The sequence below is a fragment of the Cytobacillus oceanisediminis genome (genome assembly GCF_004366035.1).
Taxonomy (GTDB): Bacteria; Bacillota; Bacilli; order Bacillales; family Cytobacillaceae; genus Cytobacillus; species Cytobacillus oceanisediminis_C.
Genome location: NZ_SOEE01000006.1, coordinates 344,358 through 399,730, shown reverse-complemented (window position 1 = coordinate 399,730; position 55,373 = coordinate 344,358). Strand labels below are relative to the sequence as shown.

General features: G+C 41.7%; 56 protein-coding genes, 1 rRNA gene and 1 pseudogene (1 of these 58 only partly in view). 22 read left to right on the top strand and 36 right to left on the bottom strand.

The genetic code is table 11. The features are described from left to right. Positions 1 to 79, bottom strand: a 16S ribosomal RNA gene (locus tag DFO72_RS17485); the annotation flags it as partial. 277 nt (positions 80 to 356) lie between these two features. After that, entirely contained in the window at positions 357 to 1,232 is an 876-nt protein-coding gene (locus tag DFO72_RS17480) for a nucleotidyltransferase-like protein (RefSeq protein WP_113883218.1), read from the bottom strand. Positions 1,233 to 1,382: 150 nt separating this feature from the next. On the opposite strand from DFO72_RS17480, the gene DFO72_RS17475 reads away from it, so the two are divergent. Then, complete coding sequence (locus DFO72_RS17475; protein ID WP_009335859.1) at positions 1,383 to 1,739, top strand: YgzB family protein; 357 nt, start codon at positions 1,383 to 1,385, stop codon at positions 1,737 to 1,739. Positions 1,740 to 1,851: 112 nt separating this feature from the next. Here DFO72_RS17475 and perR read toward each other — a convergent pair whose 3' ends face one another. The 7 genes and pseudogenes from perR to DFO72_RS17440 all read right to left on the bottom strand — a co-directional run bounded on the left by perR (position 1,852) and on the right by DFO72_RS17440 (position 7,335). Then, positions 1,852 to 2,289, bottom strand: coding sequence for a peroxide-responsive transcriptional repressor PerR (gene perR, locus DFO72_RS17470; protein ID WP_166672513.1), 438 nt, complete (start codon positions 2,287 to 2,289; stop codon positions 1,852 to 1,854). Positions 2,290 to 2,397: 108 nt separating this feature from the next. After that, positions 2,398 to 2,955: pseudogene (locus tag DFO72_RS17465) on the bottom strand (cob(I)yrinic acid a,c-diamide adenosyltransferase). A 661-nt stretch (positions 2,956 to 3,616) separates the two neighbouring features. Continuing rightward, on the bottom strand, positions 3,617 to 4,087 hold the full coding sequence (gene bcp, locus DFO72_RS17460; protein WP_113883217.1) for a thioredoxin-dependent thiol peroxidase: 471 nt from the start codon (positions 4,085 to 4,087) through the stop codon (positions 3,617 to 3,619). 73 nt (positions 4,088 to 4,160) lie between these two features. After that, entirely contained in the window at positions 4,161 to 4,574 is a 414-nt protein-coding gene (locus DFO72_RS17455; protein WP_009335854.1) for a potassium channel family protein, read from the bottom strand. A 139-nt stretch (positions 4,575 to 4,713) separates the two neighbouring features. Next, positions 4,714 to 5,499 carry an ABC transporter permease gene (locus DFO72_RS17450; RefSeq protein ID WP_113883216.1) on the bottom strand — a complete coding sequence of 262 codons (786 nt, stop codon included), beginning with the start codon at positions 5,497 to 5,499 and terminating at the stop codon, positions 4,714 to 4,716. Between the two features lie 3 nt (positions 5,500 to 5,502). Then, entirely contained in the window at positions 5,503 to 6,294 is a 792-nt protein-coding gene (locus DFO72_RS17445; protein ID WP_113883215.1) for an ABC transporter permease, read from the bottom strand. Positions 6,295 to 6,327: 33 nt separating this feature from the next. After that, positions 6,328 to 7,335 (bottom strand): ABC transporter ATP-binding protein, encoded by a 1,008-nt coding sequence (locus DFO72_RS17440; protein WP_113883214.1) that lies wholly within the window; start codon positions 7,333 to 7,335, stop codon positions 6,328 to 6,330. A 193-nt stretch (positions 7,336 to 7,528) separates the two neighbouring features. Here DFO72_RS17440 and DFO72_RS17435 point away from each other — a divergent pair, with 193 nt between their 5' ends. Together DFO72_RS17435 and DFO72_RS17430 are read left to right on the top strand one after the other, a co-directional pair. Beyond that, entirely contained in the window at positions 7,529 to 8,824 is a 1,296-nt protein-coding gene (locus tag DFO72_RS17435; RefSeq protein WP_113883213.1) for a glutamate-1-semialdehyde 2,1-aminomutase, read from the top strand. Positions 8,825 to 9,235: 411 nt separating this feature from the next. Next, on the top strand, positions 9,236 to 13,708 hold the full coding sequence (locus DFO72_RS17430) for a glutamate synthase-related protein (RefSeq protein WP_113883239.1): 4,473 nt from the start codon (positions 9,236 to 9,238) through the stop codon (positions 13,706 to 13,708). 13 nt (positions 13,709 to 13,721) lie between these two features. On the opposite strand, the gene DFO72_RS29565 is transcribed toward DFO72_RS17430, so the two are convergent. Continuing rightward, entirely contained in the window at positions 13,722 to 13,886 is a 165-nt protein-coding gene (locus DFO72_RS29565; protein ID WP_166672512.1) for a hypothetical protein, read from the bottom strand. Between the two features lie 219 nt (positions 13,887 to 14,105). Here DFO72_RS29565 and DFO72_RS17425 point away from each other — a divergent pair, with 219 nt between their 5' ends. After that, positions 14,106 to 15,185: an FUSC family protein gene (locus tag DFO72_RS17425; RefSeq protein WP_113883212.1), complete on the top strand. Its 1,080-nt coding sequence runs from the start codon at positions 14,106 to 14,108 to the stop codon at positions 15,183 to 15,185. Positions 15,186 to 15,241: 56 nt separating this feature from the next. Here DFO72_RS17425 and nikC read toward each other — a convergent pair whose 3' ends face one another. The 10 genes from nikC to fabL form a co-directional block, all read right to left on the bottom strand. Further along, complete coding sequence (nikC, locus tag DFO72_RS17420) at positions 15,242 to 16,102, bottom strand: nickel transporter permease (protein WP_050807843.1); 861 nt, start codon at positions 16,100 to 16,102, stop codon at positions 15,242 to 15,244. A 54-nt stretch (positions 16,103 to 16,156) separates the two neighbouring features. Then, positions 16,157 to 17,161, bottom strand: coding sequence for an ABC transporter permease (locus DFO72_RS17415; protein WP_113883211.1), 1,005 nt, complete (start codon positions 17,159 to 17,161; stop codon positions 16,157 to 16,159). A 116-nt stretch (positions 17,162 to 17,277) separates the two neighbouring features. Further along, complete coding sequence (locus DFO72_RS17410) at positions 17,278 to 18,888, bottom strand: ABC transporter substrate-binding protein (RefSeq protein WP_113883210.1); 1,611 nt, start codon at positions 18,886 to 18,888, stop codon at positions 17,278 to 17,280. Positions 18,889 to 18,964: 76 nt separating this feature from the next. Beyond that, entirely contained in the window at positions 18,965 to 19,933 is a 969-nt protein-coding gene (locus tag DFO72_RS17405) for an ABC transporter ATP-binding protein (protein ID WP_113883209.1), read from the bottom strand. Continuing rightward, entirely contained in the window at positions 19,908 to 20,924 is a 1,017-nt protein-coding gene (locus tag DFO72_RS17400; RefSeq protein WP_113883208.1) for an ABC transporter ATP-binding protein, read from the bottom strand. Before DFO72_RS17400 ends, DFO72_RS17405 begins: the two co-directional genes overlap by 26 nt. Before the next feature lie 320 nt (positions 20,925 to 21,244). After that, positions 21,245 to 22,993, bottom strand: a complete 1,749-nt coding sequence (locus tag DFO72_RS17395) for an ABC transporter ATP-binding protein (RefSeq protein WP_113883207.1) — start codon at positions 22,991 to 22,993, stop codon at positions 21,245 to 21,247. A 176-nt stretch (positions 22,994 to 23,169) separates the two neighbouring features. Next, complete coding sequence (gene ntdP, locus DFO72_RS17390) at positions 23,170 to 23,700, bottom strand: nucleoside tri-diphosphate phosphatase (RefSeq protein WP_113883206.1); 531 nt, start codon at positions 23,698 to 23,700, stop codon at positions 23,170 to 23,172. Positions 23,701 to 23,991: 291 nt separating this feature from the next. Next, a complete protein-coding gene (locus DFO72_RS17385) occupies positions 23,992 to 24,243 on the bottom strand; it encodes a YgaB family protein (protein WP_113883205.1) in 252 nt (83 codons plus the stop codon). Positions 24,244 to 24,450: 207 nt separating this feature from the next. Next, entirely contained in the window at positions 24,451 to 24,642 is a 192-nt protein-coding gene (locus DFO72_RS17380) for a gamma-type small acid-soluble spore protein (protein WP_035333109.1), read from the bottom strand. Between the two features lie 87 nt (positions 24,643 to 24,729). Then, positions 24,730 to 25,479: an enoyl-[acyl-carrier-protein] reductase FabL gene (fabL, locus tag DFO72_RS17375; RefSeq protein WP_113883204.1), complete on the bottom strand. Its 750-nt coding sequence runs from the start codon at positions 25,477 to 25,479 to the stop codon at positions 24,730 to 24,732. 391 nt (positions 25,480 to 25,870) lie between these two features. Between fabL and DFO72_RS17370 the strand changes: the two genes are divergently transcribed. Continuing rightward, on the top strand, positions 25,871 to 26,095 hold the full coding sequence (locus DFO72_RS17370; RefSeq protein WP_113883203.1) for a hypothetical protein: 225 nt from the start codon (positions 25,871 to 25,873) through the stop codon (positions 26,093 to 26,095). Positions 26,096 to 26,126: 31 nt separating this feature from the next. On the opposite strand, the gene mutY is transcribed toward DFO72_RS17370, so the two are convergent. Next, positions 26,127 to 27,227: an A/G-specific adenine glycosylase gene (gene mutY / locus DFO72_RS17365; protein WP_113883202.1), complete on the bottom strand. Its 1,101-nt coding sequence runs from the start codon at positions 27,225 to 27,227 to the stop codon at positions 26,127 to 26,129. Between the two features lie 241 nt (positions 27,228 to 27,468). Between mutY and DFO72_RS17360 the strand changes: the two genes are divergently transcribed. Beyond that, positions 27,469 to 28,449, top strand: a complete 981-nt coding sequence (locus DFO72_RS17360) for a metal-dependent hydrolase (protein WP_113883201.1) — start codon at positions 27,469 to 27,471, stop codon at positions 28,447 to 28,449. Positions 28,450 to 28,482: 33 nt separating this feature from the next. On the opposite strand, the gene DFO72_RS17355 is transcribed toward DFO72_RS17360, so the two are convergent. Next, a complete protein-coding gene (locus DFO72_RS17355; RefSeq protein ID WP_113883200.1) occupies positions 28,483 to 28,752 on the bottom strand; it encodes a YfhJ family protein in 270 nt (89 codons plus the stop codon). 128 nt (positions 28,753 to 28,880) lie between these two features. Here DFO72_RS17355 and DFO72_RS17350 point away from each other — a divergent pair, with 128 nt between their 5' ends. After that, positions 28,881 to 29,051, top strand: coding sequence for a small, acid-soluble spore protein K (locus DFO72_RS17350; RefSeq protein ID WP_009335832.1), 171 nt, complete (start codon positions 28,881 to 28,883; stop codon positions 29,049 to 29,051). A 20-nt stretch (positions 29,052 to 29,071) separates the two neighbouring features. Continuing rightward, positions 29,072 to 29,230, top strand: a complete 159-nt coding sequence (locus DFO72_RS17345) for a YpzG family protein (RefSeq protein ID WP_009335831.1) — start codon at positions 29,072 to 29,074, stop codon at positions 29,228 to 29,230. Positions 29,231 to 29,253: 23 nt separating this feature from the next. On the opposite strand, the gene DFO72_RS17340 is transcribed toward DFO72_RS17345, so the two are convergent. Then, positions 29,254 to 29,583 (bottom strand): YfhH family protein, encoded by a 330-nt coding sequence (locus DFO72_RS17340; protein ID WP_113883199.1) that lies wholly within the window; start codon positions 29,581 to 29,583, stop codon positions 29,254 to 29,256. Positions 29,584 to 29,810: 227 nt separating this feature from the next. On the opposite strand from DFO72_RS17340, the gene DFO72_RS17335 reads away from it, so the two are divergent. Continuing rightward, the gene (locus DFO72_RS17335; protein ID WP_113883198.1) at positions 29,811 to 30,482 is read left to right on the top strand and encodes an SDR family NAD(P)-dependent oxidoreductase; all 672 of its coding nucleotides are present in this window, start codon (positions 29,811 to 29,813) and stop codon (positions 30,480 to 30,482) included. An 18-nt stretch (positions 30,483 to 30,500) separates the two neighbouring features. Here DFO72_RS17335 and recX read toward each other — a convergent pair whose 3' ends face one another. Then, positions 30,501 to 31,304, bottom strand: a complete 804-nt coding sequence (recX, locus tag DFO72_RS17330) for a recombination regulator RecX (protein ID WP_113883197.1) — start codon at positions 31,302 to 31,304, stop codon at positions 30,501 to 30,503. Positions 31,305 to 31,635: 331 nt separating this feature from the next. On the opposite strand from recX, the gene DFO72_RS17320 reads away from it, so the two are divergent. From DFO72_RS17320 to DFO72_RS17310, 3 genes are all read left to right on the top strand, one after another. Next, a complete protein-coding gene (locus DFO72_RS17320) occupies positions 31,636 to 32,541 on the top strand; it encodes a TIGR01777 family oxidoreductase (protein ID WP_113883195.1) in 906 nt (301 codons plus the stop codon). 73 nt (positions 32,542 to 32,614) lie between these two features. Beyond that, the gene (locus DFO72_RS17315) at positions 32,615 to 32,740 is read left to right on the top strand and encodes a YfhE family protein (RefSeq protein WP_113883194.1); all 126 of its coding nucleotides are present in this window, start codon (positions 32,615 to 32,617) and stop codon (positions 32,738 to 32,740) included. Between the two features lie 92 nt (positions 32,741 to 32,832). Continuing rightward, positions 32,833 to 33,021 carry a YfhD family protein gene (locus DFO72_RS17310; RefSeq protein WP_009335826.1) on the top strand — a complete coding sequence of 63 codons (189 nt, stop codon included), beginning with the start codon at positions 32,833 to 32,835 and terminating at the stop codon, positions 33,019 to 33,021. A 55-nt stretch (positions 33,022 to 33,076) separates the two neighbouring features. Here the strand turns inward: DFO72_RS17310 and DFO72_RS17305 are convergent, their stop codons facing one another. Further along, a complete protein-coding gene (locus DFO72_RS17305; protein ID WP_113883193.1) occupies positions 33,077 to 33,580 on the bottom strand; it encodes a DoxX family protein in 504 nt (167 codons plus the stop codon). A 309-nt stretch (positions 33,581 to 33,889) separates the two neighbouring features. Here DFO72_RS17305 and DFO72_RS17300 point away from each other — a divergent pair, with 309 nt between their 5' ends. Together DFO72_RS17300 and DFO72_RS17295 are read left to right on the top strand one after the other, a co-directional pair. Further along, a complete protein-coding gene (locus tag DFO72_RS17300; RefSeq protein ID WP_113883192.1) occupies positions 33,890 to 34,951 on the top strand; it encodes a M20 family metallopeptidase in 1,062 nt (353 codons plus the stop codon). A 65-nt stretch (positions 34,952 to 35,016) separates the two neighbouring features. Further along, on the top strand, positions 35,017 to 35,685 hold the full coding sequence (locus DFO72_RS17295; RefSeq protein ID WP_113883191.1) for a vWA domain-containing protein: 669 nt from the start codon (positions 35,017 to 35,019) through the stop codon (positions 35,683 to 35,685). A gap of 92 nt (positions 35,686 to 35,777) precedes the next feature. Here DFO72_RS17295 and DFO72_RS17290 read toward each other — a convergent pair whose 3' ends face one another. From DFO72_RS17290 to DFO72_RS17255, 8 genes are all read right to left on the bottom strand, one after another. After that, a complete protein-coding gene (locus DFO72_RS17290; protein WP_113883190.1) occupies positions 35,778 to 37,607 on the bottom strand; it encodes an ABC transporter ATP-binding protein in 1,830 nt (609 codons plus the stop codon). Further along, the gene (locus DFO72_RS17285; RefSeq protein WP_113883189.1) at positions 37,600 to 39,330 is read right to left on the bottom strand and encodes an ABC transporter ATP-binding protein; all 1,731 of its coding nucleotides are present in this window, start codon (positions 39,328 to 39,330) and stop codon (positions 37,600 to 37,602) included. The genes DFO72_RS17290 and DFO72_RS17285 overlap by 8 nt, the downstream gene beginning before the upstream one ends. 174 nt (positions 39,331 to 39,504) lie before the next feature. Next, positions 39,505 to 40,479 carry a glycerophosphodiester phosphodiesterase family protein gene (locus DFO72_RS17280; protein WP_113883188.1) on the bottom strand — a complete coding sequence of 325 codons (975 nt, stop codon included), beginning with the start codon at positions 40,477 to 40,479 and terminating at the stop codon, positions 39,505 to 39,507. Between the two features lie 105 nt (positions 40,480 to 40,584). After that, positions 40,585 to 41,295 carry an ABC transporter ATP-binding protein gene (locus DFO72_RS17275; RefSeq protein ID WP_113883187.1) on the bottom strand — a complete coding sequence of 237 codons (711 nt, stop codon included), beginning with the start codon at positions 41,293 to 41,295 and terminating at the stop codon, positions 40,585 to 40,587. Beyond that, positions 41,288 to 42,061 carry an ABC transporter ATP-binding protein gene (locus DFO72_RS17270; RefSeq protein WP_113883186.1) on the bottom strand — a complete coding sequence of 258 codons (774 nt, stop codon included), beginning with the start codon at positions 42,059 to 42,061 and terminating at the stop codon, positions 41,288 to 41,290. Before DFO72_RS17270 ends, DFO72_RS17275 begins: the two co-directional genes overlap by 8 nt. Continuing rightward, positions 42,033 to 43,010, bottom strand: a complete 978-nt coding sequence (locus DFO72_RS17265) for a branched-chain amino acid ABC transporter permease (protein WP_113883185.1) — start codon at positions 43,008 to 43,010, stop codon at positions 42,033 to 42,035. The genes DFO72_RS17270 and DFO72_RS17265 overlap by 29 nt, the downstream gene beginning before the upstream one ends. A gap of 12 nt (positions 43,011 to 43,022) precedes the next feature. Then, positions 43,023 to 43,898: a branched-chain amino acid ABC transporter permease gene (locus DFO72_RS17260; RefSeq protein ID WP_009335816.1), complete on the bottom strand. Its 876-nt coding sequence runs from the start codon at positions 43,896 to 43,898 to the stop codon at positions 43,023 to 43,025. An 81-nt stretch (positions 43,899 to 43,979) separates the two neighbouring features. Next, positions 43,980 to 45,134 (bottom strand): ABC transporter substrate-binding protein, encoded by a 1,155-nt coding sequence (locus tag DFO72_RS17255; protein ID WP_113883184.1) that lies wholly within the window; start codon positions 45,132 to 45,134, stop codon positions 43,980 to 43,982. 301 nt (positions 45,135 to 45,435) lie between these two features. On the opposite strand from DFO72_RS17255, the gene DFO72_RS17250 reads away from it, so the two are divergent. The 3 genes from DFO72_RS17250 (at position 45,436) to DFO72_RS17240 (ending at position 49,323) form a co-directional block, all read left to right on the top strand. Further along, on the top strand, positions 45,436 to 46,353 hold the full coding sequence (locus tag DFO72_RS17250; protein WP_113883183.1) for a proline dehydrogenase family protein: 918 nt from the start codon (positions 45,436 to 45,438) through the stop codon (positions 46,351 to 46,353). Between the two features lie 154 nt (positions 46,354 to 46,507). Further along, positions 46,508 to 47,971, top strand: a complete 1,464-nt coding sequence (putP, locus tag DFO72_RS17245) for a sodium/proline symporter PutP (protein ID WP_113883182.1) — start codon at positions 46,508 to 46,510, stop codon at positions 47,969 to 47,971. Between the two features lie 122 nt (positions 47,972 to 48,093). Beyond that, positions 48,094 to 49,323, top strand: coding sequence for a PucR family transcriptional regulator (locus DFO72_RS17240; RefSeq protein ID WP_113883181.1), 1,230 nt, complete (start codon positions 48,094 to 48,096; stop codon positions 49,321 to 49,323). A 392-nt stretch (positions 49,324 to 49,715) separates the two neighbouring features. On the opposite strand, the gene DFO72_RS17235 is transcribed toward DFO72_RS17240, so the two are convergent. Next, a complete protein-coding gene (locus DFO72_RS17235) occupies positions 49,716 to 49,955 on the bottom strand; it encodes a hypothetical protein (protein WP_243856195.1) in 240 nt (79 codons plus the stop codon). Between the two features lie 38 nt (positions 49,956 to 49,993). Beyond that, positions 49,994 to 50,179: a hypothetical protein gene (locus DFO72_RS17230; protein WP_009335811.1), complete on the bottom strand. Its 186-nt coding sequence runs from the start codon at positions 50,177 to 50,179 to the stop codon at positions 49,994 to 49,996. Positions 50,180 to 50,400: 221 nt separating this feature from the next. Here DFO72_RS17230 and DFO72_RS17225 point away from each other — a divergent pair, with 221 nt between their 5' ends. The 5 genes from DFO72_RS17225 (at position 50,401) to DFO72_RS17205 (ending at position 54,801) form a co-directional block, all read left to right on the top strand. Next, complete coding sequence (locus tag DFO72_RS17225) at positions 50,401 to 51,249, top strand: YitT family protein (protein ID WP_113883180.1); 849 nt, start codon at positions 50,401 to 50,403, stop codon at positions 51,247 to 51,249. A 199-nt stretch (positions 51,250 to 51,448) separates the two neighbouring features. Next, positions 51,449 to 52,078 carry an NAD(P)H-binding protein gene (locus DFO72_RS17220; protein ID WP_113883237.1) on the top strand — a complete coding sequence of 210 codons (630 nt, stop codon included), beginning with the start codon at positions 51,449 to 51,451 and terminating at the stop codon, positions 52,076 to 52,078. Between the two features lie 15 nt (positions 52,079 to 52,093). Beyond that, complete coding sequence (locus DFO72_RS17215) at positions 52,094 to 53,701, top strand: FMN-binding glutamate synthase family protein (protein ID WP_113883179.1); 1,608 nt, start codon at positions 52,094 to 52,096, stop codon at positions 53,699 to 53,701. A 222-nt stretch (positions 53,702 to 53,923) separates the two neighbouring features. Further along, a complete protein-coding gene (locus DFO72_RS17210) occupies positions 53,924 to 54,301 on the top strand; it encodes a hypothetical protein (RefSeq protein ID WP_113883178.1) in 378 nt (125 codons plus the stop codon). Then, positions 54,298 to 54,801: a hypothetical protein gene (locus DFO72_RS17205; protein ID WP_113883177.1), complete on the top strand. Its 504-nt coding sequence runs from the start codon at positions 54,298 to 54,300 to the stop codon at positions 54,799 to 54,801. The genes DFO72_RS17210 and DFO72_RS17205 overlap by 4 nt, the downstream gene beginning before the upstream one ends. A 182-nt stretch (positions 54,802 to 54,983) precedes the next feature. Here the strand turns inward: DFO72_RS17205 and DFO72_RS17200 are convergent, their stop codons facing one another. Then, positions 54,984 to 55,373, bottom strand: partial view of an alpha/beta fold hydrolase gene (locus DFO72_RS17200; protein WP_113883176.1) — the 3' end only. It continues 393 nt past the right edge of the window; the window shows 390 of its 783 coding nt (coding positions 394–783); its start codon lies off the right edge, out of view; it ends in the stop codon at positions 54,984 to 54,986.

Here is a 55,373-nt window from a genome sequence, read left to right as displayed (position 1 = left end):
TCCCATCTGTCCGCTCGACTTGCATGTATTAGGCACGCCGCCAGCGTTCGTCCTGAGCCAGGATCAAACTCTCCATATAAGAGTTGATTAAGCTCATAAATTGTCTTTTCAAAAAAGACTAATGAATTAACGTTGACGTTTTTGTTCGTTCAGTTTTCAAAGAACAATTTCTCTTTGTTATATTTTACCTAATCGCTCAGAAGCGACTTTATAAATATAACATGTGTTGATTTTAGTTGTCAACACTTTTTTTATAAGTTATCCGCCGTCTGTGAAAATGTTTTTCGTTCATATCGCAGCGACGGATATAAATATAACAAGGATTTAAATAAAGGTCAATAACTTTTAAAGTTTTTTTACGATAATTTTTTTTTGAGCTTGTAATACCTGTGATAAATTCCTTGACCCTTTGTTTCCACATTTACTACTTCGATAAAATGCTTATCAATCAAATACTCAAGAAGCATGCTTAAGTCAACTGCATATAGATAAAGCTCCTCATGGTTCATAATATCGTGGATGGACCATTCATCTTTTTCAGCAAGCACATCTGCAAGATGGTTGATTCCTTGCTTAGTTCTTGAATGAATTAAAAATTCACTTGCAAGAAACAGAAGCTCCAGTCTTTTTTCAAGAGGCTCCTGGCTATTCACCAATTCTTCATATAGCTTCATTATTTCAGGTTCAATTTGCTTTACCTGGTTCCAGACAGTTACTTCTGGATGGAATCCATTTTCGATAACAGCCAGTCTGGCCAGGTGATGAAGGGAATGAACAATATGGTTATAGGCATCAAAATAATGGCGATTTTCAAAAAAGGCTTTGCCATCCATATATCTTCTGATCAGCTTAGCAAACTCAAGACCCATTTTTAATTTTCGTCCATAAAACGGAAATTCTCTTAATTCCACCTTCAGGTTATGAATATATTCATTTCGATCGAATAAAACTTTCCCATTATAAAGCCAATCGAAGATCTTCCGGTTCGACCCCAGCAGGATCCATTCGCGAAGCTGCTTGTCTGTCACGATATGAAGAGCAGCTTTTTTATCTTTATATGTGTAATGTTTAACAAACACAGGTTCATCTGCTTCCTCTACAAGGATCAGCAGTACAGCATCAAATGTATCCGTAGCAGGAATAGCTTTTTGCAGTTTTTCGGTCATTATCACGCCAAGAGTGTTTGTCTGGCTTGCCCGTTCTTGATATATAGGACGGAGAATATCTTCCATCATAATTCCTCCATTTTATTGATAGCGTATATCTTCGACAATTATAAATGAAATCCTTCCTAAATGTGAGACATTTTTCGACACCATTCTATATTAATATTTATTTAAGCAAAAGGAGTATGGTATAGTTAGTTTTTAGGAGGGAGCAGAATGGCTAAGTACTCAAATAAAATCAATAAGATTCGCACATTTGCCCTTAGTTTAATTTTTATCGGATTTATCGTTATGTATCTCGGAATATTCTTTAGGAATTCCGCTCTTCTCATGACAATATTTATGCTTCTTGGAATGCTCTGCATTCTTGCTAGCACCGGTGTATATTTTTGGATCGGCATGCTTTCAACAAAGACCGTGCAGGTGGTTTGCCCAAATTGCGGAAAACATACAAAGATGCTTGGCCGGGTTGATATGTGCATGTACTGCAATGAACCTTTAACGCTCGATCCAAAACTTGAGGGCGTTGAATTTGATGAAAAATACAACAAAAAAAATACGAAGCAGAGCTGATTTATCTCTTGCTTCATATTCAAGTTCAAGAAGGACCGGCTGTCTGACAGCCGGTTTTTTTATGGAAAAATAAAAAGCTGACAGCACACAGCCGGCAGCTTTAAATAATTTATTAGTGAGCTTCTTTACTTGCACATTCCGGACACGTTCCGTAAATCTCCATTCTATGATGGCTGATTTTAAAACCTGTAACATGTGAAGCAAGGTGCTCTACTTCATCAAGACCAGGATAGTGGAAGTCTACAATCTTGCCGCAGCTTTCACATATGACATGATAATGATGAGTGGTTACAAAATCGAAGCGGCTGGATGCGTCACCATATGTCAGTTCCTTTACCAGGCCAACCTCACGGAATACTCGTAAATTATTGTAAACTGTTGCCACACTCATATTTGGAAATTTACCCTCTAATGCTTTGTATATATCGTCAGCAGTAGGGTGTGACATGGAGTTTATTAAATATTCAAGTATCGCATGACGCTGCGGAGTGATACGGACTCCAGTGTCTTTTAAAGTATCCAGCGCCTCTTTTAATTCCATATGCGCCACCGCCATGCACCTCTTTTCCAACAAATATTCTTACTTTATAATCTTTATAAATAGTGTACTAATTTTTTACCACATTTGTCAATATTACAAACTCCGTAATAGAGGGAATCAACTTTTTTCAGCGTGAAGCGATTGCTCACCGGAGCCTAAATGATGGTTGGCAAATCGGGCAGCAACAAACAGCAGATCTGACAATCGCTTCAGATAAACTAAAACGAGCGGATTCACTTCTTCGCCAAGCGGGACCGCATTTCGTTCCGCTCTTCTCACCACCGTTCTAGCCACATGGAATGCAGCTCCCGAAGGATGACCGCCGGGTAAAATAAAATTATTAAGCGCTGCAATGTCAGCTTCCCACTCATCAATTTGCTTTTCCATGAAGGTGATACCCTCTTCCTTTATCGTCCATTTTACTTCTTTTCCAGCAGGTGTTGCCAGCTCTGCTCCTGCATGAAACAGGTCTGTCTGCACTTTATGAAACACCCGTTACACTTTTTCTCTGCCGCTGAAATACTCACTTCTTAAATGGCTTAAGGCCATTCCAATCATAGAATTAGCCTCATCACATGAGCTGTATGCCTCTACGTGAATGTCCTTTTTACTGAATCTTTGCCCGTATATTAATGACGTTGTCCCCTTATCTCCCGTTCTTGTATAAATCCTCATCTTAATACCCTCTTTCAAAAATCGATCGCATTAATATAATCTTTGTTATTTTATATATATGTATGAAGGTTATACTTAAAAATTCAACCAGACTTGGGCCTTTTTATTTTCAGCAAGCAGTTTGTTTAACATGCCCTAACATAGTACCAAACGTAAACTCAGCCATAGAAATTTTATGGATTCCCCTTGCATTTGTAATTAAGATGCCTTCCTTATTTTGTTTTGAAAGGCATTTCAACTATTCTGCTGACATTACCATAATCCACTTTAATTTTGTTGTCTTAGTAATAGTACTGCTGTTAGATCTTCTCTATATGTAATAAACACTTCAGCACATAAGGATTCCCCTGCGGCTTCAAATCCGTCAAAAAAAACAGAAAATCCCCTTGAGGATAATCCAGTCTTACCTCTTCCTGCAGCTCTTTTGGGGAAGCAAAAATGGAAGAAACAATTTTCATAAACTCCATTCCATCTTTGGTTTATTCACCATATCCTCCCATGCCGATTGACAGAAATAATATACATAAAAAAAACGAACCCGTTCAGGTCCGTTTCGAAAAAGTATCTGAGGAGGTATGCCCTAATAAAATGATATGCAAAACTTGTTCTTCGGAATGGACAAAAGCCTTGTTCTGTTAAAAAATAGGCAACCCATTTACGGCTAGGCCAAATTCTCCTTTATATATTCCAGTGCCTCCTCGACATGCCCTTTCACCTTAACCTTGCGCCACTCTTTAACCAGAATGCCTTCCTGGTCAATAATAAAAGTGGAACGTTCAATTCCCATATATTCTTTCCCGAAGTTCTTTTTCAGTTTCCAAACATCGTAGGCATCTGCTGCTTTATGCTCCTCATCCGCAAGCAGCAGGAAAGGCAATCCATGCTTTTCAATGAACTTCTCATGCCTGCTGAGCGGATCGGGGCTTATTCCTAAAATGACAGCATTCACATCTGCAAAATTCTCATGACTGTCCCTAAAATCACATGCCTGAGTTGTGCATCCAGGCGTCATGTCTTTCGGGTAAAAATAAAGAACAATATTTTTCCCGCGGTAATCTGTTAACTTTACCTTTTCGCCATTACTGGCCTCGAGCTCAAATTCCGGAGCTGGTTTGCCGATTTCCATTGCCATTTTTACTCCTCCTGTTGAATAGGTTTCTTACTCTAAGCCTATCCAACTTTGTGGTCAAAAACAACTGATAGCATTATGAAACGCGGTCACCAGCATCAAATACTACTCTGGCAACAAAAGCTGCCGGTATCACATAACCAATTAACGCTTCCAATACGGCAATTAGCCTGCCTATTCCAACAGGACTGATATCTCCATACCCAACAGAAAAAAGAGTTACCGCACTAAAATAAAAACCCGTCTCCAGTCTCTCGAGGAAACCAGTTTCCATATAGTCAGTGCCGTCCATTAAAACCACCAGCCCATGTAAATCAAGCCATATATATATAAGGCCAAACCCAATCATAATCGTTGCATACAAACTTATTAGATAAAGGAAATTCTCCACAGAAACCCATCTTCCCTTTATCTTGGCGGATGAAAAAAGAGTCTGGAGACTCATGATCATGCACAGCACGATTAAAATCAGCGATAAATAAAATGCCATACTGCACCTCATTTCGAAATGCTTATCAATTCATTTATACGCTTATGGCCAATCCTATATGACAGCCTGTCTCTGAAACGTCTTTCTGCTAATAGTCAGAATTTCTTCCCATAAAAAAAGCCAGGGATTTAACCCGGCTTTAATTACCCGCACCACGATAACGCTTAACACCTGAATTCCAAGTCAGAATCGAAATGCCAAAGAATACTATACCGATTACAGGCGTTAAAAAGGAATACAAAAACCATTCCTCTTTCCCTAAAAAGTATGAAGCTGGATATACACCAACAAAGGCAAACGGAAGCACCCAGGTTAGGACGAATCGTATGACACTATTATAAATATCAACTGGATACCTTCCATAATTCCCGATGTTGTACATCATCGGCATGATGGATGTTCTGGCATCCGCCCAAAAGCTGATGCAGGCAATCATGACAAAGATGCCTCCGTACACAAGCATTCCACCTATCACAAATAAGAAGAATAAGAAGGGATCTGTCCAGGATATCTCTAAACCAAGACTGTTTCCGGCGTAAATCATAACCGCAATTCCAGTAACAGCCCCAAAAAGAGATTCAAGTTCCATCCGTTCTAAAACGATTTGGAACAGACTATGGATCGGCCGGGTTAAAATCCTATCAAGTTCTCCTTTTACAATATACCTCTCATTAAAATCCCAAATATTAAAGAAAGATGAAAACAATGCATAGGGAACAAGGAAAAATCCGTAAATAAAGATAATTTCATCCCTTGTCCATCCCCCAAGAAGATTTGTATGGCCAAAGACGACTATGATAAAAATTAAATTGACTGCCTGAAATAATAGATCTGAAAAGATCTCAACAAATAAATCTGCACGGTACTGCATTCTTGTTTTCATGTATTGGGCAACATATTGAAAGAAAATGGCTATATAAAACATCTGTCACCCTCCTTGAATAATGAGCTGCTTTTTCGCTATGATCCACAGAACTTGAATTGGCATTATCAGAATAAGAACCCAGACCCCCTGCATAATGATAGCCTGGATAGCTTCATTATTTGAAAAGCTATTTGTAAAGATCATGCTCGGCACATAGCTAATACCCTGAAAGGGCAGAAATCTTAATATATCCTGTGCCCAGACCGGAAAAAAGCTGATGGGAATCAGAAGACCGGAAAAGAGATCAATCACAACTCTTTTCGCCCGGATAAGCCCAGTATTATTATATAAGAAGAAAGTGGTAATGCCTGTCAGCAAATTAATTTGCGTATTAATAAGAAAACTTAATAAAATCGATACCGCAAAGAAAAGCCAGGTAGTCCAATCCGCAGAAAATTGGAGCGGAAAAATGAACGAGACAATTGCCATTCCCGGAACCGAGAAAAAGAAGAGACGGAATATTCCTTCTCCCAATCCCTGCATCGTTTTCATGCCCAAATAATTATATGGGCGGATCAGTTCCACTGCTACTTTCCCTTCTTTAATCTCAGCAGCCATTTCCCTGTCTATATTATTAAAATAAAATGCCCTTGCCATCCACGCTACAGCCACATATGTCGACATCTGGATCACAGACATTCCCTCAATCGCATCTTTTTCTCCATAAATAGCGCTCCACAAGAAATAGTAAGCACCAATATTAATGCTGTATATCAGAATGCCCGTATAGTAATTCGTTCGGTAGGCAAGCATCATCAAAAAGCGGATCCGAATCATTTCTATATACTTATCCATAGGAATACCCCCGGATAAAAATAAATCCTTCCATTACGATATCCCCCGGTCATAAATATTTCTTATAATTTCTTCTGTTGAAGTTTCTTTAATATTGATATCTTTCACTTTCAAATCCGCCACCACTTTTGCGATCAACAAGGAAATCAGTTCATCATTATCCTCTGTAAAGGCCGTAAAGATCGCTTCTTTATCATCCTTTTCCCATTTTACTTCCGATGAAGCCGTAATTTTGTTTAAGTCGCTAAGATCCACTTCTTCAAGAAATTGAAATTCTATCTCCTTCCCTTCTCCCCATTTTTCCTTCAGGCTTTTTAATGTTCCATCATAAATGATTTTCCCGTCATCTAACATAACCACTCGTTCGCATAACGCCTCAATATCCGACAGATCATGAGTAGTCAGCAGAATGGTTGTATTATATTTTTCATTAATTTCTTTTAAAAACTCCCTGATTTTTAATTTAACAAGCACATCAAGCCCAATTGTCGGCTCATCCAGAAACAGCAGCGGCGGATTATGGATGAGTGCTGCTGCCAGTTCACACCTCATTCTCTGCCCGAGTGAAAGCTTCCGGACCGGCTTATCCAGCAGCGGTTCAATATCTAAGGTTTTGATGACATGCGCCATATGGCTGTCGTATTGCTCATCAGTAACTTTGTACACCTTCTTAAGCAGCCTGAAGGATTCCTGTACAGCAATATCCCACCAAAGCTGAGATCTCTGGCCGAAGACAACTCCAATCGTGCTGACGAATTTTTCACGGTCTTTATGAGGATTCATTCCATTCACAATCACTTCACCGCTGGTTGGGGTTAGAATCCCAGTCAGCATTTTTATGGTGGTTGATTTCCCCGCTCCGTTTTCACCAATATACCCAACCATCTCCCCTTGCTTTACATTAAAACTGATATTGTTAACCGCTGGCACAATTTTATAATTCCTAGTAAGCAAATCACGGAAAGCACCTTTTAATCCTGAGCGGCTTGAATAAGCTTTAAACTCCTTCTTTAAGTTCCGTACTGTTATTGCATCATTCATCATTATTCCTCCTGCCAATTAATGCCCTAATGAAACAGTTTAGACAAACAGCGCTTTCTTCACAACTAGATTGCTCTATTTCCGCTTTCTAAAATACAGAATAGTCCGCCTTCCCCTTAGATTGGACGATGCCCCTTCCAAACATGTTAAAATAATGATGAACGTATAATTGGATTTTATCAGGAGGATTAACATGCAATTTACTAATTCTGAACGGCTGCATAAACAGGCTTTAGAACATATTGTCGGCGGGGTGAACAGTCCTTCCCGCTCTTATAAAGCAGTTGGCGGCGGCTCGCCGGTTGCAATGGAACGTGCACAGGGCGCTTATTTCTGGGACGTGGACGGCAATCAATATATTGATTATCTGGCTGCATACGGTCCCATCATTACCGGGCATGCCCACCCCCATATTACAGAAGCTATAAAAACAGCAGCTGAGCGCGGAGTATTATATGGAACTCCTACACCTCATGAAGTAAAGTTCGCCGAAATGCTAAAAGAAGCAATGCCTAATTTGGATAAAGTCCGCTTTGTGAACTCAGGAACTGAAGCGGTCATGACCACCATACGTGTTGCAAGAGCCTATACGGGCAGAGACAAAATTATTAAGTTTGCAGGCTGCTATCACGGCCATTCCGATCTTGTACTGGTTGCTGCAGGTTCAGGGCCGTCAACACTTGGAACCCCTGACTCTGCCGGGGTTCCAAAGAGCATTGCCCAGGAAGTGATTACAGTTCCTTTCAATGAAATCGAACCATATAAGGAAGCGCTGGAAAAATGGGGCGGCCAAATCGCTGCCGTCCTGGTTGAACCAATTGTCGGCAACTTTGGAATTGTTGAACCCGAGCCAGGGTTTTTAGAACAGGTTAACGAATTAACACATGCAGCCGGTGCACTAGTCATTTATGATGAAGTTATCACAGCTTTCCGGTTTATGTATGGCGGTGCCCAGGATCTGTTAGGCGTAAAACCTGACTTGACAGCTATGGGGAAAATCATAGGAGGCGGTCTTCCAATCGGTGCATATGGCGGGAAGCAGGAAATCATGGAAACAGTTGCTCCGTTAGGTCCTGCATATCAAGCCGGTACAATGGCTGGTAATCCAGCTTCAATTCTGTCTGGAATTGCATGTCTCGAAGTTTTGAAGCAGCCAGGTGTCTATGAATATCTGGACCAGCTTGGCGAATTGCTTGAAAAAGGCATTAGCGCAGCTGCCGAAGAACATAACATTCCAATTACAATTAACCGATTAAAAGGTGCCCTGACAATCTACTTTACGGAAGAAAAAGTTGTAAATTATGAGCAGGCAGAAAATACAGATGGAGAAATGTTTGCAAAGTTCTTCAAGCTGATGCTCAACCAGGGAATAAACCTCGCACCATCAAAATATGAAGCATGGTTTATGACAATCGCGCATACCGAGGAAGATATCCACGCAACGATTCACGCTGTACAAAACGCATTTCAGCAATTAAAAGGCGAATAAATATTCATATTTTTATACATTAACGGAAGCAGAAATGCTTCCGTTTTCTTTAACTCCACTAATGAAAACGTTTACAAACAAGGGGATTATTTATACATAAACCAATGTCCCAGTATAAATCATATCCAACTTTTTGTATAAATAATTGATTTCTGAAAATTCATATGATATGATGGGAGAAATCTTTTGTGTAAGAGCGGATTACGCTGACATAGAGAGTTTAATTTATTATTAGCCTGTCCCGAATAATCGAACTATTCATTCAATAAATGCTTATGCATTTATCCTTTCAAAGCAAGATTAACTTTGCAGCAGCCTCATTTAAAACCCGTAAACATTAAATTTTTATAGATTACTATTTTTCAGGAGGTGAACGGCTTTAAGGCACAGCCTTATTTTCAGCCGAATTTTATGACATTACAGCAATGGAGTCCTTCACTTTTTAAAGAGTTTCACCGTCAGGAGCACGATGCTTGCGGCATTGTTTCTGCAATGGAGAAACAGAAAGTCCCAACCCGCGAAAATATTTTCAGCTGTATCAACGCACTTGTTACGATGAATCACCGTGCCGGTTTTATTAATGGAGAAGGCGACGGTGTAGGGATTCATATTGATATCCCAAGAGAGCTATGGAAAGAAAAGTTAAAGGAAGCAGGAGCAGATTCTAAAGCAGCAGACAAGGAAGGATTTGTCGTTGGACATGTGTTTATGTCCAGAAAGCAGGATACGGAATCACTTAAAGCCATATTGCTGCAAAAGCTTGCTGACGCAAATCTAATGGTTATTTATGCATCTGACGAAGTAACCGAGTCCTCAGCTTTAGGTCCCATTGCCATCCAGGAAAATCCTGTATTCTGGCAGTTTGCCTGTTTAGCAGAGGAGAATGGCGGAGAGCTTTCCAAAAAGCTGTTTGAATTAATTGTTGACTTTGAAGAAGACGAACATGTTCATGTCGCTTCCCTTAGCCAGCATCATGCTGTATACAAAGTAATGGGAGCGGGAGACATTCTGCCTAAATACTATCATGATTTAGCGAGCCCGCTTGTTGCGTCAACAATGACGCTTGGGCACAATCGCTATTCCACTAACACATTATCAAGCTTTTTCCGCGTACAGCCTTTTAGTGTGTTAGGACATAACGGAGAAATCAACACGATTGCCAAGCTTAGGGATGAAGCCAAAATGGTTGGCGTTCCGCTTGTAAAAGACGGCAGTGATTCTCAGGATTTGAGCAGAACACTTGAAACGTTTATCTGCAGGGATGGATTTACCCTGTTTGAAGCAATGGATGTTATGTTCCCGCCTATCGTGAATGAAATTAAATCATACCCTGATCACCTTCAGGATATGTACGCCTATATCCGTGAAGCATGGGGACATTTTGCTCAAGGTCCAGCAGGAATTATTTCCCGATTTGCCGATGAGGCTGTTTTCAGTGTCGATGCGCTGGGTCTCCGCCCGCTTTGGATGCTGGAAACTGAAAGTTCTTATCTGTTCTCTTCTGAGCCTGGTATCATCTCATCCAGTGAATATGTAAATGAACCTAAGCCGCTTTCACCGGGTGAAAAAGTTGGTTTAAAATGGGACGGAGATACACTTGCCGTATACGAACACAGCCATTATCAGGCTGAAGTTTTTGACAGATTTTCAAAGAGAGTGAACTCTGATAACTTCCGGATTCGCCTGCAATCTCCTAAACTGGAGAAAACCATCTCTGTAAACTATCCGGATAAGATTCATAACGGGCAGTATAAAGCTTTCGGCTGGGAGAGAGACCATGTCCAGCTGGTAGAACAAATGGCAGAAAAAGGAGCGGAGCCAATTCGGTCCCTTGGACACGACTCCCCTTTAGCAGCATTAAATCCTCAGCGGAAAAACATCGCAGATTTTATTAAGGAAAGTGTTGCTGTTGTTACAAACCCTGCCATTGACCGTGACCGGGAAACTGAGCATTTCTCAACCCGCACGATTATTGGCCAGCGTCCTTCTTTATTTGAAAAACAGGAGCCAGGGGCCGTAATTGAATTACAGACTCCTATTTTGATAGAAGGCAAAGCAGGCTATGATTGTTCCGATGAACTAAATCAGCCGAGCTACGACCAGGTAACCTGCTTCTATCAAGAACAAAAACTGATTTCTTATTTGTCTACCACATTTACGAAAGATGAAACGGTAAAAGAAGCTTTAGACCGTTTATCAGCAGAAGCAGTTGATGCTGTCAAAAATGGCAAAACCCTGCTTGTACTAGACGACGCCAATGCTCATCTGGAGGATGCTTACTGGATTGATCCGCACCTGGCGGTCTCTGCAATCGATCAAGCTCTTGTAAAAGAGGCTATGCGCCGTGAATGTTCCCTATTGCTGCGCTCAGCATCAATCAGATCGCTTCATGATATCATCACAGCATTCGGTTTAGGCGCTGATATTATAAGTCCTTATTATATGTTTATGACAGTTCTTGGCGAATCTGAAACACCGCTGAAGAATTTATACTCAGCTCTGACTAAAGGACTTGAAAAAGTCATTTCAACAATCGGCATTCATGAATTAAGAGGCTATGGACGTTTATTCTCTGCCATTGGTCTTCACGAAGAATTAGCCGAATACCTGAATATAGTAAACTTCTTCGGATCTAAAGAGCTTTCATTTAGCTTTAGCGCTTTAAAAGAAGATGCATTTGCAAGAGCAGAAGATTACCAGAATGAAAAAGAGCGGATCGGAAAAACATTCAGCCTTTTCCCTCGCATCTGGAAAGCGATCGGCGAAGTTGCCTCCACTGGTGACTACAATGCATATAAGGAAAAAATCACAGAACAGGAAGACCAGAATCCAACAACAATCCGTCATTTAACCGGATTTAAGGAAACTGCTTCTCATCTAAACCCTGAGGATATCAGCTTAAATGTGGGCGAGCATGACCTGCCATTTGTCATCTCCTCCATGTCCTTTGGGTCTCAGAATGAAACAGCCTTCAGAGCCTATGCTGAAGGTGCTGACCGCTTGAACATGGTCAGCCTGAACGGCGAAGGCGGAGAAATCAAGGATATGCTTGGAAAATATCCGAGAACCCGCGGACAGCAGGTAGCATCAGGACGATTTGGTGTTAATGCCGAGCTCCTTAATTCATCCAACCTGCTGGAAATAAAAATAGGCCAGGGTGCAAAGCCTGGTGAAGGAGGCCACCTTCCCGGTTCCAAGGTAACTGCAAAAATTGCTGAAGCACGTAATGCAACAATTGGATCGGATTTGATTTCACCTTCGAACAATCATGACATCTACTCGATTGAAGATTTGGCACAGATGATTCACGAGCTTAAAACAGCCAATGACAAAGCTAAAGTTGCTGTAAAGGTGCCAGTTGTGCCGAATATTGGAACCATCGCAGTCGGAATTGCAAAAGCTGGCGCCGATATTATCACACTGAGCGGTTTTGACGGAGGTACAGGTGCAGCAAGAATTCATGCCTTGCAGCACGTAGGTCTTCCGGTTGAAATTGGTGTTAAGGCAGCCCACAATGCCCTGCTGGAAGCAGGAATCCGCGATAATGTGGAGCTTTGGGCTGATGGAGGAATCAAGAGTGCAGCAGACGTATTAAAGGTTATGCTGCTAGGTGCTAACCGTGTAGGCTTTGGTACACTTTCCATGCTTGCTATCGGCTGTACGACATGCCGCGGCTGCCATCTTGATACTTGCCATGTCGGTATTGCAACACAAATTGATTCAGAAGCCCAAGCAAAGGAACATGGTTTAAGAAGGTTTGTTCCACGTCAATTTGACCTTGCTGTCCAGGGCATCATGAACCTGTTTACTGCTTTTGGCAACGAACTGAAAGCATTGGCAGCTTCAATTGGTGTAAAAAACCTGCAGGATGCAGTAGGGCGTTCTGACCTGCTTGTACAGATTAAGGGCCAGGATCAGCTTGATCTGACTCACCTTCTGAAAACACTTGAAATCGGCCAATTCTCTGTTCAGGAAACACCTGAAGCCCTGCAGGAAGCCCAGCTGCAAGTAGCTGTTGGAGCAGAGTATCTGGACGCAAGTGTGGAAGAATTACATCAGTCACGTGAGTTCCATAGCATCACTTCCGAGCAGCGAGTACTGGGAAGCCGAGTGTCCTGCCACCGTGTAAGAGACAGACTCGACGGTTCTTATAAAACTCTTCCGCAAGTTGACTTGAAATACAAAGGCGGATCCATCCCGGGCAACGGCCTTGGAGCTTACAACAGCTTCGGCATCAACATCGAAGTTGCTGGAGGAGCACAGGATGGCATCGGAAAAACTTCTTTCGGCGGACAAATCAAAATCTTTAAAGCAAAAGGCAAGAATGGCAAGTTTTATAATGGCTCTGTTGGTAAAGGCTTTGGTTATGGCGCTCAGCAAGGTTTGCTTGTGGCTCAAGGAAACGCTGACGCCCGTGCCGGAATCAGATTATCTGGAGCAGATATGATTATCGGCGGCCTGCTGGAAAAGCCGCTGCCGGAAAAGGAATACGGCAATATCGGTTCAAATGCGAATATTAAAGGATTTGCCTTTGAGTATATGACTAATGGCCGAGGCCTAGTCCTGGGAGATGCTGGTCCATGGATCTGCGCAGGAATGACAGGCGGTGTTGTTTACTTAAGACACCAGCCGGAAATGGGCTTAACAAAAGAAGCCATCCAGCGCAGAATTGCCAAGGGAGCAAAAGTCTCTGTTACTTCTCTTTCAGATAAAGGAAAGGAAGATGTAAAAGATCTGCTCGGCCAATACGTTGCATTGTTGAAAGATCAAGGCCAGGAAGAGGAAGCTTTAAAGCTTGCTTCCCTTCTTAATCATCCAGAAGACCACTTCGTTCAGGTCATTCCAGTCAAAGAACAAGCAGATCCTTCTGTTTCCACAGAGTGATGTTCTGTACCAATCAAGCCCCATCCGTTTCTGCGGATGGGGCTTTTAGTTTTAGTTTGGCTTCTTTATTCTGTTTTGGCTCCTGGCTGCCCAGCGGCACGATTCCGACACTTAAGTACCCCTCCTGTTTCCTGGCTTCGCCCTGCGGCACTTTTATCCGTTTTCTTGAACTTTTCACTTCATTTGGGGACTCATATCTTTTTTAATAACTTTTAATAAAAATTTCATGAAAATGCCCCTTGAACTTCTTTCCATATCCCTGTATAGTACAATATTGTTTAATAATGAGCAAAACCGTTTAAAGTATTTATAATTACTGTAATTACGATTTAATTCAACTTGCTTTTTAATGAACCACAAGATAAAAAATCTTAATGAAAGAAAGGACATTTATTGTATGAAACTTGGCGCCCGCATACTTAAGACGGGGATCGCAATCATTCTGGCTCTTTTTTTATCGGAACTCTTTCATCTGCCTGCTCCTATCTTTGCAGGAATTGCAGCTATCTTTGCCGTTCAGCCGACTATTTACAGATCTTATCTATCTATTGTTGAACAGATCCAGGGTAATGCGATCGGTGCATTAATTGCCGTGATATTCGTGCTATTATTCGGCAACGATGTCTTCATTATTGGTCTGGCAGCTATTATTGTTATCACGATCAATCTAAAGCTTAAAATCGAAAACACTATTGGACTGTCACTTGTAACCCTGATTGCCATTATGGAAACACCGGGCGATACCTTTTTGCAGTTTGCACTTATTCGTTTTTCAACCATTATGCTTGGTGTATTATCGGCTTTTATCGTTAACCTTGTATTTCTTCCTCCTAAATATGAGAATAAGCTTTATTTTAAAATATCCAATAGCACAGAGGAAATTACTAAATGGATCAGGCTAAATATACGGCATGCGTCTGAACACAAGCTGCTCAAAAACGATATTGATAAAATGAAAGAAAGCAATGTGAAGCTTGATCAGCTGTACTTGATGTATAAAGAGGAAAGAAATTATTTTAAACGCAATGATCAGGTTAAGTCCAGAAAACTCGTTATTTATAGGCAAATGATCTCGACTGTTAAACGCTCGCTGGAAACGTTAAAAAAGCTTCACCGCTATGAAAATGATCTGCAGCAAATGCCAGAGGAATTTCAGCATGCAGTTCAGCAGCAGCTTGATATCCTTATCCATTATCATGAACACGTCATGCTTAAATTTATTGGGAAAGTTCGACCGAATGTAGTTTTTGAGGAAGGCGACTTCAGCCTGAGCAGAAAGGAACTGGTGAACCTTTTCCTGGCTCAGCAAAAAGGGTATGAGCATGATGAAGAGTCCATTCTCCCGCATATCATGCAAGTTGTATCAGCTATTGTTGATTACGATGAACATGTGGAACACCTTGATAAACTTATATCCAGTTTTCAGGCATATCATAAAGAGGAAAATGAGGTTTCAATACCGGAGAACTCCGAATAGACCGGAGGAAAACTAACATTCATAGGAAAAAGCAGCTGATTTCAGCTGCTTTTTTGTTAATTCTTCATTCTTGGATCAAGTGCATCCCTTAATCCATCACCCATTAAGTTAAAACCTAGAACCGTAAGCATAATCGCAAGCCCAGGGAAAATCATCGTCCATGGAGCCTGTATTAGATATGCCTTAGCATCAGAGAGCATTTTTCCCCATTCAGGATTAGGCGCCTCTGCACCGAGGCCAAGGAATCCAAGGGCAGCACATTCAATGATTGCTGTTGCGATGGCAAGTGTTCCCTGTACAATAATCGGAGCCATGCTATTTGGCAGCACATGCCTGAAGAGAATCCGGCTGTTGCTCATTCCGATCGCTTTTGCGGCCATTATATATTCCTCCTGTTTTACACTCAGCACCCTTGAACGGATAAGTCTGCCAAAGTTAGGAATATTGATTACCGCAATGGCAATCAGGGCATTTCTCAATGATGGGCCAAGCACTGCCACAATCGCAATGGCCAGCAAAATACTTGGGAAAGCAAGCATGATATCAAAAATACGGGAGATAATCGTATCAACCCATTTGCCATAATATCCTGCCACTACACCTAAAAGGCAGCCAACTACAATAGATCCGATTACGGCCAGAAACCCGACCCATAAGGAGATCCTTGCCCCATAAACAACCCTTGAGAAGATATCCCTGCCGAAGTCATCCGTTCCAAACCAATGCTCGCCTGATGGTGCCTGAAGCCTTTTTGACAGCATTTGCTCATTAATTCCCTGCGGAGCAATAAGCGGTGCAAATACGGCCAGAAGAATGAAGAATAATACAATAATGGTGCCGATTAAAGCCAGTTTATTTTTTCTAAAGCTCCTCCATGCTTCCACCCAGGGGGAAACTGCTTTTTCTTCAGCTGGCATAATAGGCGGCTGAAGGTCTTTTTGTGTTGAAAGTTCCAAGTCCGTTCCCCCTCCTTAATTATATTTAATGCGCGGATCGATTGCTGCATACAGCAAGTCCACAATTAGATTGATCATGACAAAGATAAATGCAATGACAAGTATGCCTGACTGGATAACAGGATAGTCACGATAATTGATAGCCTCATAAATATAACGTCCGATTCCCGGCCAGCTGAAAATCGTCTCTGTTAAAATAGCTCCTCCAAGCAATAATCCCATTTGAAGACCGATAATCGTTAGAACTGGAATGATGGCATTCTTTAATGAGTGCTTATAAACGACCCAGAACATTCTTAAGCCTTTTGCCCTCGCCGTCCTGACAAAATCAGATCTCATTACTTCAAGCATCGTAGAACGTGTAATTCTCGCAATGATCGCCATTGGAATTGTTGCCAGGGCAAATGCCGGCAGAATCAAGTGTCTGATAACATCCCAGAATTGATCCATTCTTCCCTGCAGGAGGGTATCAATCATATATATGTTCGTAATGGCCGTAATCGGATTTCTTACTTCTTCTCTTCCCGATGTAGGAAGCCAGTCCAGCTTAATGGCAAATGCCCACTGCTCCATTAAACCAAGCCAGAAGATTGGCATGGAAACACCAATAAGCGCAAGTACCATTGCCACATAATCGAACCAGGAATTCTGATACCATGCACTGATGATTCCGGCATTCACACCGATAAAAACAGCGATTAACATGGCAACGAATGTAAGTTCAATTGTTGCAGCCAGATACGGCCAAATTTCCTGGCTTATTTCTGTTTTAGTACGGAGTGATTCTCCAAGATCCCCCGTAAAAAGCCCGCCAAGGTATGTAAAATATTGAAGGTACCAAGGCTGATCAAGCCCCAGCTGCTTCGTTAATTCCTCTACTGCTTCTTTTGTTGCCAATTGTCCTAAGATAATCTGTGCTGGATCACCAGGAATTGCCCGAATCATAAAAAAGACGATAAGGGAGAGCCCCAGAAGAACAGGAATAAGGGAAAACAAACGTTTTAGTGTATAAGACAGCATTGTCATTTCACCTCTCTTGAAGGTTGTCTAGATTTGTTGGAATAGAAAAGGGAGCTACAGAACTGTACTCCCTTTTCCTTGAATATAAGAAGTATACTTATCTCACTCGAAGCCTCTTATTTAAATTCTACAGTTGCGAGTAAATCAGAGCCTGTTGGGTGCGGCTTGAAGCCTGTGATATCAGCCTTGCCCGCAAGGATTGGTCTTGAGTGAACAAGCGGAATCCACGGAGCATCTTCTTTGATCAGAACCTGAGCCTGTTTGTAAAGTTCTTCACGCTCTGCCTGGTCTGCACTAGCCTGGGCTTTTACAAGCAATTCATGCACTTCAGGGTTCTGGTAGTAAGAGTAGTTGTTAGAACCGATGCTGTCCTGGTCAAGAAGTACATATAGGAAGTTATCAGCATCCCCATTGTCGCCAGTCCATCCTAATAGGAAGGTGTCAGCTTCACCATTCTTGGCTTTATCCAGGTAAGTACCCCACTCATAAGTGACGATTTTTGCTTTAACACCAATTGCATCAAAATTGGCTTGAAGTGCCTCAGCAACTTTTTGTCCATCCGGCATATATGGTCTAGGAACCGGCATCGCCCATAGTTCCATTTCAAAACCATCAGCATATCCCGCTTCTTTTAAAAGCTCCTTAGCTTTTTCAGGATCATACTCATAATCTTTAACGTCATCATTGTAACCCGCTACAACTGAAGGCATTGGGTTTTTCGCTGGCTCAGCTGCACCAGCATAGAAAGCATCAATTAGAGCTTGCTTATCAACAGCATAGTTCAATGCCTGGCGGACCTTCTTATCTTTTAATGGTCCGCGGGTGCTTGTCAATCCAAGGTAAGCAACGTTTAATGATGGACGTTCAAAAGTCTGAAGGTCCGGGTTTCCTTCGATTTGGCCAACATCACTGAAGTTAACACCATCGATTAAGTCTACTTCGCCTGTAGCCAAAGCGTTCAGGCGGGCAGAGTTTTCAGGAATGACACGGAAGATAACCTGATCAAGCTTTGGAAGGCCTTCCTGCCAATATTCCTCATTTTTTACAAGTGTGATGCGGTCGTTGGCTTTGTATTCTTTGAATACAAATGGACCTGTACCAACCGGGTTGTGAAGGAATTTATCACCGTGTTTTTCAATCGCATCCGGGCTTGCAATTCCAAATGGAGACATTGCAAGGTTCTTTAAGAATGGTGCGATTGGCTTGTTTAAAATAAATTCAACTGTGTAATCGTCTACAGCTTTAACTTCAGAGATTTTATCTCCAAACTGTGAGTTATAGTAATAGAATTGCTCAGCGCTTCCCGCTTTCCATCTTTCAAAGTTGAAGACAACCGCTTCAGCATTGAAATCGGTTCCATCGTGGAACTTAACACCTTCTCGAAGCTTCAATGTATGCTTTAGCCCATCTTCACTTGAATCCCATTCAGTAGCAAGGCCAGGCTGAATTTCTGTATCCTGCTCACCAAATTCAATCAAAGTTTCATAGATGTTTTTTGTAACTTTAAAAGATTCACCTTCTGTTGTGATTGCGGGATCAAGCGAAGTAGAGTCACCGCCGCGGCCAAATACTAATGTGCCGCCTGAAGACGTTTCTTCTGTATCTGTACCTTTCTCATTATCCTTTTCGTCTTTCGTTCCGCTGCTTGAGTTGCTGCTGCAGCCGGCCAGAGCCAGTGACAGAAGCAAAGCTGCAACAAGGAACCAAATGCCATTGCGCTTTTTCATTGTTTTCCCCCTTTTTTCTTGCCGGTATCGGCTATTAACCTATTTATCATCCATGCAGTTCTGCCACTTTTAGAGCTCAGCTATAAAGATGGCAGGCAGCAAAGTGACCTGGTTCTATTTCCTTCAGCTGTGGCCTCTCTGTTTTGCAGACCTCCATGCATTCTTTGCATCTTGTATGGAATGCACATCCAGCTGGCGGATTCTGCGGACTTGGAATGTCCCCAGTTAATAGCTCCCTGTCTTTCTTTAAAGTCGGATCAGGGATGGGAACTGCACCAAGCAAAGCCTTTGTATACGGATGCAGCGGTTTATCGTAGAGCTGGTCAGATGTTGTGATTTCTACTAATCTTCCAAGATACATAACACCGACTCTATCACTGATATGTTTAACTACCCCGAGATCATGGGCAATGAATATATACGTCAGCTGGAAATCCTTTTGCAGATCTTCCAGCAGGTTGAGCACCTGTGATTGAATGGATACATCAAGAGCTGAAACAGGCTCATCTGCAATGATCAGCTTTGGCTTGGTCATCAATGCTCTTGCAATACCAATCCTCTGCCTTTGGCCGCCACTGAATTGATGCGGATAGCGTTTGGCATGGTAGCTGCTGAGGCCGACAACCTCCAGCATCTCCCTTACCCTCTTTTTACGCTCTTCTTTATTACCGATGCCATGGACAATGAGAGGTTCCTCCAAAATCTGCTCAACTGTATGGCGCGGATTTAAGGAAGCAAAAGGATCCTGGAATACCATCTGCATTTCCTTTCTCATTTTGCGCATTTCCGCCGAGTTAAGGGCAGTCAGATCCTTTCCTTCAAAAACTACTTTTCCCTCTGTTGGTTCTATCAGGCGCATCAGCATTCTGCCTGTAGTTGATTTGCCGCATCCTGATTCACCAACCAATCCAAGCGTTTCCCCTTTATTGACGAAGAAGCTGATATCGTCAACTGCTTTCACATCGCCTAGTTTTTTTCCAAACAGGCCGCCGGATACTGGAAAATACTTTTTTAACTGATTAACTTCCAACAGCACTTCGGTCATTAATGACACCCCCAGACTCATGCAGAAAACAGCGCACCGTATGCTGCTCTGCTTTTTCGACATTGTAAAGCGGAGGACTTTCCGTCATGCAGCGGTCATGGACAAATTCACAGCGCGCTGCAAAACGGCATCCAGTCTTGATGGAGCCCGGTTTTGGGACATTTCCCGGTATGGAATATAGACGCTCCTTCTTTTCTCTTACATCAGGAACGGATTGAAGAAGTCCCTGGGTATAAGGGTGTTTTGGGTTCTTGAATATCTCTTCTACCGTAGCCTCTTCCACTATTTTCCCGGCATACATAACAATTACCCGTTCACAGACTTCAGCTACTACCCCTAAATCATGAGTGATCATAATAATGGCTGTATCCAGTTTTTCATTTAGATCCTTCATTAAAGATAGAATCTGGGCCTGAATTGTAACGTCCAAAGCGGTCGTCGGCTCATCCGCAATCAAAAGGCGCGGATGGCAGGACAAAGCCATGGCAATCATTACCCTTTGCCTCATTCCCCCCGACAGCTGATGGGGATATTCCTTCATAATCTGCTCTGCCCTTGGCAGTCCAACAAGCTTCAGCATTTCAACTGCCTGCTGGCTCGCGGTCTTCTTTTTTAATTTTTTATGTAATTTGATTCCTTCTACCAGCTGATCTCCAATTGTAAATAACGGATTTAATGAAGTCATCGGCTCCTGGAAAATCATAGCCACTTCATTGCCTCTTATTTCACGCATTCTTCTTTCTGATGCATTAACAAGATCTTCTCCATCCAAGAGAATTTCACCGCCCACAATCTTTCCGGGGGGCTGTGGGATCAGCTTCATAATGGAGAGAGATGTAACACTCTTTCCGCAGCCCGATTCACCTACAATTCCAAGAACTTCACCCTTGTGAACCGAGAAGCTGATATCGTCCACGGCGGGAACTTCTCCATCTGATGAAAAAAAGGAAGTCCTCAGCTGCTTTACATCTAATACTGGAGCTTGAGTCACACGGATACTCCTTTCTTGATCGTCCTTTTCTATGAAATGGGACATTTTTAACATTTTTAGACCTTAGGTCACTATCTTTTTTTCATTCTATAAAAAAAGATTGGTTAAGTCTACTCATTTTTCTAAATTATTTAAATATAGTAAACATTATATATTTTTAGATATGATTTTGTAAGTAATATCCTACTAATATTTATGAAAAAGATGGAGATTAATTACCTTTATTTGCTGGCAGCTGTTTTAACACTATAGTAATTTAACGCATTGCTATAAAAAAGTGCACAACAAAGCCGGCCCTGTAATAGAGCCGGCTCCTAAACCTAATTTTCAAGCTGCTGAACCTGAAAAAGCTTATAATAATTACCCTGGTTTTTCATTAATTCTTCATGGCTTCCCGCTTCAGAAATTTCACCATGCTCTATCAGGATAATTCTATCCGCATGAGTGATGGTGGAAAGGCGATGAGCCACGATAAAAGTCGTGCGGTCTTTAGCCAATTTTTCCAATGCTTCCTGTATAAGATGTTCACTCTCTAAATCAAGGGCTGAAGTGGCTTCGTCCAGCACAAGGATCGGCGGGTTTTTCAAAAAAATTCTCGCAATGGCGATCCGCTGCTTTTGCCCACCCGAGAGTTTCACACCGCGCTCGCCTACCTTGGTATCATATCCTTCAGGCAAATTCATAATAAATTCGTGGGCATTGGCAGCCTTGGCAGCTTCTATTACTTCATCCTCCTTGGCATCGGGCTTGCCGAGAAGAATATTTGTTTTAACCGATTCGCTGAACAGAATATTATCCTGCAGCACCGTGCCAATTTTATCGCGAAGGCTCCTGACTTTAAACGAACGGATATCAGTGCCATCAAGCAGGATTCTGCCTTCGTTGACGTCATAAAAACGCGGAATCAGCCCTACTAATGAGGACTTCCCTCCTCCGCTCATCCCAACAAGGGCAATTGTCTCCCCTGCTGATACATCAAGATTTATTTCCTTTAATACCGGAGGCTCATTCTCATTGTAGGAAAAGCTCACTTCTTCAAATTGGATATGCCCTTTAACATTCTGGCATTGGATTGCATCAGGAGAGTCGTCTATATCATATTTCTCATCAATTAACTCGAATACACGATCCATGGATGCTATCGATTGAGTTAAGGTTGTTGATGAGTTAACAAGCCTTCTCAGCGGACCGTACAATCTATCTATATAAGCGACAAACGCCATCATAACACCGAGAGAAATTTCCCCCTGGATAACCTGATATCCTGAATAGCCAATTACTAAAAGCGGTGAAATATCTGTAATGGTGTTAACAACTGCAAATGCCTTTGCGTTCCACTTCGTATGGTCAATCGCTTTAGTCAGGAAATTTTTATTTTGCGCATCAAATTGGGTTTGCTCATAATCTTCAATTGCAAAGCTTTTAACAACTGCCATCCCCTGAACACGTTCATGCAGATAGCCCTGTACTTCTGCTAGGGCCTGTGAACGGGCCCTTGTCAGCTTTCTGAGGTTCCCAAAAAAGTATTTGACTGAGAAAGCATAGAATGGAAATAGAAGCAGAGACACAATCGTCAACGTAACATCCATATTCAGCATAATGACAACTGCAATTAAAATGGTTGCCACATCAAGCCATAAATTCATTAAACCGGTTACTACGAATGTTTTGGTTTGCTCAACATCATTTATAACCCTGGAGATTACTTCCCCTGTTCTTGTATTTGCATAGAATCGGAAGCTTAACTTTTGAATGTGAGTAAAAAGCTTATCCCGGATATCATATAGAATTTTGCTTGCCACCCATTGGGCAAAGTATTGGCGGTAATACTCAATTGGCGGACGGGCGATGACAAATAAAGCAATCATCACAGCCATAACCATTAAAAGTGTGCTGGTCTTATCGCTCTTGCTCAATGCCTCATTACCAATAATATCATCTATTACATACTTAATCAGAAGCGGAATCAAAAGTGGAATGGCAAATTTAATGATGCCTATTATAATGGTTCCGATAATCTGAAGCCGATACGGCTTTACGAATTTCAAATATCTCTTTATACTGTCCAACCGGATCGCTCCCCCTCTCTTCTTCATGCAGCTTTCTTTAATTTGGACTATCAGCCTATATTTCCAATTATTTTCTTAAACTTACCCCTAAACCTGGTAATCATGCAGATCTGAACAAAAATAAAAACCTGCTGACTCAAGGTCCAACAGGCGTTTTTTCGGCATTCAGCCATTTTTTAGCGTCTGTAAGTAAGATAACGTTCATACCATATATCAATAAAGTCGGGTGCAAAAGGACCTTTTCTCTGACGGATCCAATGGATGAGATTGTCAACATTCGATCTAAGGATGCTGTCAATTACATCGGGATAATTCATCTCCTGACGGTGCCGTTCATACTCATCTTCATCAAGCAGATTGAATGTCATGTCCGGATACACTTTAATATCCAGATCATAATCAATATACTTTAACGCTTCTCCGTCAAAAATAAATGGTGAACTGATATTGCAGTAATAATAAACACCATCTTCCCGAATCATTCCAATCACATTAAACCAGTGCTGTGAATGGAAATAACAAATGGCTGGCTCTCTTGTCACCCATGTTCTTCCGTCAGATTCTGTTACGATTGTCCGGTCATTTCCGCCAATCACTAAATTTTGTGTCCCTTTTAATACGGTTGTTTCCTCCCAGACGCGGTGGATATGCCCATTATGTTTATAGCTGTGTATTTGCATTGGTTCGCCTTCGATGGGTACCGCCATTTTTTTCCCCTACTTTCCATTCCGGAAGCTTTGCAACCTGAAAATACTTTTTTTGGCGCCATTTAATAGGCGTCCTCCCCTTCATGCCGGCGTTTAATGCACAGCATGACTCAATACTATCCAAAAGAAAAAGGCAACAAAGTACGATTCCTATTTTCTACTATTATAACGGTAAAAGGAAATTTTTAAAACAAAGAGCCATTGAAATGTATCAACGGCTTTTAAAAAAGGATATATAGCTGATTTTATAGGCATTGAAGAACAGATGGATTTAGGGAAGGATTGTTATTTTTAAACAGTTACATTTACTTCCTGATAGGAGCGGATGACCTCTTCGGTCTGTTCCTCAAATATACGATGAATTTCTTTCAGTTCTTCTTTCATCCTTGAAATCTCATACTGTACACTTTCAAGCTCGGTTTCCTGCTGAATTGCCTTCAATTCTTCTTCAATCTCTTGGCAGCGCTCCAATTCACTTTGAAGATAAAGAAGCTTTTCCATCGTTTTCATCTGTTCTGAAACTAAACTGTTAAAGTTCTCCATGTTTGTTTCACCGTCCCTATTATTTTTCCTATCTCTATATTTCGATGCACCTTTTTTTAACCCTTTGACTAGTTATGTTGACTTTATGGAAGTTTTGTCGAAGAGATGGCCAGAGATAAAAAATTGACTGGGGACTTTAATTCTAATCCGCACAAATAAGAAGAAACCGCCCTTTCCATTAAAGGCGGCTTCTTTCTTTAAATGTTATTAGCGGCTTTGTTTGCCGGCATTTTGACCTTTACGAGCTTCAGCTTGCTGGTTTTGCTGTCTTACTTCAGCAGCGTTTGTTTCGCTGGCAAATTCAGTTCCGAATTGGCCTTGTCCAGCAGATTGTGCGTTTTGTTGTCTCACTTCTTGAACGTTAGTTCCAGCTTGAGATTGGTTTGGTTGTTTAGCCATTATAATCACCTCCACGCTCATTAATTTAACCGAGAGCGGAGGAAACTATCCAACTTTTTTAAATACCAAAGATATCCATTTTTTTCATTAAACAAGCAGAGAAATACCACCATCCACAATAATCGTTTGACCGCGGATCATGCTGGATTCCTCACTTATCAAAAACATTACTGTATTAACCATATCTTCAATTTCCACCATACGCCCTGCAGGAGTTTTGGTCTTTGCTTCTTCGAGAAGCTCTGTACGGTTAGGGAAATGTTTTAGTGCTTCAGTATCAACTGCACCGCCTGAAACAGCGTTTACGACGATATTTTTGGGAGCCAATTCAATAGCCAAGTAACGTGTCAGTGCTTCTAATGCCGCCTTGGAAACCCCTACAGTCGTATAGTTTTCCAGATAGCGGATCGACCCCAGTGAGCTGATGCTTACTATTTTCCCGCCGCCGTTTTTTTCCATAAGCTTTGCAGCTTCCTGTCCGCAGAAAAGCAGAGCTTTGCTGTTAATATTCATCGTCCAGTCCCAATGGGATTCTTCGAGTTCCATTGCCGGGCGCAGTACACCGGATGCTGCATTGTTTACAAACACATCCAGCCTTCCAAATTCACGGTCAATCTCCTGGAAAAGCCCTTTAATTTTTTCTACGTCCCCTACGTTTGCTTTTACAACCAGGACTTTTCTTCCAAGTGCCTCGATTTCGGCTGCTGTTTCATTTGCAGCTGATTTACTGCGTGCGTAATTGATGACAATATCATAGCCTTCTTTGGCAAGCCTGATGGCCGTTGCCTTTCCAATTCCTCTGCTGCTTCCTGTTATCAGTGCTACTTTTTGTGTCATGATCCAGTTTCCTTTCTGTTATGTATTCCTGTTCCAAACTGTTTAAGGATTGTTATACCGGTAATTTAAAAATTGAGCTGTTCTCTCTAGTTTGTTGTATAGCCTAATAATAACGTCCGTTGATTTCCGCGAGGAGGAAGGAGAGCCTCCCGAAGAACATTTAATAAGCTACACCGAATGAACTCCGTACGAAGGAAATGCGTCAGCATTAGTGTCCTCCGCTTTAATCAACTCTGCATGTTAAACGTTGTTTGAATTTAACAGCAACAAACTATAAGGAAATAGCCTAAATAAAATCCCTTACCGATTTCATTTTAGCTTTTTCCATGTATATATGGCAATTCGAATTAAAACACTATCTTTAATCCAAATGAGGAAAGGAAGATGGCAAATGTTTGTCGGACGTGATATGACCGAGCTTTCTATGATGTCAAAATCGGACTGGAAGGAAAGTGAGCTTGCTTTTTACCATCATTCATTTCAGCAGATCATGCCTTATTTAAATGCTGAAGGGCAAACCATCCATAGGGAAATCATCGAAGAAATAGAAAACCGCGGCGGCTTGAAAAGGCAGGAAGCTGATTATACGCATGGAACTCGGGTAAGCTACGATTAATCATATAGAAAAAGGGGGGACGCCCCCTTCTCTATCCTCTGCTATCCAAATATTGCTTCCATATTTTCTGGTGGGAAACCGGAAAAGGAAATTCTTTAATTTCTTCAAGGCTGACTAATTTCAAATCGCTTTTTTCTTTTTCGAGTTTTATTATTTTTCCTTTATACACATTTATGTTCCATGTTAGATGGGAAAAAACGTGTTCAATCTGCCCAGTCATTTCCTGTATTTCCACTTTGGCGCCAAATTGTGTGCTGAACACATCTTTCATTTGGTCTTTATCGCTTACATAAGCAATATTGATTTCTGCCATCGGAAATTCCCAAAGATTAGCAAGAAGGCCTTTTCCAGGCCTTTTGTGTATCAAAATTCTTTCGTGATCATCTATGAGGACAGCTGCTGCTAATTGGACATTTCTTTGCTTCTTTGTTTTAGTTTTTACGGGCAGCTCATGCTGCGTTCCCTCGTAAAAAGCAGTACAATGCTCTCTCACCGGACATAATAAGCATGAAGGTGAAGTTGGTGTACAAATTAATGCTCCAAGCTCCATGAGGGCCTGATTGAAATAGGATGGATTTTCATGTGAAATTAATTTTCGGACGGAAGACTCAAAAATTTTCCTGGAAGAAGGCTTGGCGATATCATCCCAGATAGAGAGGATACGCGAAAGGACCCGCATGACATTGCCATCCACAGCCGGTTCCGGTATTCCGTAAGCAATACTGAGAATTGCTCCTGCTGTATAAGGTCCTACTCCTTTTAATGAAGAAATTTCTTTTGGTGTATCTGGAACTCTTCCGCCATATTTTTCATGAACTTCCCGGACAGCCGCCTGAAGGTTTCTTGCTCTTGAATAATAGCCCAAACCCTCCCAGGCTTTTAATACCTTTTCTTCATCTGCTTCAGAAAGATCCTTTATAGTCGGAAACTGTTCAATAAAGCGATGAAAATAAGGAATTACGGTATCCACCCGTGTCTGCTGAAGCATAATCTCGGAAACCCAAACCTTGTAAGGATCCTTGTCCTTTCTCCAGGGCAAATCCCTTTGCTCAGCTTCAAACCACCTGAGCAAATCATCTTGAAAACCATTTATATCAACTGATTCAATCGTATTTTGACTAATTTCTTTCAATTTTTAATCCTCCTGATGTTAAACAATCGGAAAATATGGGAATATATTAGTACAGTCGCTTCTTTAATCCCTAATTCTTGATGATTAAACATTTTTTTCAATTTAAGCAACTCCCTTAAAGGTACCCATATTCAGCTGTTAAAACAAGAAATTTGCTGATACACTAAAAAAGCGGCCATCAAGTCCGCTATAGATTAAATCAAACACTAGACCATGTCCCAAGGAAGGAGGTATTTTCCTCTTGGATACCGGCACACATGTAGTTATGGGGCTGGCGATTGGCGGCATTGCCACTCTTGACCCCGTTGTTGCGGAGAGTTCTGCTACAGCAACAAGTGTCATGATTGGAGCAATAGTCGGTTCACAAATACCAGATATAGATACTGTTTTAAAACTAAGAAATAATGCTGTATATATTCGCAATCACAGGGGAATTACCCACTCCATACCGGCAGTGCTGCTTTGGCCTCTTGCCATACTTGCAGTTGTTTACCCATTTTTTCCTTCAGCAGATTTGCTTCATTTATGGCTGTGGACTTTTTTGGCTGTTTTCCTGCATGTTTTTGTAGACATATTTAATGCTTATGGAACACAGGCACTTCGGCCCTTTTCATCCAAATGGGTAGCATTGGGAATTATTAACACATTTGACCCTTTCATTTTTGGGATCCATGTCGCAGGATTATTTATATGGGCCTTCGGGGCTCATCCTGGTTATACATTCTTAATTATATATGGCATTATCGTGGTGTATTATCTTTTTCGATTTGCGGCTCAGAGAAGTGTACTGAGAGCTGTAAAAGTAATTATACCCGATGCCACAGAAATCATCATTGCCCCAACCATGAGGTTCAATCAATGGCGGGTTGCCGTGATGAGCAGGCAGCAATTTTTCGTTGGGCGTGCTGTAAAAAACCATGTGAGGATTCTCGATCAATTTAATCGCGTTCCCGTTCCTGAAACACCTGTAATTGAAGCCGCGAAGAAAGATAAAAATCTATCAGCATTCCTGTCCTTCTCACCAGTTTACCGCTGGGAAGTGGATGAATATGATGATTATTATGAAGTTCGATTTATTGACCTTCGCTACCGGAGCAATGGACACTATCCATTTGTAGCCGTGGTCCAGCTCGATCGGGAGTTTAACATTCAATCATCCTATACAGGCTGGATTTTCAGTGAGGAAAAACTTCGAAAAAAACTGGATATCATTCCTGGCTAATGAAAACAGGCTGCTATTATAGGCAGCCTGTTTTCAATTCAGCTTTTTTATGTCCTGTTCGAGCAAATTCTTGTATTTAGGATTATTAGCAACAAATTCATGGAGCCTGCTTCCATGGTTTTCTACCCATTGACTTACGATTCTTTCTGTCATTTCAGCACCTTTATATTCTCTGCCAGCCTTAGCATAAGTTGCTTCAAAATCTTCCCAGAGCAGCTCAATCCATGTCTGGGCCTGGCTTGCTGAAAGCATTTTGTTTTTTTTCAATAAAAGCTCATAAAGCTTTTGCTGGTACTCATTCATAAAAGTCACCTCATTACCATTTATTAATAACCTGTATCCTTCATAGCCTTCCGAAAAAAACAAATAATAGTATTACGTGATTGGCAAATTTGCCGGTCACGCTCTTATTCCGGTTTAGGAGGCTGCTTATGCGCAATAAAGCGAGAAATTTCCCAAATCAAAACAATATAAAATTGGAGGGGGAGCCGCGGGCTAAAGCAGAATATGCTTCACGCCGGGCTGATGGCACAATTAATACGCACCCTCAGGAACGAATGAGAGCTTCATCAAACCGCGAAAGTGACACACCAGAATTTTAAAATACGAGGAGGGCTTGGTTATGGGAAACAGCAAAAACTTTTTTGGAGATAATCCTTATTCCAGTCCATTTACTTCACCGCACTTTAGGCCTAAACGTGCACATTCACAAGTAAATGGTGAGACCCAGCAAACTCAAGACCTCATTATTTTAAAACGGCAGATTCGCAAAAATTCGTAACAGCAGAAAGAGGATGGTTTACATCATCCTCTTTCTTCCAGTTTTTTCAGCATGGAGATCGGCAAAGCTTCCTCACCTTTGCTTCCATTTAGCCGGAATCCCCAGGCAAACACGCCATTCATATATTCAATTTTAAAGTAAACCCCGGGATCCCCGTCGATTTCATAAATTTCTCCAGGGGAAAAATCATCAGGATTGAGCAGGTAGGATTTCGCCATTATTACTTTACGCTCAAGAACGGCAAACTCATTTACCATACCCATCTGTTCCGCTTTCCTTGCTTTTTCATTTAAGCTGGAAATTTCTTGCTGAAGCTCATACGTAGTCATTGTACTGTACCTTTTCTCCTGCATATTAATCCCTCTTACTTTCTCTAGATAATCGTATATTGTTTTAGTTAATTCTTGAAATTTATGTTCAGTTTATTAATTGTGCATTGATTTCCGTTCTGACATAACTAAGTATATGAGAAAATGCCTGTTTAGAAAAGGCTCCTGCTATTTGTTTTTTATACCATTTCGCAAGTACTGGACTTTTTTGTTAAGATGGTGTTTATAAGACCTTCAAAGGAGCGAAACATATGAAGTCTGTCATCATTACCGGCGCGGGGTCCGGATTAGGTAAAGAGCTTGCTTTATTATTTGCCAAACAAGGCTTCCATACTATTTTAACAGGAAGGGCCTTGGACAAACTGCAAAGCGTGGAAAAGGAGATTCATGAAGCTGGCGGAAGCGCTCAATCCTTTTCATTAGATATTACAAAGCTCCAGGAGATCAGCAGCTTGATGGCTCAAATCCAAAGCCATGAACTTTACGGCCTAATTAACAATGCTGGAGTTGGACATTTTGGGCCATTAGACCATCTTGGAGAGCAGGAAATACAGGATATGCTTCAAACAAACGTGCTGGGCACTATTTATATGACTCAGGCTGTTCTGCCTTATTTTAAAGAAAAAAACGGCGGCTTGCTGATGAATATCATTTCGACAGCTGGCTTAAAAGGAAAAGTTAATGAATCAGTGTATGCAGCAAGCAAGTTTGCTGTAAGAGGTTTTACAGAGAGCCTTCAGAAGGAACTCGAAGACACGGATATTAAAGTTAAAGCCGTTTATATGGGCGGAATGGATACCCCCTTCTGGGATGAAGGCGACCATATCAAAGACAAATCCAGGCTTCGTTCTCCTGAAGAAGTAGCAGTAATGATTCTGGATAATTTGGATGAAGAATCCATTGTAATTGAATCTAAAAAATAACACATGGGTTTCCATGTGTTATTCTCCTTCACTTAAATATTGATCAATTAAATCGAACGAAAATCCCTTTCTAAATAAGGCTTGTTTCATTTTTTGCCTGTATTCGAATTCAGGGAGGTTAGCATATTTCCTTTTGGCTTTTTCCGCTTGGTACTTTAGGGCAGCCAATTCTTCATCTTCTTCTTTTTCAATCTCCGTTTCAGATACTGCTTCTTGAATGATGTCAAAATTAAAACCTTTACGCATTAACATCTGTTCCAGTTTTTGTTTGAGGATCTTTGATGAATCACGGGCATATTTCTGTGCATGCTTTTCACACAGCCTTATTGCTGTACTTAATTCAGCTTCCCTTGGATACACCTCCAGCGCCTCATCGATTAATTTAAGGGATATCCCTTTCTCCTTTAGTTCAGTGCGGATTAATCCTTTCCCTTTATCTGATGTATTCATTTGTGTACGCACAAAAGCAATTGCATATTCTTCATCGTTCAAAAATTTGTAATCATACAATTTGTGAACAACTTCCTGAATAACCGGTTCTTCAACTTCTTTGCCAGCTAAATGTTTGCGGACTTCGGTTTCTGAGCGCATCCTTCTGGATAAATACTGAATAGCTATGTTATAGGATTTCCGGATATCATCCTGATAGCCAATTTCATTTAGTGAAAATTCATCCAGCTCCATTCCTTTTTTGAGCTGATGTTTTATTAACACATCTTCATCCACACTAAATGCATATTCTTCACCTTTCCCATAATCCATATATATATTGTAGCGGTCTGTGTTTTTTTTCTGAAATGTGATTTTCGTAATGATCGGCATTTTTCTCCACCTCTTTTCTTAAATGTAACATAACCAAAGGCTCTTTTCGTATAAATTGATGTTTTGCGCCTATCCATGTTAACCGTTGATTTCCGCTCCAGGCTGCTCGCTTTCCGCGGGGCGGGCGGTGAGCATCCTCGACGCTCCGCGTCTGCGGGGTCTCACCTGTCCCGCTACTCCTGCAGGGGTGTCGGTACCTTCCAATCAACTCAATAAATAATATACAAAAAGCAACAAACCTTGCGAAAACAACCTTATCAAAAAAAAGGATTTTGAATTAAAACGTCGTAAACTGTAACAAAGTATTTGCCACTTGAAAGGGGAATCTCCCATGAGAATAGCCATCGCAGGCGGAACTGGCTTTGTTGGAAACGCCTTGGTGAAAAAATTACTGGAGAAAAAACATGAAATATTTATTCTAACCAGAGATATATCTAATAAGCAGCATTCTAAAAACCTGTATTATGTACAATGGCTGAACGATGATGATTCACCGGAAGATAATCTGGAAAGCATTGACGTGTTTATCAACCTGGCTGGTGAGTCCATTAACAGTGGAAGATGGACGGAAGAACGAAAAAAACGAATATTAAACAGCCGCATTACAGCCACTAAGGAAGTTATCCGGATTATTAGCCGCCTTGAAGAAAAGCCGTATACACTTATCAATGCCAGCGCCGTTGGTTACTATGGCACTTCAAAGGTTGAAACCTTCACCGAAGCTTCCAGGAAAAGCGGTACTGATTTTTTGGCTGAAACAGTAAGACGCTGGGAGGAAGAGGCATCCAAGGCAGAAGAATTTGAAGTCAGGACAGTATTCTGCAGGTTTGGAATCATTCTTGAGAAAAACGATGGTGCTCTTCCGCGAATAGCCCTTCCTTATAAATTATTTGCCGGAGGGACTGTCGGAACAGGCAGTCAATTGGTTTCCTGGATTCATTTAGGTGATGCCGTAAACGGAATCCTTTTTTGCATTGAACAAGAACAGCTTCAGGGTCCTGTGAATTTTACATCGCCCTACCCTGTGACAATGAAGGAATTTGGACAAATACTTGGAGAAGTCCTTAATCGCCCACACTGGATTCCTGCTCCTGGATTTGCTCTGAAAATAGCTCTTGGGGAGATGAGTACCCTGGTTTTAGAGGGGCAAAAAGTACTTCCTGAAAAATTGCAGTCATTCGGTTATGAATTTTTATATCCAGACTTAAAGGCAGCTCTCAGCGATATTTATCAATGAAATTTGTATCATTTTTTTCAAATAAGGGAAAAATAAGGGAAGTGTGAACCTTATTCTGAAAGGATGATACGAAGTGGACAAAAAGAAAAAAGACAAATCCAAAAGCACTTTATCAAGCATGCAGGAAGTAACTTATTCAAGAGAATTCAAAACAGCTGACAAAGCGGGCGGATTTGCAGGCAGACAGTCAAAACATTAATTTCCACCCATACCAGCCCTATTAATGGCACATGATAAAGGTACGGAAACATTTAGTTTCCGCACCTTTATTGCTGAAAGGGGTTATTTACAATGGGCCGTGCACATGGACATAAAACTCGTGATAAAAACAAATCATCACTTCCACAAGTACCAAAAAACATGAAATCTGACGGCATCGACGTAGAATTTAACCGCGAACTTGCCGATCATGATGATCTCGAGGCAATGGCACGTTCCAAGGCTGCTGATCAGCGGGCAAAAAGCAGACAGAAACGCTAGCCCTAAAGGACAAAAAAAGCAGGAACATAAGGTTCCTGCTTTTATATATCTATTCTCAGTGAGTGTGTGCTTCTTTTTTCCCTATTCCGTGACCGCCTTTCATCATTGTCTTAATATAAGGGATAGCGAATCTGTCAACACCCCAGTAGTAAGCACCTGCACCTGTAAATAGAAGGATGATTGCTGCTGTATATAGTATTGGGTTAGTGCTTGTTGTTCCTGCTAATAAGAAGTTTAGATTCATGAAAGCTCCTGCGATTAATGCCGGAATGGTCGCTGCTCCAAGTATAAGTCCAATTCCAACAAGAACTTCGCCCCATGCAACTAAAGTACTGAATAAATCCGCGTTTGGCAATGCTACATTTTCCAGGAATCCCGCATACCAGCCCTGCACAGCCGGATGGTCGCCAGCGGCTTGCGCTATGGCCCCCTGCATGAATCCGCCTGCGTTAAATCCCTCTGTTACCTTATGCCACCCAGCTTCAAGCCATTGTATTCCAAGCCAAACCCTTAATATTGTCCACACGGCTGCTGCCTTAGGAGTTTTCCACCATTTCATGATAATCATCTCCATGTTTTTATTGTGAATAATTTCACATAGTCACTTAAAAAATTTTTCCCTATCAGGGGATTTAAAAGCCGGCCAGCTCTTGAGAAGAAAGATTGTTCCAGCGAAGTCGCTTGTGAAATACTTCACTAACTCTCTTCACTTATAATATACTCCTTCCCTTTCCTTTTCGCAATACACTTCACCAATTCTTCACAAATATCGGGCTATGATTGATCAGGCTGTTTTCATTCCGACAAAGCGGGAATAGGAATAGTACTGTGTAAAATAATTGCTGCATTAAAGGAGGACCTTAGACACATGCTTGAAAGCTTACTGAAAGATCTCATTTCTATTAATAGCTCTTCAAAGGAAGGAGCAAACCAGGCAATCGAATATTGCCATCAATGGCTGTCAGGCCACGACCTTCCCTCTAGAATAATTGAAAATAATGGCTATAAAATGACAGTCTGTGAGATTGGAAGCGGTGATCAAACCGTTATTTTTAATGGACATGTGGATGTTGTCTCAGGAAAGGATGAACAGTTCATTCCTGTAGAACTCCGGGATAAAATATATGGACGCGGGGCAGCGGATATGAAAGCCGGGGTTGCGGCCATGATGTGTGCAGTAAAAGCACTCCGCAATAAGCCAATTGGCGTAAAAATACAGCTTCAAATTGTATCAGATGAAGAAATCGGCGGTTTTAATTGTTCCGGGTATTTAGCAGAACAGGGGTATCGCGGGGATTTTGTCATTTGTTCTGAACCGACTCAGCTCGGAATTGCTCTGGAAGCGAAAGGAGTTATCAGGCTGGACATCCAGATAGACGGAGATCCGGCCCACGGCAGCCGTCCATGGGAAGGAGTCAATGCCATTGAAAAGGCTTTTGAAGTACATCAAAAACTATTAAAATTGCCTTTTGCAAAAGAAGCATCTGAATTCTTTCCACAGCCTTCGATTAATCTGGCAAAAATAACTGGAGGAGATGTTTATAATAAGGTGCCTGAAAAATGTATAATGTCCTATGATATCCGATACTTGCCTGAACAGGATCATGAAGAGATCATCAAACAAATCGAAAATATCACAGATGGAGAAATAATCATGAATATGTTCAGCAAGCCGCTTGTAACAGCCAGAGACAATCCTTTCATCTTGATGCTTGAACCTATTGTTGAAAAGCACACAGAAGACAAAGCTGTTTTCTTTGGGCAGCATGGTTCTGCTGATACTGTGTTCTTTGCCAATTACGGGATACCAGCTATCGAGTTTGGCCCAACCGGCATGAACTGGCACGGTGATAATGAATATGTCCTGCCGCATTCCATTCATTTATATGAAAAAATGCTTATCGACTTTGCTATGAAATTTTCAAATTAAATAATGCTAATAGGCTCCCAGTATGGTAAATTTTTGGATATATGATTAAAGGGGGATTCACAGTAATGAGCTCTATTAGTTTATTAAAAAAATCGGCAGGACTTGTCCTGGAGAAAAAGAAGCTGACAAATGTTACTGCCAGGGTAGGACTTGTTCTGGACATTTCCGGCTCCATGCGCAAGTTATATAAAAACGGGACTGTCCAAAGGGTTGTGGAGAGAATCTTAGCAGTTGCCAGCCAATTTGATGATGACGGCGCACTTGATATTTGGGTCTATGATAATGAATTTTCCAGGTTGAAGCCGGTAACAGAACATGACTTTGAAGGATATGTGGATCAATATATCATAAATAATGATCTGATTCACAAATTCGGAAGAAATGATGAACCGCCAGTAATGGCGGATGTCATTCAGAAATATACCACAGAAGATCGGAGTAAAGACCCTGCCTTCATTGTTTTCATTAATGATGGAGGCTGTAAAAGAACGATCAAAAAACCGGTTGCAGCATCATCCGATAAACCATTATTTTGGCAGTTTGTCGGCATAGGCGATTCAAACTTTGAAGTACTGGAAAAGTTGGATGAAATGGATGGCCGCTATATCGATAACGCAAACTTTTTCCACATTAAAAATATCGAGACCATTTCTGATAACGAACTTTATGACCTCTTGTTGAATGAATTCCCGGATTGGCTAAAAGAAGCTAAAGAAAAGAATGTCATTTTATAGATAAGCAAAAAGGCGGATTTGATAGTAATCAAGTCCGCCTAATCTATTATATCCCTGCAGGCCATACACCTATTTTCCATCCAAATGCCATTTCAAGCATTCGCACCCACAGCCGCTTTACCATGAAGCCGATAATAAAAGCCTTCCTGTTCAAGCAGAGATTCATGTGTACCTTCCTCAATAATCCTGCCCTCTTCAAGAACAAAAATTTTATCCGCTTTCTGAATCGTATTCAGACGGTGGGCAATGACAAAACTGGTCCTGCCATTCATCAGTTCCTGAAGGGCATCCTGAATTTTAAGCTCTGTCACCGTATCAATGCTGCTTGTTGCTTCATCCAGAATTAAAATGCCCGGGTTGGCCAGAAATGCACGTGCAATGGAAAGAAGCTGTTTCTGCCCCTGACTAATGCCATTTCCGTCCTGACTCAGCACTGTCTCATACTGATGAGGAAGTTTCATGATAAAAGAATGGGCATTGGCAAGCTCAGCCGCCTCCACCACTTCTTCATCTAATGCTTCCAGCCTGCCGTAGCGGATATTTTCGCGCACAGTGCCGCTGAAAAGAAACGAGTCCTGCAGCACAAATCCCATATGCTTCCTCAGGCTTTCTTTTTTCACATTGGCTATATCTTCACCGTCAATTAATATACGGCCTGAGTCCCGTTCATAAAATCGGGAGAGTAAATTGATCATTGTTGTCTTTCCTGCACCTGTCGGACCAACTAAGGCAGCAGTCTGTCCTGCTTTTACATGAAGGCTTACATCCCTTACCGTATTCCCATCTTCTTCATATGAAAAAGATACATTTTGGAATTCAACCTCGCCTTTCACTACGGTAAGTTCTTTTAGCTGCTCATCATTTCTGAATTCTTCATCTTCATCCATAATGTCAAATACCCGCTCTGCTCCTGCAATCGCTGATAAAAGTGTGTTAAATTGATTTGCCAGGTCATTAAGCGGACGTGTGAATTGTCGGGAATACTCCGTGAATATGACAATGACACCGATTGAAATCATTCCATTCAGAGCAAAAATGCCTCCAACCCCCGCAATAATGGCAAAGCTCAAGTTGTTCAGAACATTCATCAGCTTCGGGATAAACCCGGAATATGTCTGAGCCCAGAACCCTGCCCCCCTAAGCTTTTCTCCTTTTTCCCGGAACTCGCCCATAACTTTCTTTTCCTGTGAAAAGGTCTTTATGATCCTCTGTCCTGATATGGTTTCTTCAATAAAACCGTTCAGCTCTCCAAGATTCTTTTGCTGCTCTTTGAATAACCTTCCTGTCCGTGCTGTAATCCATTTCATTCCAAAAAACATCAGCGGCACAATGATCAGTGTAATGAGCGTCAGCAAAGGACTGAGCCAAAGCATAACGGAAACAGTGCCAATTAAAGTCAGCAGGCTGGAAAAGACTTGGATCACTGAACTGTTCAGAGTCGAGCTGACATTTTCAATATCGTTTGTTACCCTGCTCATCAGTTCCCCCTGCTGCCGCTTGTCAAAGAACGGAATAGGGAGCTTATGCAAATGTTTGAAAAGCTTCGTTCTCATTGTAAATACAGTTTCCTGGGCGATGCCGATCATCCAATAATTCTGAAACCAAAGTGCAAGCGAGTTCATCACATAGATGACTCCGAGCCAGATCAGTAAGGCTATAAATCCATTGCGGTTCTTTGTGACAATATACTCGTCGATCGCCATCCCGACTAAATATGGACCAAGCAGCCCCATTGCTGAGCTGATAACCACCATTAATAGAACAAGAGATAACAACCCTTTATTGTAGGCTAAGTATGTCCAAATTCTTTTTAATGTGAAATTGATGTTCTCAGATTTCGGCTTTTTCCCTTTAGTAAATTCACCATTCAAGTCGAGAGGAATCTTTTTATATTGGAAAGGTTCTTTGAGCTGTTTAAGCATAATTTCTGTTCTCCTTTCCAGATTGGGATAGAAAAATCCGCTTATACAATCCTGATGTTTTAAGGAGATTCTCGTGGTCTCCCTCTGCCAGAAGCCTTCCATCTTTAAGCAAAAAGATTCTGTCTGCTTCCATTGCTGTACTGATTTTCTGTGTGATAATCAGTGTTGTACAAGGATATTTTTTTAAAGAACACAAAAGTTTTCCCTCTGTTTTCATATCCAGAGCACTTGTGCTGTCATCAAGCAGAAGGATTTTCGGCATTCTTACCAGCGCCCGTGCAATGGATAGACGCTGTTTTTGCCCGCCCGATAAATTAACACCCTTTTGTCCCACTTTTGTTTCATAACCTCCAGGAAGCTTCATAATCGTTTCATGTATCTGTGCATTGACAGCTGCTTCAGTTATTTCCTCCATCACGGCATCTTCCTTGCCCCATGAAATGTTCTCTTTCACACTGCCTGTAAAAAGCAGGGCTTCCTGAGGCACAAAGCCAATTTTCCTGCGGAGATTCTCCATTTTCATTTCCCGTACATCATGCCCATCTATTTCAACCTTACCTCCGGTCACATCATAAAGCCGGGGGATGAGCTGGAATAAAGATGTCTTTCCTGAGCCTGTTGCACCTAATATCGCTACTGTTTCCCCAGGATTTATTGTAAAGCTGATGCCATCCAGCACCTTCTCTGAAGTGCCTGGGTAATTAAAAGATACATTTTTAAATAGAATTTTGCCCTGACTTATTGTTAGGGCATTCTTGGATTCTGAGTTGTCTGTCAAATCCACATCAGTCTCCAGCACCTCTGCAACACGATTTGCAGAGGCCCTCGCCCTTGAGAATGCCATGATAATCCAGGAGAAAATGGAGAATGCGGCCGTTATTCTGGTAGCATAGTTAACAATTGCAACAATCTCTCCTACCTTTACTTCCCCTGCATTTACCTGTTTGCTGCCAAACCAAAGCACACCAAGAATACTTAGATTCATGATTAAAAGCAAAACAGGCATGGTCACTTCCATTAGACGCAATGCTTTAACCGTTCCATCTCTAAGATCCTCATTCGTGCGCGTAAATCGTTTCACTTCATGATTTCTGCGGACAAACGCTTTAATTAGCCGAATCCCGGTCAGATTCTCCTGCATGACGCTGTTCACAGAGTCCAGCTTTTCCTGGACTGCTTTAAAGAGCACGCCGCCTTTTCCCATTACCCAAAACAGAAATAGAAAAAGGAAGGGGGCCACAGCTGACAAGATAAGAGCAAGCTTCACATTTACCACAAAAGCCATTATAAGGCCGCCAACTATTAATAAAGGAGCTCTCATCATGATACGAAGACTCATAAAAACTGTATTTTGAAGCTGCGTAATATCATTAGTCATTCGGGTAATTAATGAAGATGTTGGAAAAAGATTAAAGTTGGCAAAAGAGAAGGATTGCACCTTGTCATATAAGCTTTTCCTTACATCAAAACCAAAGCTTTGGCTGACATGGGCAGCATAAAAGGAATTAATGACTCCAGCCGCAAAAGCGGCAAAAGAGGCAGCCAGCATAAACCCTCCCCACTTCACGACTTCCTGAAGATTGTTCTGAAGGATGCCTTTATCTATGATCTTTGCCATTAGCAATGGCTGAATAAGCTCAACAGCAAGCTCCGTCAGCATTAAGAATAATGCTATTGCCACCGCTATCCGGTAAGGCTTAAGAAATGCTAAAACTTTCGCCATTTATAGTCCCCCAAGCTGTAATTGCAATTTATAATATATGTATAATAAGACATCTAAAATCCTTCGACAAACTAAATAAACCTATTAATATCATAATCCTTTTTACAAAATTTTTAAATAATTCCAATTAAAAAATTAAAAAACGCCTGGATCAAACCAAGCGCCTATTTATTCTTATTTATATATGGGGGCAATCAGGTCGATTCTGTTTGTCCAGATGCCTCCTGAATAATCTTCAGGCAGCCGTTCCAGGTCCTCTGGTCTGTCAAATCCTTCCGACCAGTTCCCGTTCCCTGCAACCACAATAACTCTTGTGCCTGCATCATCCATTCGATTCAAGAACTTATTTGGCCAGCCCCACATCAGCTTTGTATATGATTCAGGAATATGAAGCTGTGTGTTTTTGCAGGAGTTTGGAACATATCCTGTCCACCCCGTTCCTAAATAAGGAAGAAGGCATTCTTTCAAAGTGGCCTTGGACATCACCCTCATTGCAGGCATTTCTTCCTTCAGTGCAGCAATAGGTTCGTCTCCTCCATAAACAGATATTTTCGCCAATCTGTCTTCTGAAAACATGGACAGGTATTCAGCAAGCTTTTCTCCTTCTTGGGGATCATTGCTTTTAATATGGATTAAGAAATCGCCTTCCGGAAACTGATTCAAGACTTCATCAAGGCTGGGCATCATCCCGATTCCTTTACCGCGAAACGGATAGGTTTTTCCATTATCCGCTGTATAGCCGTACCCAATGTCCAGCTTTTTTAATTCATTCATTGTATAATCTCTGGTATTTCCCTTTGCATTTGTCCGGCATTCCAGCGTCCAATCATGGAAAACCGCAAACTGTCCATCCTTTGTAAGCTGAATATCCAATTCAACTGCATCTGCACCTGCCTCAAAAGCAGCTTTCATGGAAGGAATCGTATTCTCAAGAAAGGAATTCTCAGGCTCGTAAATTCTTTCAGCCGTACACGTCTCCCCGGTTATCCCTTCCATATGAAAAGTCTGTGCCATTCCTCTATGGGCGAGAAGCAGCGGCTTAGCATTTCTTTCTTTTGTCAGCAGGGAGGTGTTGTTTAAAAACATAAATACCCCGAGAATTAATAAAATTATGATCATCCGTTTTAAGATTTTCTTTGTCTTTTTCATTTGTCCTCCGGTTATTGTATAAATAATTCTTTTCTCAACCGATTTTACCATAATGAAATAAGTAAAAATATAAAAGGCCAAATCAAAAGATTCGGCCTTTTATTGTTAGCTTGATTTCCGCCCCAGGTAAGCTTCCATAATTCTAGTATCATTCAGAAGCATCTGTGAGCTTCCCTCAGCAACCATTTTTCCTGTTTCCAGGACATACCCATAATCGGATATTTTTAGTGCTTGCCTTGCATTCTGCTCCACCAGAAGAACAGTAGTGCCCGCTTCGTTAATTTCTTTAATAATTTTAAAGATATCAGCCACTATTAGAGGCGCCAGCCCCATTGACGGTTCGTCAAGAAGAAGCAGCTTTGGTTTGCTGAGGATCGCTCTCGCTATGGCCAGCATCTGCTGCTGGCCGCCAGATAATGTTCCTCCAAGCTGTTTCTGCCTTTCTTCAAGGATTGGGAAACGTCCCATTACATTCTTAATATCCTGGGCAATTTCATTGTCCTTCCGATGGTACGCTCCCATCTCAAGATTTTCAAGCACTGTCATTCCTGAAAGAATTTGGCGGCCTTCCGGAACAAGGGCAATCCCTTTGCGCAGCAGCTGGTCCGGCCGCAGTCCCGTTACATCCTGCCCCTGAAATTGAATGCTGCCGGCTTGAGGCTTTAGCAATCCGGAAATGGTCTTCATAGTCGTTGTCTTTCCTGCTCCGTTAGCGCCAAGTATCGTAACAATACTTCCCTCTTCCACTTCAAGGCTGATGCTTTTAAGAACCTGGATTTTTCCATAAAATGCGTTAATCCCGTTTACCTTAAGCATACAAATCTTCCTCCTCGCTGCCGAGATAGGCTTCGATGACATCCGAATTATTTTGGATTTCAGCAGGTGTGCCTTCAGCAATCTTCTTGCCGAAGTTTAGCACGGCAATACGGTCGCATAATTTCATGACAAGCGGCATGTCATGCTCAATCAGCAGGACAGTAATGCTTTGTTCCTGAATTTTTTTGATGAGATGAAATAATTCGCTTGTTTCTGTTTCGTTCATTCCGGCTGCCGGTTCATCCAGCAGCAGCAGCTGAGGAGAGCTGGCCAGTGCCCGGGCAATTTCCAGCCTTCTTTGCTGGCCGTATGCCAGGCTGTCAGAAACAACATCCGCAAAACCTCCCAGCCCAACAAACTCTAATAGCTCATTCGCTTTGCTGCGGATTCTTTCTTCTTCTTTCCGCTGTGATTTTGTCCTGAATACACTGCTGAATACCCCGGATTTACTCCTGCAGTGCTCCCCAACCATCACATTTTCTTCTGCTGTCATCTGCGGAAACAAGCGAATATTCTGGAATGTTCTGCAAATGCCTTTTTTCGTGATCAGGTGCGGCTTTAAACCATTGATATTGTCTTCATTAAAGATAATCTCGCCTGAGGTAGGAGTAAACATCGATGTAATCAGATTGAACATCGTTGTCTTCCCGGCTCCGTTCGGACCAATCAGCCCAAAGATCTCACCCTGGTTAATAGAGAACGAGACGTCAGACAGGGCACTCAGCCCGCCAAAGTTTTTACATGCTTTTTTGACTTGAAGTACCATGCTTTTGCCTCCTCTTTGATGTTTTAAGCTTGAGCCAATTTAATATATTTACATCAATCAATCCCTGCGGCCGGACAGCCATCATAATAATAATGATCAGACCGTAAATCATGTAGCGGTATTCGCTTATAAACCTCAGTACCTCGGGCATTACAGTTAGAAAGAGCGCTCCAAACACCGGTCCCCAAATTACTTCGCTTCCCCCGAAAACTGCGAAAATCAATATCTCAACCGCACGGTGATAGGCAAAATCGGCAGGACTTATGTATGCAAGAACATGGGCAAATAATGCGCCTGCAAATCCGGCTACCAGTGCCCCCTGTGCAAATGCCAGGACCTTATAATAAGTAATATTGATGCCCATTGACTCTGCTGCTTTTTCATCCAGTTTAATCGCTGCGAAAGCCCGTCCCACTCTGGAACGGTTCTGCCTTCTGAAAAACGTGATTATACTGATTGTGACCCCTAATAAAATGAGGAAAATAGCTAGAAATACAAACTGGTTATTTTGGAGTCCAAGTATTTTGGGATCAAAACCAAATTCTTTTAAAGTATTCAGCAGCTCACGGCCCATATGCGGAATGCCCGATAAACCTACAGCTCCCTTTGTCATAGACTCCCAGTTTACAAAAATAACCCGGATCACCTCTCCAAACCCGAGGGTAACAATGGCTAGGTAAACACCCTGAAGCCTTAATGTCGGTATCCCGATAAGGATTCCAAATACACCCGCCAATAAAGTGCCTGCTAGTATCCCCCCAATAATCGGAAGGTCAAAGTTCAGCGTCAGAAGGGCCGATGTATAGGCACCGATCCCCATAAATCCTGCATTGGCAAGCGAGAGCTGACCAGTTGATAGAGTAATATATATACTTACCCCTAAAATAATGTTGATTAATATAAAAGAAGCTACCTGTAAATAATATGGATTTATTAATTCTGCAAGCATGAGTTCACCTTCTTACGCTGAAATTTTTTGGCCAAACAATCCCTGCGGCCTGATGAGAAGGATGACGATAATAGCCGCAAAAGCTATTGCATCCTTGTATCCCGAATTGCCGTAAACAACGACAAATGTTTCCGCCAGACCAAGGATAAGGCCCCCGGCCATCGCTCCCTTGACATTCCCCATGCCGCCAAGAATGATGATGGCAAGTCCTTTTAACCCAATGGATAATCCCATCTGAGGCGTAACAGAGTTAAATGCCATTCCGACAAGGATCCCGGCAATCCCGCCCATCGCAGATGCGATGATAACAGTCATCGTAATCGTTCTTTTCACATCAACACCAAGAAGGCTTGCAGTTTCCAGGTTTTCAGCGGTTGCCCTTAAGGCTTTTCCTGCCTTTGTTTTGCCTAGCCAAAAAGACAGGGCGTACATGAGAAGGACAGAAATGATAAAGATGACAATCTGCACAAGATATACGGTTATCGAACCAATCTGGAAACTTATTTCTGCAAAAGAAGCGCGGAAAGGATGGTTGCCTGGGCCAAAAATATGGTGTGAAAGGTTTTCCAGAAGTATCGAAACGCCAATGGTACTGATCAATGGCGCCAGATGGGATACCCCCTGTTTATTCCTGAGAGGTCTCAGGGCAAATCGCTCAAGCAGATAACCCATTGCGGCAGTTACCAAAATCGCTGCCATAAAGGCCAGCCAAAGCGGCCCTTTAAATGTGGAAGTGACAACAACCCCAATGAAGGCTCCGAACATAAAGATTTCTCCGTGTGCCATATTGATAATGCCAAGCACCCCGAAAACCAATGTAAACCCAAGTGCAACGATGGCATAAATGCTGCCAAGGGTAATTCCGTTTATTAATTGTTCAATTAACACGGTATTCACCTACTAACTTTATTTATTCTTAAAAGTAAGCTCTGGCACTGAAAGCGCCAGAGCTTCACTTTTGCAGCTTTCTTAATTAAATTCCTTAAATGCCCCGCCTTCGATAACCAAGACGGTCGGTTCCATTACGACATCCCCTTCTTCATCAAAAGAGAACTCTCCAAGGATTCCGTTAAAGCCTTTGATTTCGGCCAAAGCGTCACGAAGTGCATCACGGTCAGCTTCACCCGCATTTTTTAATGCTTCAGCCATAATGTATAGCGCATCGTAAGCCTGGGCTGCAAATTGGTCTGGCTTTTTGCCGTATTCTTCCTCATATTTACCTACAAATTCCTTGACCTTATCATCTTCTTTTTCACCATACCAAGGAGTTGCCACAATCAGGCCATTTGCTGCATCCCCTGCGATATTGATGACCTCAGGAGAATTAAAGCCGTTTCCTCCGACAAACGGGACATCAATGCCCATTTTCCTTGCCTGATCCATTATGACTGCACCTTCATTGTATAGAGCTGATGCCAGAATAAGGTCTGGCTTTAAACCTTTAATTTTCGTCAATTGTGCATTATAGTCTGATTGTCCTTTTTGGAAAGTTTCAATCGTTAAGATTTCAAGGCCCTTCTCTTCTGCTGCTTTTTTCATCGTGTCAAAGCCCGATTTTGTAAAAACATCATCATTTCCATATAGAATTGCTACTTTTTTAGCATCATATTTCTCAATGGCTTTATCTATTGAAGCCGGAATCGCCAATGCTTCAGGCAGCGAGTTGCGGAAGACATAGTCCCCAATTTGCGGAATCCCTTCTGCAGTGGTTGAAGTCCCCATAATCGGTACTCCGTTCAGATCAGCTTCCGGACCAACTACATTCATTTCTGTACTTAATGTAGGTCCGATAATGCCTGTCACATTCTCTGAATTCATAAGCTTTTGTGCTGCTGTCAATGCCTGATCCTGCTTGCCGGCGGAATCTTCTATAACAAGGTTTATCTCGACTTCACCCTTGCCATTGATTTCTTCCTGTGCGAGCTTTAAGCCATTCGTGATAGCTTCGCCATAAGCTGCACCTGGCCCGCTGATATAAGAAATAACTCCAATATCCGCTTTAACTGCTCCTCCGCTGCTTTCCCCGTCCTCATCCCCTGCAGCCTGATTGCCGCCACATGCAGAGAGGACAAGCAAACTGGACAATGCTGTAAATTGCGCAAATTTTTTTAACTGCTTTCTCATTTTCTCTAGCCCCCGTTTTTTCAGAAATAAGTAAATATTCAAAACTATATTACTATTTAAATACAAATGCTTGTCAATGTAAACAATAATATGGAAACTTTTCTTACATATTAATTGACAACGGAAAGCGGAAGTTTCGTGAAACAGAAGCAGATGTTTCACCGTCTGGAAAATGCAGCCTTTCATTGTCTCCTGTCAACAATAGATATAGAGAATCTTTGTTTTTTATGAACATTGTCGTAACTTGTCACAGAATTGTAAGATTAGTCTAAAGATATAACCATTGGAGGTGCTTGTTAAAATGGAAGCGATTACAAGAGATTTTTTTCTTTATTTATCAAAAAATAGCTTACTTAATAAAATTGCCCAGAACAGAGGCGGAAGCTTTGCTGCAGGTAAATTAATTGGCGGAGTTGATTTCAAAAGCAGTGTCCGCTTTATCAGAGATCTGAATAATCAAGGACTTTCTGTAACAGTGGACCATTTGGGAGAATTTGTTGATTCTGTTGAAGTGGCTAATGAACGGACAGAGGAATGTATTTCGACCATTGAAATGATCAGCAAAGAAGGACTTGATTCACAGGTATCCCTAAAAATGACTTCCCTTGGTCTGGATATCGATCATGATCTTGTTGTGAAAAACATGACAAGAATTCTTGATACTGCCGAGAAGCACAAGATTATGGTGACAATTGATATGGAGGATGTACCGCGCTGCCAGGCCACTATCGATTTGTTTAAAAAGTTTAAAGAGAAGTACAGCTGTGTAAGCACAGTTCTGCAGGCTTACCTGTATCGGACTGAAAAGGACCTCGAGGATTTGGGGAAATACCAGCCTTTTTTAAGAATGGTAAAAGGTGCTTATAAAGAATCACCGGAGCATGCTTTTCCTGAAAAGACAGATGTAGATGAAAACTATAAGAAATTAATTGAGCAAAGTCTTTTAAACGGAAATTATACAGCAATAGCTTCCCACGATGATCAGATCATCGAGTACACAAAAGAATTAGCAAAGAAGCATAACATTCCAAACGATCGCTTTGAATTCCAAATGCTCTATGGCATGAGGAATAAAACACAGCTGGAACTGGCAAAGCAAGGCTATAAAATGCGTGTCTATGTACCATACGGAATGGACTGGTATGGATATTTTATGAGAAGGCTCGCTGAACGCCCGGCTAATATTGCTTTTGCTTTTAAGGGCATTTTCAAAAAGTAACACTTTAAAATTATTTTTCTTCCAAAACAATAAAATACAGCTATAATAATAACCAGCCATTCTTGATTTCTAAGTAAAGAGAAAGCAGGTCCACTGCTTTCTTATCGCTTATTTTATCTAAATATTTGTAAACTAACAAAAAGGAGGCTTACAAATGGATTATGCATTAATTATATCCATTACCGTGTATATGATTGGGATGCTTTGGATTGGCTATTATGCCTATAAAAGAACTTCCAATCTATCAGACTACATGCTCGGAGGACGAACACTGGGTCCTGCGGTAACCGCTTTAAGTGCGGGCGCTTCCGATATGAGCGGCTGGCTGCTGATGGGACTCCCGGGTGCCATGTATGCCACTGGCCTAAGCGCTTCCTGGATTGTCCTCGGCTTAACACTCGGGGCATGGGCGAACTGGCTTTATGTTGCACCTAGGCTCCGCACATATACTGAGGTGGCCAATGATTCAATTACGATTCCTGGTTATTTAGAAAACCGTTTCGGAGATGCTTCCAAAATCCTGCGCCTGATTTCAGGATTAGTTATCTTAATTTTCTTTACCTTTTATGTATCATCAGGCATGGTATCCGGGGGAGTATTATTCCAAAGCACTTTCGGGCTGGATTACCACACAGGTTTATGGATCATCACAGGTGTTGTAGTAGCTTATACACTATTTGGAGGATTTCTTGCGGTTAGCTGGACAGACTTTGTTCAAGGTCTGATTATGTTTATCGCCCTCATTCTTGTACCATTAGTAGCACTTTTCCATTTAGGCGGATTTGGGCCGGCAATTGATACTGCAAGAACAATCAATCCAGCGTTCCTTGATATCTTTAAAGGAACAAGTCTATTAGGCATCATTTCCCTTTTTGCTTGGGGCCTTGGCTATTTTGGTCAGCCTCATATTATCGTCCGCTTTATGGCTATAAGTTCTGTTAAAGAAATCAAGAAAGCCACCCGCATTGGGATGGGGTGGATGATTTTCTCGAGTATTGGAGCTATGCTGACCGGTTTTGTGGGAATTGCTTATGTTGCTGATAAAGGCATTTCAATAGAGGACCCTGAAACCATTTTCATTCTTCTTGGGGAGGTATTATTCCACCCGATCATCACTGGATTCTTAATCTCAGCCATTCTGGCAGCTATCATGAGTACCATTTCATCACAGCTGCTTGTAACATCAAGTTCATTAACGGAAGATTTATATAAAACGTTCTTCCGCCGCTCAGCTACAGATAAAGAATTAGTTACAATAGGAAGATTATCTGTATTGCTGGTTTCTATCATTGCATTGATTATTTCATGGGAGAAAAATGAAACGATTCTAGACCTTGTGGGTTACGCATGGGCTGGTTTCGGATCCGCTTTCGGACCTCTTATCATTCTTAGCTTATATTGGAAGCGCATGACAAGATGGGGAGCATTAGCCGGAATGATTGTTGGGGCAAGCACTGTCATAATTTGGTCTCAAGCCGGATTATCTGATGTACTTTATGAAATGATTCCTGGCTTTGCTGCCAGCTTAATTGCCATCATAGTGGTAAGCCTTCTAACTGCAAAGCCATCTGCAGAAATCGAAAAACAATTTACTGACTTTGAAAAATCTTTAAAATAACCTTAAAGCTTCAGGACTGGGCCAAGAAAATGCCCGGTCCTTTTTCTTTCGGCAAAATACGAGTGGTGCCTCCCATTGTTTTTCACTATAATAAGAACAGCAATGTTTAGGAGGGAGCCCTAATGAGTCAGCCGCTGGAGAAAATCCTTAATATGACAGATATTGATGAGATTACAGAAATGGTCAGCACTTTTTTAAAGAAGCCTGTTGTCATCGAGGATGAACAATTCTCATTGCTGGCCTATAGCTCGTATTATATTGAACATTTTGATTTGGCGAACCAGCAGACCATATTTTCGAAGAGGTGGCCCATACCCATTTTGGAGAAGTTTATGGATGAAGGCATTGTTGATCAGTTAAAGACAATTCCTGAGCCTTTTAGAATAAAGAAAATGGAAGAAATCGGCCTTAACCAGCGCGTGGTTGTAAGTGCAAAATATAAAGAGCAGATACTGGGTTTTATTTGGGTTCAGGAATTAGAAGGCTCTCTATCTGAAAGCGAAATGAACTTTCTGCATGATGTTTCCTTCCATATTGGAAAGCTATTATATCAGAAAAACCTGAAAAAACTGCGCAAAGAAGAAGAAAAACATCAATTTTATCAAAAGATTATTGATCGTACCTATCAGACGGAAGATCAAATCAAATGGGAGGCTGCCAACGTTAAAATCATCCTTCCGGAGGCCTTTATCATCAATGTATTTTCTGTCGTGCAGGCAGATGAAGAGATATTTGCGGAATTAAATGAAACCGTTCGGCTGTTCGCGAATGCCCTCAGCCATCCAGCTCACATATTTACAAACCAGCATGAAATTATCGTCATGATCGGCAGCAGTTCCCCTGCACCTGGCAGCCTATCAGAAGACGCACATGAATTAACAAATACCGTTCTTAGCCAATTCAGATCGCAGACTGTGTATGCAGGGATCGGAGGAGAATATTCCTCCATCTTAAAACTGCGCAAAAGCTATGCAGAGGCCCTAGAGGTCATCAAAGCCGCCAAATTCATTGGATCACCTGAAGAATTGCCATATGAATATAAAAAGCTATGGGTTTTCCGTTATTTAGAACCCATTGCCCAGCATAACAGCCAGACTAAATATGTAAATGAAGACCTTATGAAGCTGCAGAGAAAAGACCTGGAAAGCCAAACCAGCCTGCTGAAGACGCTTGAAGTGTATTTATTGAACAACTGCCGCCTTAAGCCGACAGCAGAACAGCTTTTCATCCATACAAATACATTAAAATACCGAATGAAACAAATTACTGATTTAACATCCATCGACTTTGATGACTTTAACACAAGATGCCAGCTGTACATTGATTTACAGCTGCTCAAGCGGAAGAAATAAGATGCAGGGTGGAGCAAGCGCTTCATGGCAACTATTTTTCTCTTTGCTTCTTGATTTTCGGCTTCATGAAGTGCTCATGGCGACTATTTTCCTCTTTGCTTCCTGATTTTCGGCTTCATGAAGCGCTCATGGCGACCATTTTTCTCTTTGTTTCCTGGTTTTCGGCTTCATGAAGCGCTCATGGCGACCATTTTTCTCTTTGCTTCCTGGTTTTCGGCTTCATGAAGCGCTTCATGGCAACTATTTTTCGCTTGCTTCCTGATTTCCGGCTTCATGAAGCGCTCATGGCGACCATTTTTCTCTTTGTTTCCTGGTTTTCGGCTTCATGAAGCATTCTTGGCAACTTAGTACCTATGTTTCCTAATTCCAGTTTCATGAAGCATTCTCTCCTATCACCGGCTTCTAAACTTACCTGGATTCTCAATTCTAATAGAAACAACGTCTCCGCAGCTTAAACAAAAACGATAGATTTTTAAAGACCCTGCTGACAGCTTTTTATTTAATGGTTTAACCGGCATGAAGTCGGTGCCTTCCGCAAATTCCGTACTTTTGCATCTTGGGCATTCCTCAATATGATTCACTTCTATCAATCCCTTCTGCTTATATACGAAACCAAATAGTAAAAGTTCCAAAAAGAAATGCCTGTCCCCTTGCCAGGGAGCAGGCATCTTTATTGTTCTTCTTTTTCCGGCTTAAATAAAAAATATGAGATGACTCCTGATAATAGTGCTGCACCAGCTGCTATCAGCAATCGAATCAACAAATCTATTTGCTGATAATCTTTATTAAGCATCCACATTGCTGCTGCAGCTACAAGAATCATTATGGGAATGACAATAAGCTTCCTGTTCTTCAAGATTTTTTACATCCTTTCGTGCTAACCATAACTTATTATATAAGAATTAAGCAAAAATAGATAATATCATCCCTCTTGCAACCCCTTCCAATTTTCATAATTATTAAACCTTATTTTTTTGCCCTCATTCCCTTTACAAAGGGGCTTTAAGGGCTTTATAATCCCGTTGTTCCACTTTTTACGGATCTCGAAAAAAACTATAAAAAAAGGAGGTTGCGGCGATGCGGCAAAAACTGTTTTCTTTTATCATGATTAACCTGGGAGCATTCCTGGTTTCTATAAATGTCCATTTTTTCTTGTCCCCCAATAATTTAGCAACTGGAGGGGTCAGCGGATTGTCGATTATCATGAATGACTTATTTCCCAATTTCTCCATCGGTGCTTTCATGATCCTTGTCAATTTGATCCTGTTTGCAGTTGGTTTTATTTTTCTTGGATCAGGCTTTGGGGCAAAAACTATTTATGCGAGCTTCGCTTTGTCATTTTTTGTGTGGGCGCTTGAAAAATACGCCCCAATGGCCCATCCGATAAGCGATGACCTGCTTATTCAGCTGATCATTGGGCAGTGCATCGCCGCGACCGGAATGGCAATTGTCTTTAACCAGCAGGCTTCTACTGGCGGGACAGACATCATCGCCATGATTTTTAATAAATACTTAAATATTGAAGTTGGCAGAGGAGTGCTTCTTGCGGATTTATTGATCGCCCTGTCTTCCGCCGTTCTGTTCGGCCCGCAAGTTGGCATGTATGCATTTTTCGGGGTCATAATTAATGGATTCGTCATTGATTATGCACTTCAGCAATTCAATTCAAACAAAGAAATTGTTATTATCAGCCGCCACAGTGATGAAATTAAAACCTATATCGTTCATGAACTGGGCAAGGGTGCAACCATCCATTCCGCAACTGGTGCCTTCACATCCGATAAAAAAGAAGTCATTACAACTATCCTGGGAAGAAAAGATTTCACAAAGCTGAAAAGTTACATTACCCAGGTTGATAATAAGGCATTTATCACGGTTCATACGATGAATGAAATTCTTGGCCAGAATTTTAAAAGGCTGGCATAATGGTAAAGCTTCATCCGCAAAGGATGGAGCTTTATTTTATATGCAGTGGCTTTGCCTTGGGCTTCAGAGCCATGTAATGAGTTATAGCGAAAACGGAATTATCCTATACATACGCGGTCCTGGTGGCTGCTTTTTTGTTTGCCTCATTTTGGTTTTAAATAAATCCTATGTGGAAAAGGTTAGAAAAGGAGGCGTTAGCATGAAAGTAATTGTAATCGGTGCCAATGGAGATGTGGGCGAGCATGTAATCAGAAAGCTCGCAGAGAGGAAGCTTGAAGCTCTTGCCGTTGCTGCAAATGAAAACCAAACTGAAGATCTTATAAAATTGGGTGCAGCCCATGCAATAGTATATGACGAGCAAAAGCTCATTCCCCATCTTCAGGCATCAGATGCAGTGATTTATTTAACAGGCGTCAATCCTAAAAAACATTCGAGTAAAACAGTCATGGTCGATCACCAATCTATTTCAGATATCATCCAATTAGCACAAAAATCCGGTGTTAGGCGATTTGTGATGATGAGTGCAGTCAAAGCGGAGGAAAGTGACACGGACCCTTCCCGCAAGATTGCGGCGAAGGATCTTCCAGAAGATATGCTTAAAGCGGCCAATTTGGTCTACACGGTTATCCGGATTGGCCAATTAACGGACAAACCCGGCAGCGGAAAGATTACCCTGTCAGAGAAAATACATGACCGGGATGCTGAGATTCCGCGTGAGGATGCAGCCGAAGTTCTAGTAGAGTCTATTGATAAAGAAGCTATCTTTAATTCAACCATAGAGGCAGCATCAGGCAACACCGCTATACGTGAAGCCCTCAGCCAGTTTTAATAGAAGGAGGATAAAATGAGTTTAACAGATTCCCTTGTTATAGCATTATTCATTTTTATTGCTTTGGTTATTTTTGTGCCAGTCATTCTATTTATTTATTGGTATGTAAAAGATGACAGGCAGAAACAGCACTCTATACTCAGAAACTTCCCGGTAATTGGGAAGGTGCGATACATCACAGAAAAAGTGGGGCCTGAGCTAAGACAGTACCTATTCAATAATGATACAGAAGGCAAGCCTTTTTCCAGAAAGGAATACCAGGATGTTGTCAAAGCAGGCAAATACAAAGAAAGGCTAATAGGATTCGGATCTATAAGAGATTTTGATGAAGAAGGCTTCTATATACGCAATACCTTGTTCCCTAAACTCGTTGATGAGATGAAGGTAGATAATACACAGAAAGTTAAAACACGTGTTTATAAAGTAGATGGGGACAATTTATTTTCAAGAAAGGAACACAGCGAAGAGAAATTGGCCGATCCCTACTATCTGCGGGATGAGGATGCGGTTGTGCTGGGAGAAAAAACCTGCCGGCAGCCATTCAGAGTCAAGGGACTTGTAGGCCAATCTGCCATGAGCTATGGCTCTCTTGGAGAAAAAGCGATCACTGCTCTTTCAAAAGGTCTTGGCCTTGCCGGCGGCACCTGGATGAATACCGGTGAAGGCGGTCTGTCCCAGTATCATCTGGCCGGCAGCCCGGACATCATAATGCAAATTGGCCCTGATATGTTTGGCGTCCGAAAGCCAAACGGGGAATTCTCCTGGGAAGAATTTAAAAAGAAAAGTGAAATACCTGAGGTAAAAGCATTTGAACTAAAGCTTGCACAGGGAGCGAAAACCCGCGGCGGCCATGTTGAAGGTGAAAAAGTAACCGAAGAAATTGCCAGAATCCGGCTAGTAGAGGTTGGCAAAACGATTAACAGTCCAAACCGTTTCTATGAATTTGAGGATGCCCCTTCCATGTTCGATTTTATTGAAGAGCTCCGGAGTATAGGCGGAAAGCCTGTCGGAATGAAAATAGTGGTAGGCGATCTTGATGCCCTGGAGAGCATGATTTCCTATATGAAAGAGAGCGGCAAAGGCCCTGATTTTATTACAGTTGATGGCGGTGAAGGCGGAACAGGGGCTACTTATCAGGAGCTTGCAGACAGTGTGGGGCTCCCCATCCAATCAGCCCTGACAGTTGTGGATGAAATGCTGAGAGAGTACGGAGTCAGAGACCGTGTGAAAATTATCGCATCCGGTAAATTGATCACTCCTGATAAAATTGCCATTGCTCTTGCGATGGGAGCTGATCTGGTCAATATTGCAAGGGGCTTTATGATCAGCGTCGGCTGCATCATGGCTCAAGTCTGTCATACAAATCACTGTCCTGCAGGGGTTGCGACAACCGACAAAAAGCTGCAGGACGGATTGATTGTTGATGAAAAACATTACCGGGTCTGCAACTATGTCATCTCTCTAAGAGAAGGACTATTTAATCTTGCAGCAGCTGCAGGAATCGATAATCCGGCGCAATTTGAAAGAAAACATATTGTTCATAAAGATAAATTCGGCAGAGTCTCTCCTATTGAAGATCTACTGCATGCAGCCAAACGCGCACAGCTGCAGAAAGAAAGCTGACAAACTGATGCCTGGTCCCGTATGGACCAGGTTTTTTGACCTCTTATTTCTTTGCTAATAAGCAATAAGATTTACCCCCCGCTCCTTTTTCTTACATAAAAACGGGACTATCGTGTTATTTTGAGGTTATCATTCGATATTCCCGGGCAATAAAGGTATAATTTAGTTTGGTAAAAAAATAGATAGCTAGAAAAAAGTGTTTACATAAGGGAGGATTTTAGGATGGGATGGGTAATCGCCATATTATTTGGTTCAGCAGTCGTGCTGCTCATTTTATCGTTTTTAAAAACGGCGCAATCCAAATCAAATATTGAGCAGCAAATTGATCAGGTTACTTTTACATTAAAAAATGAAATTCATGAACTCCAGCAGCAAATCAGAAATATTGAATTGGATGCTGAGATTACAGCAAAGCAATCCGGGGCAATGAGCGGGCCATCAGAAGAGCGATTGTTGCTTCGCGAAGTACTGGATATGCATAAACGCGGATATTCTAATGAAAGCATTGCATTAAAAAAACAGCTTACACCGAACGAGGTCGACCTTATGCTTCTGCCTTATACAGCGAACAAAGGTGAAAGGAGCATGGTTGCCCAATGACACCAAATACCTTGCGCAGTTTTGCAGCAGGCCTTTTAGCGGCGGCCATCTTGACAGGAAGCGTCTACCTTTTTGGACCCTCTGAAGCAAAGAGTACAGAAAAGCCTTCTGATCAGACAGAGAAAGCAGAAAAGCTGTCAGATAAAGAGATGATTGAACTGCTGGCATCTAAAGGCTACGTCATCAACACTGAAGCTGAATGGAGCAAACAGCTTGCTGCCGCAGCAAAGTCCAGCGAGAAAAAAGATGAAAAAGTAGAAGAGAAAACTGAGGACAAAACCGGCGAAAAAGTCGTTTACCGGACTATTTTAACGGTATCAATGGGAATGACCAGCATTGACGTGGGAAACGCACTTGAAAAAGCCCATATTATTGAAAGCGGAGTCCAATTCTATAAAGATGTAGAAAAACGGGGTCTTGAGAACGATTTGCGTCCCGGCACGTTTGAAATAGAAAGCGGAATGACAACAGACGAGATCATTTCAGTTGTATTTAAGTAAGAAAAGCTCCTTTTCGGTGAAAAGGAGCTTTTTTCTATAATTCAATCGCAATAATTTGGTGTCACAGGAACCTTTATGTTCGAATAACGCCAATTTATGTGCGGATAAGAGTTTTTATGTGCGTATAACACAAATTTATATGCGGATAGAAATATTTATGTGCGCTCAAAGAAAGAAACTCCTTACTCTTTCAAAAATTTGCGAATATTCTCAGCAAGTTCTTCCGGTGCCTCATACATGCTCATATGTCCGGCAGCTTTAATGTTCACTTGCTTGATGTTAGGTCCTTCAACTGCAAATGACTTTTCAAGAGGGATAATCTGGTCTTTGTCTCCAGCGACAAGTAATAACGGGAGCTTTGTACTTTTCAGGACATGGCTGCGGTCTGCACGCAGTTTCATCGCTTTCAAAGCAGCCTTTGCACCTTCAGGGCTTGTACGATAGCCAATCTCTTTGGCCATTTGAATTTCCTCGGGATGTTTCTCACCGGGCGCAAAGAGCTTGGGCACAAGTCCTTCAATAAAGGACTTAATTCCTTCTTTATCAAGTTTGCCTGCAGCGATATCTCTTCC

What these genes read in the sequence shown, in the direction of transcription:
- DFO72_RS17240 (WP_113883181.1), top strand. Translation starts at nt 48,094, where the DNA reads ATGAGTCAGCCGCTGGAGAAAATCCTTAATATGACAGATATTGATGAG.
- recX (WP_113883197.1), bottom strand. Translation starts at nt 31,304, where the DNA reads ATGCCGATCATTACGAAAATCACATTTCAGAAAAAAAACACAGACCGC.
- DFO72_RS17310 (WP_009335826.1), top strand. Translation starts at nt 32,833, where the DNA reads ATGGGCCGTGCACATGGACATAAAACTCGTGATAAAAACAAATCATCA.
- DFO72_RS17340 (WP_113883199.1), bottom strand. Translation starts at nt 29,583, where the DNA reads ATGCAGGAGAAAAGGTACAGTACAATGACTACGTATGAGCTTCAGCAA.
- DFO72_RS17345 (WP_009335831.1), top strand. Translation starts at nt 29,072, where the DNA reads ATGGGAAACAGCAAAAACTTTTTTGGAGATAATCCTTATTCCAGTCCA.
- DFO72_RS17320 (WP_113883195.1), top strand. Translation starts at nt 31,636, where the DNA reads ATGAGAATAGCCATCGCAGGCGGAACTGGCTTTGTTGGAAACGCCTTG.
- DFO72_RS17475 (WP_009335859.1), top strand. Translation starts at nt 1,383, where the DNA reads ATGGCTAAGTACTCAAATAAAATCAATAAGATTCGCACATTTGCCCTT.
- DFO72_RS17480 (WP_113883218.1), bottom strand. Translation starts at nt 1,232, where the DNA reads ATGGAAGATATTCTCCGTCCTATATATCAAGAACGGGCAAGCCAGACA.
- DFO72_RS17430 (WP_113883239.1), top strand. Translation starts at nt 9,236, where the DNA reads ATGACATTACAGCAATGGAGTCCTTCACTTTTTAAAGAGTTTCACCGT.
- DFO72_RS17370 (WP_113883203.1), top strand. Translation starts at nt 25,871, where the DNA reads ATGTTTGTCGGACGTGATATGACCGAGCTTTCTATGATGTCAAAATCG.
- DFO72_RS17455 (WP_009335854.1), bottom strand. Translation starts at nt 4,574, where the DNA reads ATGGCATTTTATTTATCGCTGATTTTAATCGTGCTGTGCATGATCATG.
- DFO72_RS17355 (WP_113883200.1), bottom strand. Translation starts at nt 28,752, where the DNA reads ATGAATGAGTACCAGCAAAAGCTTTATGAGCTTTTATTGAAAAAAAAC.
- DFO72_RS17265 (WP_113883185.1), bottom strand. Translation starts at nt 43,010, where the DNA reads ATGCTTGCAGAATTAATAAATCCATATTATTTACAGGTAGCTTCTTTT.
- nikC (WP_050807843.1), bottom strand. Translation starts at nt 16,102, where the DNA reads ATGCCAGCTGAAGAAAAAGCAGTTTCCCCCTGGGTGGAAGCATGGAGG.
- DFO72_RS17305 (WP_113883193.1), bottom strand. Translation starts at nt 33,580, where the DNA reads ATGAAATGGTGGAAAACTCCTAAGGCAGCAGCCGTGTGGACAATATTA.
- DFO72_RS17290 (WP_113883190.1), bottom strand. Translation starts at nt 37,607, where the DNA reads ATGCTTAAACAGCTCAAAGAACCTTTCCAATATAAAAAGATTCCTCTC.
- DFO72_RS17350 (WP_009335832.1), top strand. Translation starts at nt 28,881, where the DNA reads ATGCGCAATAAAGCGAGAAATTTCCCAAATCAAAACAATATAAAATTG.
- DFO72_RS17380 (WP_035333109.1), bottom strand. Translation starts at nt 24,642, where the DNA reads ATGGCTAAACAACCAAACCAATCTCAAGCTGGAACTAACGTTCAAGAA.
- DFO72_RS17215 (WP_113883179.1), top strand. Translation starts at nt 52,094, where the DNA reads ATGAGTTTAACAGATTCCCTTGTTATAGCATTATTCATTTTTATTGCT.
- DFO72_RS17445 (WP_113883215.1), bottom strand. Translation starts at nt 6,294, where the DNA reads ATGGATAAGTATATAGAAATGATTCGGATCCGCTTTTTGATGATGCTT.
- DFO72_RS17415 (WP_113883211.1), bottom strand. Translation starts at nt 17,161, where the DNA reads ATGCTGTCTTATACACTAAAACGTTTGTTTTCCCTTATTCCTGTTCTT.
- DFO72_RS17225 (WP_113883180.1), top strand. Translation starts at nt 50,401, where the DNA reads ATGCGGCAAAAACTGTTTTCTTTTATCATGATTAACCTGGGAGCATTC.
- DFO72_RS17295 (WP_113883191.1), top strand. Translation starts at nt 35,017, where the DNA reads ATGAGCTCTATTAGTTTATTAAAAAAATCGGCAGGACTTGTCCTGGAG.
- DFO72_RS17255 (WP_113883184.1), bottom strand. Translation starts at nt 45,134, where the DNA reads ATGAGAAAGCAGTTAAAAAAATTTGCGCAATTTACAGCATTGTCCAGT.
- DFO72_RS17335 (WP_113883198.1), top strand. Translation starts at nt 29,811, where the DNA reads ATGAAGTCTGTCATCATTACCGGCGCGGGGTCCGGATTAGGTAAAGAG.
- DFO72_RS17385 (WP_113883205.1), bottom strand. Translation starts at nt 24,243, where the DNA reads ATGGAGAACTTTAACAGTTTAGTTTCAGAACAGATGAAAACGATGGAA.
- DFO72_RS17220 (WP_113883237.1), top strand. Translation starts at nt 51,449, where the DNA reads ATGAAAGTAATTGTAATCGGTGCCAATGGAGATGTGGGCGAGCATGTA.
- DFO72_RS17435 (WP_113883213.1), top strand. Translation starts at nt 7,529, where the DNA reads ATGCAATTTACTAATTCTGAACGGCTGCATAAACAGGCTTTAGAACAT.
- DFO72_RS17275 (WP_113883187.1), bottom strand. Translation starts at nt 41,295, where the DNA reads ATGCTTAAGGTAAACGGGATTAACGCATTTTATGGAAAAATCCAGGTT.
- DFO72_RS17410 (WP_113883210.1), bottom strand. Translation starts at nt 18,888, where the DNA reads ATGAAAAAGCGCAATGGCATTTGGTTCCTTGTTGCAGCTTTGCTTCTG.
- DFO72_RS17450 (WP_113883216.1), bottom strand. Translation starts at nt 5,499, where the DNA reads ATGTTTTATATAGCCATTTTCTTTCAATATGTTGCCCAATACATGAAA.
- DFO72_RS17250 (WP_113883183.1), top strand. Translation starts at nt 45,436, where the DNA reads ATGGAAGCGATTACAAGAGATTTTTTTCTTTATTTATCAAAAAATAGC.
- putP (WP_113883182.1), top strand. Translation starts at nt 46,508, where the DNA reads ATGGATTATGCATTAATTATATCCATTACCGTGTATATGATTGGGATG.
- fabL (WP_113883204.1), bottom strand. Translation starts at nt 25,479, where the DNA reads ATGACACAAAAAGTAGCACTGATAACAGGAAGCAGCAGAGGAATTGGA.
- DFO72_RS17285 (WP_113883189.1), bottom strand. Translation starts at nt 39,330, where the DNA reads ATGGCGAAAGTTTTAGCATTTCTTAAGCCTTACCGGATAGCGGTGGCA.
- DFO72_RS17210 (WP_113883178.1), top strand. Translation starts at nt 53,924, where the DNA reads ATGGGATGGGTAATCGCCATATTATTTGGTTCAGCAGTCGTGCTGCTC.
- DFO72_RS17205 (WP_113883177.1), top strand. Translation starts at nt 54,298, where the DNA reads ATGACACCAAATACCTTGCGCAGTTTTGCAGCAGGCCTTTTAGCGGCG.
- DFO72_RS17425 (WP_113883212.1), top strand. Translation starts at nt 14,106, where the DNA reads ATGAAACTTGGCGCCCGCATACTTAAGACGGGGATCGCAATCATTCTG.
- DFO72_RS17405 (WP_113883209.1), bottom strand. Translation starts at nt 19,933, where the DNA reads ATGACCGAAGTGCTGTTGGAAGTTAATCAGTTAAAAAAGTATTTTCCA.
- bcp (WP_113883217.1), bottom strand. Translation starts at nt 4,087, where the DNA reads ATGGCAATGGAAATCGGCAAACCAGCTCCGGAATTTGAGCTCGAGGCC.
- DFO72_RS17440 (WP_113883214.1), bottom strand. Translation starts at nt 7,335, where the DNA reads ATGAATGATGCAATAACAGTACGGAACTTAAAGAAGGAGTTTAAAGCT.
- DFO72_RS17280 (WP_113883188.1), bottom strand. Translation starts at nt 40,479, where the DNA reads ATGAAAAAGACAAAGAAAATCTTAAAACGGATGATCATAATTTTATTA.
- DFO72_RS17270 (WP_113883186.1), bottom strand. Translation starts at nt 42,061, where the DNA reads ATGGTACTTCAAGTCAAAAAAGCATGTAAAAACTTTGGCGGGCTGAGT.
- ntdP (WP_113883206.1), bottom strand. Translation starts at nt 23,700, where the DNA reads ATGGCGGTACCCATCGAAGGCGAACCAATGCAAATACACAGCTATAAA.
- DFO72_RS17300 (WP_113883192.1), top strand. Translation starts at nt 33,890, where the DNA reads ATGCTTGAAAGCTTACTGAAAGATCTCATTTCTATTAATAGCTCTTCA.